Origin of the sequence: Nitrincola schmidtii (assembly GCF_008973715.1) — a bacterium.
Classification (GTDB): Bacteria; Pseudomonadota; Gammaproteobacteria; order Pseudomonadales; family Balneatricaceae; genus Nitrincola; species Nitrincola schmidtii.
Map to the genome: position 1 here is coordinate 10,269 of NZ_WBOL01000014.1, position 57,671 is coordinate 67,939.

The 57,671-nt window shown below is 45.8% G+C and carries 51 protein-coding genes (1 of these 51 only partly in view); 10 read left to right on the top strand and 41 right to left on the bottom strand.

The features are described from left to right. From F7R24_RS14685 to F7R24_RS12190, 31 genes are all read right to left on the bottom strand, one after another. Positions 1-296, bottom strand: a 296-nt coding sequence (locus F7R24_RS14685) for a hypothetical protein (protein ID WP_206057547.1), incomplete at its 3' end; no start/stop codon positions are given. Further along, positions 289-1,077 carry a ParA family protein gene (locus F7R24_RS12045; protein ID WP_151671511.1) on the bottom strand — a complete coding sequence of 263 codons (789 nt, stop codon included), beginning with the start codon at positions 1,075-1,077 and terminating at the stop codon, positions 289-291. The genes F7R24_RS14685 and F7R24_RS12045, both read right to left, overlap by 8 nt. Before the next feature lie 27 nt (positions 1,078-1,104). Further along, positions 1,105-2,298, bottom strand: a complete 1,194-nt coding sequence (locus F7R24_RS12050) for a protein-glutamate methylesterase/protein-glutamine glutaminase (protein WP_151671512.1) — start codon at positions 2,296-2,298, stop codon at positions 1,105-1,107. Between the two features lie 33 nt (positions 2,299-2,331). Beyond that, positions 2,332-4,410 (bottom strand): chemotaxis protein CheA, encoded by a 2,079-nt coding sequence (locus F7R24_RS12055; protein ID WP_151671513.1) that lies wholly within the window; start codon positions 4,408-4,410, stop codon positions 2,332-2,334. A gap of 13 nt (positions 4,411-4,423) precedes the next feature. Next, on the bottom strand, positions 4,424-5,218 hold the full coding sequence (locus F7R24_RS12060; RefSeq protein WP_151671514.1) for a protein phosphatase CheZ: 795 nt from the start codon (positions 5,216-5,218) through the stop codon (positions 4,424-4,426). A 26-nt stretch (positions 5,219-5,244) separates the two neighbouring features. Continuing rightward, on the bottom strand, positions 5,245-5,616 hold the full coding sequence (cheY, locus tag F7R24_RS12065; protein WP_239644366.1) for a chemotaxis response regulator CheY: 372 nt from the start codon (positions 5,614-5,616) through the stop codon (positions 5,245-5,247). Positions 5,617-5,716: 100 nt separating this feature from the next. Further along, entirely contained in the window at positions 5,717-6,427 is a 711-nt protein-coding gene (locus F7R24_RS12070) for an RNA polymerase sigma factor FliA (RefSeq protein WP_151671515.1), read from the bottom strand. Between the two features lie 23 nt (positions 6,428-6,450). Beyond that, positions 6,451-7,266 (bottom strand): MinD/ParA family protein, encoded by an 816-nt coding sequence (locus F7R24_RS12075; RefSeq protein WP_151671516.1) that lies wholly within the window; start codon positions 7,264-7,266, stop codon positions 6,451-6,453. 12 nt (positions 7,267-7,278) lie between these two features. After that, the gene (gene flhF, locus F7R24_RS12080; protein WP_151671517.1) at positions 7,279-8,694 is read right to left on the bottom strand and encodes a flagellar biosynthesis GTPase FlhF; all 1,416 of its coding nucleotides are present in this window, start codon (positions 8,692-8,694) and stop codon (positions 7,279-7,281) included. A 50-nt stretch (positions 8,695-8,744) separates the two neighbouring features. Continuing rightward, the gene (flhA, locus tag F7R24_RS12085; RefSeq protein WP_151671518.1) at positions 8,745-10,850 is read right to left on the bottom strand and encodes a flagellar biosynthesis protein FlhA; all 2,106 of its coding nucleotides are present in this window, start codon (positions 10,848-10,850) and stop codon (positions 8,745-8,747) included. 136 nt (positions 10,851-10,986) lie between these two features. Continuing rightward, positions 10,987-12,126 carry a flagellar biosynthesis protein FlhB gene (gene flhB / locus F7R24_RS12090; protein WP_151671519.1) on the bottom strand — a complete coding sequence of 380 codons (1,140 nt, stop codon included), beginning with the start codon at positions 12,124-12,126 and terminating at the stop codon, positions 10,987-10,989. Between the two features lie 3 nt (positions 12,127-12,129). Next, on the bottom strand, positions 12,130-12,912 hold the full coding sequence (gene fliR, locus F7R24_RS12095; RefSeq protein WP_240776104.1) for a flagellar biosynthetic protein FliR: 783 nt from the start codon (positions 12,910-12,912) through the stop codon (positions 12,130-12,132). Positions 12,913-12,915: 3 nt separating this feature from the next. Then, positions 12,916-13,188: a flagellar biosynthetic protein FliQ gene (locus tag F7R24_RS12100; RefSeq protein WP_151671520.1), complete on the bottom strand. Its 273-nt coding sequence runs from the start codon at positions 13,186-13,188 to the stop codon at positions 12,916-12,918. A 51-nt stretch (positions 13,189-13,239) separates the two neighbouring features. Continuing rightward, positions 13,240-13,983 carry a flagellar type III secretion system pore protein FliP gene (gene fliP / locus F7R24_RS12105; RefSeq protein WP_206057548.1) on the bottom strand — a complete coding sequence of 248 codons (744 nt, stop codon included), beginning with the start codon at positions 13,981-13,983 and terminating at the stop codon, positions 13,240-13,242. Continuing rightward, positions 13,983-14,411 (bottom strand): flagellar biosynthetic protein FliO, encoded by a 429-nt coding sequence (gene fliO / locus F7R24_RS12110; protein ID WP_240776108.1) that lies wholly within the window; start codon positions 14,409-14,411, stop codon positions 13,983-13,985. The genes fliP and fliO overlap by 1 nt, the downstream gene beginning before the upstream one ends. 2 nt (positions 14,412-14,413) lie before the next feature. Further along, entirely contained in the window at positions 14,414-14,839 is a 426-nt protein-coding gene (fliN, locus tag F7R24_RS12115; protein ID WP_151671523.1) for a flagellar motor switch protein FliN, read from the bottom strand. Positions 14,840-14,863: 24 nt separating this feature from the next. Next, positions 14,864-15,847 (bottom strand): flagellar motor switch protein FliM, encoded by a 984-nt coding sequence (gene fliM / locus F7R24_RS12120; RefSeq protein ID WP_151671524.1) that lies wholly within the window; start codon positions 15,845-15,847, stop codon positions 14,864-14,866. 13 nt (positions 15,848-15,860) lie between these two features. Next, positions 15,861-16,373 carry a flagellar basal body-associated FliL family protein gene (locus F7R24_RS12125; RefSeq protein WP_151671525.1) on the bottom strand — a complete coding sequence of 171 codons (513 nt, stop codon included), beginning with the start codon at positions 16,371-16,373 and terminating at the stop codon, positions 15,861-15,863. 73 nt (positions 16,374-16,446) lie between these two features. Then, positions 16,447-18,294: a flagellar hook-length control protein FliK gene (locus F7R24_RS12130; protein WP_151671526.1), complete on the bottom strand. Its 1,848-nt coding sequence runs from the start codon at positions 18,292-18,294 to the stop codon at positions 16,447-16,449. Between the two features lie 87 nt (positions 18,295-18,381). Next, entirely contained in the window at positions 18,382-18,828 is a 447-nt protein-coding gene (gene fliJ, locus F7R24_RS12135) for a flagellar export protein FliJ (protein ID WP_151671527.1), read from the bottom strand. Beyond that, a complete protein-coding gene (gene fliI, locus F7R24_RS12140) occupies positions 18,825-20,213 on the bottom strand; it encodes a flagellar protein export ATPase FliI (RefSeq protein WP_151671528.1) in 1,389 nt (462 codons plus the stop codon). Before fliI ends, fliJ begins: the two co-directional genes overlap by 4 nt. Positions 20,214-20,223: 10 nt before the next feature. Further along, the gene (locus F7R24_RS12145; protein WP_151671529.1) at positions 20,224-20,964 is read right to left on the bottom strand and encodes a flagellar assembly protein FliH; all 741 of its coding nucleotides are present in this window, start codon (positions 20,962-20,964) and stop codon (positions 20,224-20,226) included. Between the two features lie 4 nt (positions 20,965-20,968). After that, entirely contained in the window at positions 20,969-21,964 is a 996-nt protein-coding gene (gene fliG, locus F7R24_RS12150) for a flagellar motor switch protein FliG (protein ID WP_151671530.1), read from the bottom strand. Further along, on the bottom strand, positions 21,957-23,633 hold the full coding sequence (fliF, locus tag F7R24_RS12155) for a flagellar basal-body MS-ring/collar protein FliF (RefSeq protein WP_151671531.1): 1,677 nt from the start codon (positions 23,631-23,633) through the stop codon (positions 21,957-21,959). Before fliF ends, fliG begins: the two co-directional genes overlap by 8 nt. A 16-nt stretch (positions 23,634-23,649) precedes the next feature. Beyond that, on the bottom strand, positions 23,650-24,015 hold the full coding sequence (gene fliE, locus F7R24_RS12160) for a flagellar hook-basal body complex protein FliE (protein ID WP_151671532.1): 366 nt from the start codon (positions 24,013-24,015) through the stop codon (positions 23,650-23,652). Between the two features lie 187 nt (positions 24,016-24,202). Then, a complete protein-coding gene (locus tag F7R24_RS12165; RefSeq protein WP_151671533.1) occupies positions 24,203-24,826 on the bottom strand; it encodes a 3'-5' exonuclease in 624 nt (207 codons plus the stop codon). A 4-nt stretch (positions 24,827-24,830) separates the two neighbouring features. Further along, a complete protein-coding gene (locus F7R24_RS12170; protein ID WP_151671534.1) occupies positions 24,831-26,666 on the bottom strand; it encodes a putative nucleotidyltransferase substrate binding domain-containing protein in 1,836 nt (611 codons plus the stop codon). 21 nt (positions 26,667-26,687) lie between these two features. Continuing rightward, a complete protein-coding gene (locus tag F7R24_RS12175; RefSeq protein WP_151671535.1) occupies positions 26,688-28,427 on the bottom strand; it encodes a sodium:solute symporter family transporter in 1,740 nt (579 codons plus the stop codon). A gap of 86 nt (positions 28,428-28,513) precedes the next feature. Next, positions 28,514-29,026, bottom strand: coding sequence for a hypothetical protein (locus F7R24_RS12180; protein ID WP_151671536.1), 513 nt, complete (start codon positions 29,024-29,026; stop codon positions 28,514-28,516). A gap of 92 nt (positions 29,027-29,118) precedes the next feature. Beyond that, a complete protein-coding gene (locus F7R24_RS12185) occupies positions 29,119-30,888 on the bottom strand; it encodes a sodium:solute symporter family protein (protein ID WP_151671537.1) in 1,770 nt (589 codons plus the stop codon). A 5-nt stretch (positions 30,889-30,893) separates the two neighbouring features. Further along, entirely contained in the window at positions 30,894-31,154 is a 261-nt protein-coding gene (locus F7R24_RS12190; protein ID WP_151671538.1) for a DUF4212 domain-containing protein, read from the bottom strand. A gap of 292 nt (positions 31,155-31,446) precedes the next feature. On the opposite strand from F7R24_RS12190, the gene F7R24_RS12195 reads away from it, so the two are divergent. Beyond that, positions 31,447-35,382, top strand: coding sequence for a hybrid sensor histidine kinase/response regulator (locus F7R24_RS12195; protein WP_151671539.1), 3,936 nt, complete (start codon positions 31,447-31,449; stop codon positions 35,380-35,382). A 90-nt stretch (positions 35,383-35,472) separates the two neighbouring features. Here the strand turns inward: F7R24_RS12195 and F7R24_RS12200 are convergent, their stop codons facing one another. From F7R24_RS12200 to F7R24_RS12225, 6 genes are all read right to left on the bottom strand, one after another. Next, entirely contained in the window at positions 35,473-36,135 is a 663-nt protein-coding gene (locus F7R24_RS12200; RefSeq protein ID WP_151671540.1) for a response regulator, read from the bottom strand. Between the two features lie 114 nt (positions 36,136-36,249). Then, positions 36,250-38,208 (bottom strand): acetate--CoA ligase, encoded by a 1,959-nt coding sequence (acs, locus tag F7R24_RS12205; protein ID WP_151671541.1) that lies wholly within the window; start codon positions 38,206-38,208, stop codon positions 36,250-36,252. A 189-nt stretch (positions 38,209-38,397) separates the two neighbouring features. Beyond that, on the bottom strand, positions 38,398-39,780 hold the full coding sequence (locus F7R24_RS12210; protein ID WP_151671542.1) for a sigma-54-dependent transcriptional regulator: 1,383 nt from the start codon (positions 39,778-39,780) through the stop codon (positions 38,398-38,400). A 12-nt stretch (positions 39,781-39,792) separates the two neighbouring features. Continuing rightward, a complete protein-coding gene (locus F7R24_RS12215) occupies positions 39,793-40,851 on the bottom strand; it encodes a sensor histidine kinase (RefSeq protein ID WP_151671543.1) in 1,059 nt (352 codons plus the stop codon). Further along, a complete protein-coding gene (locus F7R24_RS12220; RefSeq protein WP_151671544.1) occupies positions 40,848-42,350 on the bottom strand; it encodes a sigma-54 dependent transcriptional regulator in 1,503 nt (500 codons plus the stop codon). Before F7R24_RS12220 ends, F7R24_RS12215 begins: the two co-directional genes overlap by 4 nt. A 96-nt stretch (positions 42,351-42,446) precedes the next feature. Further along, positions 42,447-42,767, bottom strand: coding sequence for a DUF1820 family protein (locus F7R24_RS12225; protein ID WP_206057549.1), 321 nt, complete (start codon positions 42,765-42,767; stop codon positions 42,447-42,449). Positions 42,768-43,068: 301 nt separating this feature from the next. Here F7R24_RS12225 and miaB point away from each other — a divergent pair, with 301 nt between their 5' ends. From miaB to lnt, 5 genes are read left to right on the top strand one after another with little or no spacing between them, the layout of a single operon-like run. Next, on the top strand, positions 43,069-44,415 hold the full coding sequence (gene miaB, locus F7R24_RS12230) for a tRNA (N6-isopentenyl adenosine(37)-C2)-methylthiotransferase MiaB (protein ID WP_151671546.1): 1,347 nt from the start codon (positions 43,069-43,071) through the stop codon (positions 44,413-44,415). A gap of 60 nt (positions 44,416-44,475) precedes the next feature. Continuing rightward, positions 44,476-45,489 carry a PhoH family protein gene (locus F7R24_RS12235; protein WP_240776106.1) on the top strand — a complete coding sequence of 338 codons (1,014 nt, stop codon included), beginning with the start codon at positions 44,476-44,478 and terminating at the stop codon, positions 45,487-45,489. Further along, positions 45,489-45,944, top strand: a complete 456-nt coding sequence (gene ybeY / locus F7R24_RS12240; RefSeq protein WP_151671547.1) for an rRNA maturation RNase YbeY — start codon at positions 45,489-45,491, stop codon at positions 45,942-45,944. Before F7R24_RS12235 ends, ybeY begins: the two co-directional genes overlap by 1 nt. 8 nt (positions 45,945-45,952) lie before the next feature. Continuing rightward, positions 45,953-46,795: an HlyC/CorC family transporter gene (locus F7R24_RS12245; RefSeq protein ID WP_151671548.1), complete on the top strand. Its 843-nt coding sequence runs from the start codon at positions 45,953-45,955 to the stop codon at positions 46,793-46,795. Between the two features lie 6 nt (positions 46,796-46,801). Continuing rightward, entirely contained in the window at positions 46,802-48,316 is a 1,515-nt protein-coding gene (gene lnt / locus F7R24_RS12250) for an apolipoprotein N-acyltransferase (protein ID WP_151671549.1), read from the top strand. Here the strand turns inward: lnt and F7R24_RS12255 are convergent. After that, positions 48,254-48,805 (bottom strand): zinc ribbon-containing protein, encoded by a 552-nt coding sequence (locus F7R24_RS12255; RefSeq protein WP_151671550.1) that lies wholly within the window; start codon positions 48,803-48,805, stop codon positions 48,254-48,256. The genes lnt and F7R24_RS12255 overlap by 63 nt on opposite strands. A 170-nt stretch (positions 48,806-48,975) precedes the next feature. Here F7R24_RS12255 and leuS point away from each other — a divergent pair, with 170 nt between their 5' ends. From leuS to F7R24_RS12275, 4 genes are read left to right on the top strand one after another with little or no spacing between them, the layout of a single operon-like run. Then, complete coding sequence (gene leuS / locus F7R24_RS12260; RefSeq protein WP_151671551.1) at positions 48,976-51,570, top strand: leucine--tRNA ligase; 2,595 nt, start codon at positions 48,976-48,978, stop codon at positions 51,568-51,570. Positions 51,571-51,580: 10 nt separating this feature from the next. After that, positions 51,581-52,102 (top strand): LPS-assembly lipoprotein LptE, encoded by a 522-nt coding sequence (locus tag F7R24_RS12265; RefSeq protein ID WP_151671552.1) that lies wholly within the window; start codon positions 51,581-51,583, stop codon positions 52,100-52,102. Further along, positions 52,099-53,133 (top strand): DNA polymerase III subunit delta, encoded by a 1,035-nt coding sequence (gene holA, locus F7R24_RS12270; protein ID WP_151671553.1) that lies wholly within the window; start codon positions 52,099-52,101, stop codon positions 53,131-53,133. The genes F7R24_RS12265 and holA overlap by 4 nt, the downstream gene beginning before the upstream one ends. A gap of 35 nt (positions 53,134-53,168) precedes the next feature. Beyond that, on the top strand, positions 53,169-53,516 hold the full coding sequence (locus F7R24_RS12275) for a c-type cytochrome (RefSeq protein WP_168926827.1): 348 nt from the start codon (positions 53,169-53,171) through the stop codon (positions 53,514-53,516). A gap of 61 nt (positions 53,517-53,577) precedes the next feature. Here the strand turns inward: F7R24_RS12275 and glnG are convergent, their stop codons facing one another. The 3 genes from glnG to glnA all read right to left on the bottom strand — a co-directional run. Continuing rightward, positions 53,578-55,005 carry a nitrogen regulation protein NR(I) gene (gene glnG, locus F7R24_RS12280; RefSeq protein WP_151671555.1) on the bottom strand — a complete coding sequence of 476 codons (1,428 nt, stop codon included), beginning with the start codon at positions 55,003-55,005 and terminating at the stop codon, positions 53,578-53,580. Continuing rightward, on the bottom strand, positions 54,989-56,062 hold the full coding sequence (gene glnL / locus F7R24_RS12285; RefSeq protein ID WP_151671556.1) for a nitrogen regulation protein NR(II): 1,074 nt from the start codon (positions 56,060-56,062) through the stop codon (positions 54,989-54,991). The genes glnG and glnL overlap by 17 nt, the downstream gene beginning before the upstream one ends. A gap of 228 nt (positions 56,063-56,290) precedes the next feature. Continuing rightward, positions 56,291-57,671, bottom strand: the 3' portion of a protein-coding gene (gene glnA / locus F7R24_RS12290; protein ID WP_151671557.1) for a glutamate--ammonia ligase. It continues 26 nt past the right edge of the window; 1,381 of the gene's 1,407 nt are visible here — the last part of the coding sequence; its start codon lies off the right edge, out of view; the stop codon is at positions 56,291-56,293.

Consider the following 57,671-nt stretch of genomic DNA (forward strand, 5'->3'; position numbering starts at 1 on the left):
TCTGGTTCTGGTTCTGGTTCTGGTTCTGGTTCTGGTTCTGGTTCTGGTTCTGGTTCTGGTTCTGGTTCTGGTTCTGGTTCTGGTTCTGGTTCTGGTTCTGGTTCTGGTTCTGGTTCTGGTTCTGGTTTCAAAGAGTGTTGTGGTGTTTCTTCTATTTCAAGTATTTCTTCAATAGATTCTGTATCTTGCGAGGATTTTTCAACTACCTCTGGCTCAGCAGGAACCACCTTTTCAGCATCAGGGTCCATCAGCAATGCTTCTAGATATTCAAATACAACTTTCTTTTGATCAGCCATCTGCTTGTACCTGCTTACGACGCTCTAACAAGCCTCTTAATAATCGTGCATAGGCATGAACTCCACGACTACCCGCATCCAAGGATGATGGCACCAGACCTTTAATACTCGCGTTTCTGAACTTCGTATCCACCGGTATAACTGCGTTGGAAACCTGATCTGCGTAGAGCTGATGCAACTCTCGCAAACTACTCACTGATGCTTGAGTTCTTCGATCATAAAACGTCGGGATAATGGTATAAGAAAGTTTGTTTTTACGAGCACGATTAACCATTTCGATAGTTCGTACCATGCGCTCTAACCCTTTAAGGGCAAGAAATTCAGTTTGTACTGGTACCAGCAAGTGATCACATGCGGCCAGTGCATTGACCATCAACACACCGAGAACGGGAGGACTGTCAATCAGGACATAATCATAGTCTTCACGAACAAATCTCAGTGACTTAGCAACTTGAAGCCCTAATCCCTCTTTTCCGACGGCTTTACGTTCGAGAGTAGCCAGCGCAGTTGAGGCGGGTACCATATCGATACTTTCATGACTGGTTTTTAAAATTAATGAACGAAAACGTGAAGCTGACACCTCTGGATGCTCAAAAAGATCATAGACACTTTGCTCAATTTCATCTGGGTCGAATCTAAAGTAACTGGTGAGTGAACCATGAGGATCGAGATCCACAATCAGTACTCGATATCCGACTTCCGCTAGCAAGCCAGCTAGAGAAACGACCGTTGTCGTTTTTCCAACACCGCCCTTTTGATTTGCGACCGCCCACACCTGCATAGTTATTTTCCCGATTCAATGCTGATCTTAAGCATACCTGCATTTTGCCAACATATTGCCAATATCATCTAGATCCAGTACTGCATCTGCAAGACCTGCATTAACCACCGCTTGGGGCATCCCATAGATGGTACAGGTATCTTTACTTTGTGCCCACAGCGTACCACCAGCCTGTTTAAGTAATCGAGCACCATCACAGCCATCAGCACCCATACCTGTCAGCATCACTGCCATCACTTTACTGCCATAGGTTTTAGCAACAGATGCGTAAGTGACATCAACGCTAGGTTTGTAGGTCATGCGATCGTCTCCGGCTAGAATTTTTACACGATCCGTTTGCCTTGGATCTAACATCATCTGCATTCCACCCGGACACAGCAATGCCAATCCAGGCTCAAGCCTGTCGCCATCCACAGCTTCACGGACACGAATCATTGATTGCTGGTTTAGCCGCTCGGCAAAAACTTTGGTAAAGGTACCCGGCATATGTTGAACCAGTAAAATGGGTAATGGATAGCTCGCAGGTAGTGCCATTAAAACCTTCTGTAAGGCGGCAGGCCCTCCGGTTGAAGCACCTATCACAACAATTCTGACATCTGGTACTTTAATGCGTGACAAAGGCTGAGTTGCAGCCCCAGATCGATCATCATTTGAACGTGACGTAGATGATGACTGCGTTGATGAGGCTGCTTGAGGTGTTTCACGGCGAAACTCTCGCTCTGAACGAGGCTTTGCCACAACAGGCTCTGATCTAAATACCCTTGCTGTAGAAGAGGATGCCGGCGCAGGTTGACGACTAAACGCAGTAACAGGTCGATGCTGACGCGACTTACCTAAAGCAACAACGCGCTCGATAAACTCCTTGGTCAATGCACTGGAACGGTCCATCCACGCGCGAATATCCTTGGTCAGATAATCCGCTGCACCAGCTTCTAGAGCCTCCAATGTTACCCTAGCGCCTTCATGCGTTAGAGATGAAAGCATCAATACATTGGTTGGCGCTTGACGCATAATTTGTCTAACCGCTTCAATCCCATTGAGTTGAGGCATTTCAACGTCCATAGTGATTAGGTCAGGCTTTAGGGCTACCGCTTTGGTTACCGCTTCACGACCGTCCACAGCAACACCGACTATCTCAATGCGCGAATCACTACTGAGGGCCTCTTGGATCCTGTTTCTGAAAAAACTGGAATCATCGACTACCAGCACCTTAACGGCCATCTGAGACGCTTCCTTTGTCAGATAGCGCTACGCTCATGACGCGTAACGCTTGAGCAGATTGGGAATGTCAATAATCAAAGCAATTCGGCCATCACCAGTAATGGTTGCACCCGACAATCCCTGAGTCCCATGAAGAATAGAACCCAACGGTTTGATGACAACCTCTTCTTGGCCCACCAACTGATCAACCACAAAGCCCACTCGCGTGGTTCCGACAGAAACGATAACGACATGGCCTTGATCGGGTAAAGGAGCATGCTCACACCCTTTAACCATCCAACGCTTTAGATGGAATAAAGGTAATGCTTGATCCCTGACGATAATCACTTGCTGACCATCGACAATGTTGGTTTTGGTTAGATCAAGATTATAGATCTCATTAACATTCACTAGTGGTAACGCAAACGCCTGCCCTTCAAGGGTGACCATCAGCGTTGGCATAATGGCCAAGGTTAGCGGCACTTGAATGGCAATCTGAGTACCTTGCCCCAAGATAGAATCAATCGCTAAGGTTCCGTTTAGCTGAGTAATCTTAGTTTTAACAACATCCATACCCACACCGCGCCCCGACACATCAGAAATTTCTGTTTTGGTCGAGAAGCCAGCATGGAAAATCAGATTAAAACATTCTTGATCAGTTAGGCGTGCTGCTGACTCTGTATCAAGCATGCCTCTATCCACTGCCAAGCGACGAAGTTTTTCAGGATCCATTCCGGCACCATCATCGCGGATGATCAGCAGAATATGATCGCCTTCTTGCTCGGCTGATAGCAAAACACTACCTTCGCGCGGCTTACCTAATTTTTCACGAACATCTGGCGCTTCAATACCATGATCGACTGAGTTGCGTACTAAGTGAATTAATGGATCGGCCAGCGCTTCAACAAGGTTTTTATCTAAGTCGGTTTCTTCACCACGCAGCTCTAAGCGTATCTCTTTTTTCAAGCTACGAGACAAATCACGAATTAGACGCGGGAAGCGACCGAATACTTTCTTGACGGGTTGCATACGGGTTTTCATCACTGACGTCTGCAAGTCAGCAGTGACCATATCTAATGTGCCCAAGGCTTTAGACATCTCTTCATCTTCGCGCGAACCACCCAAACGCACCAAACGATTACGAACCAAGACTAGCTCGCCTACCATGTTCATAATCTTATCGAGAAGCGCAGTATCGACTCGAACATTACTCTCTTGAACCGTTTTTTGTTGAGCTGACATTGAGGCTTTCGGAGTCGATTCAATAGCAGCAGATGCGGCAACAACTGCGGGAGGCTCGACCGCTTTTGGAGGCGCACTAGGCACAGAGGAACCGACATTTGCGTCAATCATCTCGTCTTCATGCTTAGGTGCAGATGCTATTGCAGCAAAAGCTCCCTGTCCTTTTGACTGAAGATCATCTAGCAAGGCCTCGAACTCATCATCTGTAATTTCATCAGAAGTGGATGAAGTAGCGGCTATATTAGATTGATCTTTACCTGCCAGTACTCCTGGGCCTTTACCTGCACCATGAAGTTCATCTAATAACGCATCAAACTCATCTTCTGTAATAAGATCACTGTCCGTACTGGAGGATGCGTTTTTTGTATTGCTACCGACAACTAAATCACCAAGCAATAAGTCAAACTCATCATTAGGGGTATTGGGGTTGGCAGGCGTAGCTTTCGGTAAGGGTTTTTGCTCAACAACCGTTTTTTTAACTGGCTGCTGCTCTTCTACCGAACCACCTTCAGTAATAATGCTTAAACGCTGCATGAGATCTGCAGGTGCAGGTTCTGGCTCTAAACCACCTCGAACCTGCTCAAACATCAAGTTGACAGAATCGAGTGACTGCAGCACCACATCCATCAAAGAAGCAGAAACAGTTAACTCACCATTACGTAATAAATCGAATAGATTTTCAGCTTTATGGCAACAGTTGACCATCGCATCTAGCTGAAGAAAACCCGCTCCACCTTTGACTGTATGAAACCCTCGAAAGATAGCATTTAGTAGGTCACGATCATCTGGTCGTTGTTCAAGCTCAACCAACTGCTCAGAAAGAAGCTCAAGTATCTCTCCCGCTTCTACTAGGAAATCTTCAAGAATTTCCTGATCTACATCCAAACTCATAGAGATCTCCTAATCAAAAACCAAGACTGGATAACAGTTCATCAACATCATCCTGATTACTGACTGCCCCGGCTTCTTTCTTTTTCAGTTGTGGACCCTGGGCACGAATAGCATCTTTTTCAGAATCATCTTGAGTCTCTTTGCCCATCTCGATTCCGGTTAAACGCTCAACTTTGGCGGCCATATCCATTAATTTGACAAGCTGAGACTCAACTTGGGTCATTAGCGTGATAACTCTGCGTATCAGCTGCCCGGTAATATCCTGAACACTCTGAGAAACAAGAATATCGGTTAACGTACTGCGTAACTCTTCAATCGTTTTTTCAGATTCATTTTTGACAGTACAGGTTCGATCATACACACCCTCGAGTGCTTTAAACTCTCCCTCAAGCTGACCAACCAAAAGAAGCAAATCTTTAAAACGTTCTGACTGACCATCCAATCGATCGACCAGTGTCAATGAGCGATCAACTCTATCCATGGTTTCGTGAGATGTTTTTTCAGTTAGTTCAATAACATAACCAAGACGCTCAGATGCATCTGTCATGGCAGGCAGACTAGACGCATCATCAGACAAAATCTTTTCATCAATATCGGAAGAGAAAGCTTTGATAGCCTCATGTAATCCACGTGTCAGATGGCCAACTTCATTGTAAAAAACCTGATGCCGAGCCTCTTGAAGGTCATTGATCAACTCCATTGCATGGCTCAAGTTACCTTGCTCGATAGTGATTACCAACTCACGAGCCATTTGACCAAGCAGATCTTCAAGACCGTCATATTCCAATGTCGCTATCTTATTTTTCATTATTCTGCTCTCTTACCGGCTATTGGCTAGGTGATGCGCTCAAATATCTTCTCGATTTTTTCCTTAAGCACCACTGCCGTAAAAGGCTTAATAACATAACCATTCACCCCTGCCTGAGCAGCGGCAATAATCTGCTCACGCTTAGCTTCAGCTGTGACCATCAACACAGGGATATGCGAAAGCTCTGGATCTGCACGCACAGTTTTAAGCAGATCGATTCCTGTCATCCCTGGCATATTCCAGTCAGTGATCAGAAACTCAATACGACCTTGTTTCAGAATGGGCAAAGCGGTCTTGCCGTCATCAGCCTCTTCCACATTGGTAAAGCCCAGATCACGTAGCAAATTTTTGATGATTCGTCTCATTGTAGAGAAGTCATCTACAACAAGAATCCTGATGTCTTTTTTCACAAGACACAGCCCCCCCGGCTTGTTACTTTAAAAATGTTAGCCCTTATACCTATACTAGACAGGCAAAGGACGGATAACAAACAAAAAATTACTGCCAGTCCCTAAGACGGCTTTTCAATCTCATTGCCGCTTGGGAGTGAATCTGACTGACTCGAGATTCACTCACTCCTAAAATACTACCTATCTCTTTTAAGTTTAGCTCTTCATCGTAATAAAGAGCCATCACTAGCTTTTCTCGCTCTGGCAAAGAATCAATCGCACCTGCTAGCGCTTGTCGGAATGCATCCCCCTGAAATAGTTGATCAGGTCCTGGATCATTCCCCTCAAATTGCATTCCAACAGAATCATCATCGTCATGACTCAACTCATCAATACTGAATAGACGGCTGTCTTGCGAGTCTTGCAGTAATGCATGATATTCTGCCACAGAAATCTGTAACTCTGTCGCTACCTCGGCATCAGAAGCATCCCTTCCTGTTCTGAATTCTACTGCGCGAATCGCTTCCGTCACTCTGCGACCATTTCGATGAACGGATCGAGGCGTCCAATCACCACGACGTACTTCGTCAATGATGGAACCTCGAATACGAATTCCGGCATAGGTGTCAAAGCTAGCACCCTTACTCGGATCAAATCTTTTTGCTGCCTCTAGCAACCCAATCATTCCTGCTTGTACCAAATCATCAAGAACCACACTCGACGGCAATCTAAGCAGAAGATGCTGGGCAATCCTCTTTACGAGGGGTGTGTACTGATCTAATAACTCATGACTAGTTTTAAATGTGAGCTGATTATACATACAGCTTAGCTTCCGCTATTCAATTATTGCCGTTTTACCAGCTGCTCCACAAAGAATTCTAAATGACCCCTTGGAGTTTTCAATACCGGCCAGTGATCAACTTTATTAGCTAATTGGCGGTATGCAACTGACGCTTTACTGTTGCCAAAAGCTTTTAAAACAGCTGTTTGCTTTTGAACTGCCTTACGTACTGATTCATCATAAGGGATTGATCCGACGTATTGAAGCGTTACATCCAAAAACCTATCCGTGACCGTTAAAATTTTGTTAAACATGTTTCGCCCTTCGTTTTCAGAATGAACCATATTGGCCAAAATTCTAAAGTGGGTCATTTTGTGATCGCGATTCAACATTTTAATCAATGCATAGGCATCCGTAATCGAGGTAGGCTCGTCACAAACCACCACGAGCACTTCTTGAGCGGCTTTAACAAAACTGACGACCGCTTCTGATATACCGGCAGCCGTATCAATAATCAGAACATCCATTAGATCGGCAATATCATTAAAGGCATAAATTAACTCTGCGTGCTGATGCTCACTGAGCGCAGTCATTGCTTGCGTTCCGGACGAGGCAGGCACGATAGACATATTGGCATCCACACGCACCAACACATCAGCCAAGGAACAACGACCTTCAAGCACATCAGCAATCGTTTGCTTCACTCTCAATCCAAGCAAAACATCGACGTTCGCTAAGCCAAGGTCTGCATCCATCAATACAACTCGCCGCCCCATTTCACTCAGGGCTGCCGATAAGTTCACCGATACATTGGTTTTTCCAACGCCACCTTTGCCACCTGTGACCGCAATGACCTTAACCGGTTGAGTTTGCTTCATAAGAATTTATCTCTATCCCGCCCGAAAGATCGGATTGGTGTCATCATAGTTTGAATCAGAGGCACCCGAGGTTTGCGCAGCCACTACTGCTCGACTTACCAAATCTTGTCTTTGTGCAACAATAAGATCATCCGGTATTTTCTGACCGTCGGTGATGTAAGCAACAGGCAAGCGCTTTTCTATTGCAAGAGTCAATGCATCACCTAAGCTTCCGGATTCATCTAACTTGGTTAGCACACAGGCGCTCAGATCTAGCTCTTGATAATTACTCCAAGCCTTTTCAATTAACTGACGCTGACTCGAACAGGACAAAACCAGTAATTTTTTTAACCTAACCGAGACAGAGGCCAACATTTGTTTTTGTTGAATACCTTCAGGATCTCCCGCATTCATTCCCGCAGTATCAATCAATACCAAGCGCTTACCTCTCAGAGAAAGCAACACTTCATCAAGATTATGATTTTCATCAACCACACGAACCGGAACATCTAGAATTCGGCCAAATGTTTTTAACTGCTCATGCGCTGCTATGCGATAACAGTCAGTGGTGACCAAGGCTAAACTTGAACTGCCATACTGCAGCACGTAACGAGCCGCCAACTTTCCAATAGTGGTCGTCTTGCCTACGCCGGTTGCACCGACAAAAGCGATCATTCCACCGCGAGCGATATACTCCTCACCCACCACTGGCAGAGAGTCAGCAAAGCGAGACAGCACATTTTTCCATGCAGCCTCTTCTGATAACTCAGACTCTAGACTTGCGGTTAGTTGTCGAATAAGGCCGGAGCTAAGCCCTAAATCATTCAAACGTTGTTGAATAGGAGAATAAGACGCATAAGATGATTGAGGTGTAACAGGTAAAGACGACTGATAACTCGGCTGATGTAATTGCTTTTCCATTAACTTACGTAGCTGATGAATCTCCTGCTGCATCGTTTTTACAAGATCATCCGCTTCTTCGCGCGGTTGATGCTTGGGCTGATCACTCCAGAGATCATCAGGGATAAATGGTTCATGATCATGCTCTTTTCGAGCTTGTTCTTCTTGCCTAGTTTTTAATGACTGAAGGATAAAGCGCAGATCTTCATCCTCTTCAGTATCAATTTGACGGTTAACCACTTGGCTAACCTCCGGCTGAGGTTGCTCGGCTTTTCTTCGTGCTTCAGCAATACGCATTTTTGCTCTGCGCAATTCTGCAGCTAGCGCATCATCTTGACTAGAAACAGGAGAGGGAGCTGGACGAGTTTTTTTCTGACTACGCTTCAGCTCTGCTTGAGCCATTTCATAGTCTTCCTCCTTAGCCGCAACCACTTCCACACCACCCGCCACGCGATGGTTGGAAATAATGACAGCATCTGCGCCTATTTCATCACGGACACGTCGCATTGCTTGACGCATATCTGGTGCAAAGATGCGTTTAACCTTCATAACCTTTCCTTATCTGCGCTACTCTGTGTTTAACAGAAGATTGCATCAACCTAGGCATTTCCACCCCCGACAGTCGCAACGATGGTGACGCGCTTATTTTCCGGTACTTCTTGATAAGATAAAACATGTACTTGATGCTGACCATAGCGCACAAAACGCGCCATTAAGGGCCTTATCGGGGCAGCGACTAGTAATACAGACGGCTTACCCATCATTTCTTGCTGCTGCGCTGCTTGTCCTAAAGATGTTTGCAATCTTTCAGCCATTCCTGGCTCCAATACTAGAGTCTCATCACTAGGGCCACCTTGCTGCATGGAACTTAACAGCATTTGCTCGAGTGCAGGCTCCAAAGTAATCACGGGTAGCTCAATGTCTGATCCGTTAATACTTTGTACAATTAATCGTGATAACGCCACTCGCACTGCTGCAGTCAACGACAAGGGGTCTTGAGTTCTATCCACAGCTTCAGCAAGTGCTTCAGCGATAGAACGAAAATCTTTCAGTGACACCTGCTCCATCAGAAGATTTTGCAACACTTTTAGCAACACACTGATAGAAAGCTTTTTAGGCACCAACTCTTCAACCAACTTGGGCGATGTCTTAGTCAGCATATCAAGAAGCTGCTGTACCTCTTCATGCCCCAGCAAAGCATGCGCATTACTTTGTAAAATTTGATTTAAATGCGTCGCGACAACCGTGCTAGCATCAACCACAGTATAGCCCAGAGTTTGTGCATGCTCTTTCTGCCCTCTTTCAATCCACACTGCATCTAATCCAAACGCAGGATCTTTAACGGCAACACCTTTTAAGGTTCCAAACACTTGACCCGGGTTAATAGCTAATTCCCGATCCGGATATACATCTCCCTCACCACTGATAACCCCCATTAAGGTAATCCGGTAGGCTCCAGGCATTAAGTCAAGATTATCTCGAATATGCACCGATGGCACCAAAAAGCCAAGGTCTTGAGATAATTTCTTCCTAACCCCTTTAATTCGTCCAAGCAACTGACCGCCTTGCATTTTGTCGACCATAGGAATTAATCGATACCCTACCTCAAGACCGATCATATCCACTGGCATAACATCATCCCAGTCCAGATCTCTGCGCTCTTCGGATGGCTCTGCATCGGCCGGTTCTTCTTGCTCTTTAAGCTGATCTGCTTTTACCTGTTGCTGCCGACTAAAAATCAACCAACCTGCACCGGCAGCTGCCGCGGCAAGCGATAAGAAAGCCATATGCGGCATACCTGGAACGATACCCATTAACGCGATAACACCGGCAGCAACAAACAAGGCTCGCGGCGATCCAAACATTTGCGAAAAAACCTGGCTACCCATCGCTTCAGATGAGTTAGCTCGCGTTACCATAATTGCAGCGGCAGTTGATAACAGCAATGATGGCAATTGAGCCACCAAACCATCACCAATGGTCAACAATGAGTAGTTACGCATTGCCGTATCAAAATCCAATCCATGCTGAACCATACCGATCCCTAAGCCACCTAACAGGTTAATCACTAGGATTAAAATGCCAGCAACCGCATCACCTCTGACGAATTTAGAAGCACCATCCATCGCGCCATAAAAATCCGCTTCTTGCGTTACCTCTTGACGTCGTTGCCTCGCCTCCTCCTGAGAGATCAAGCCGGCGTTAACATCTGCATCGATTGCCATCTGTTTACCGGGCATAGCATCCAAAGTAAAACGCGCGCTTACTTCAGAAATACGCCCAGCACCCTTGGTAACAACCACAAAGTTGATGATAACCAGAATCATAAATACAACGATACCAACCACATAGTTACCACCGACAACGACTTCCCCAAAGGCCTTAATCACCTGACCCGCTGCATCCCCTCCTTCATGACCGTTTAATAAAACCACACGAGTGGAGGCGACGTTTAGCGCCAAACGCATCAAAGTCGCTGCAAGCAAAATGGTGGGGAAAACCGCAAAATCGAGTGGTCGTAACGCATAGATACAAACAAGAAGCACAACAATGGAGAGTGCAATATTAAAGGTAAAGAATATATCCAGCATGATGGTAGGCATTGGCAAAGTAACCATTGCCAGCACAACAAGTAAAAGCAGCGGAATACCTAAGTTCCCCTGACTAATACTTTTAGCACTTTTAAGTATGGCTACTCTATCCACATCACCTACCGTCAAATAACTGTCAAAAACATCGCTACAGGCTATAAGAGCCTGAAATATCTTGGCAATTGTAGCGAATACGTCAAGTTAATGACACTACAAAATCAATATGATTTTACTGCAAGAAATACGCCAATCAATTATCGCGACGCAACTCGGGAGGGATTTCTAACTCTTTTTCTGCGGGAGGACGAGCACCCGTCTTCGACTGACTAGGATCTCTTAACTGGAAAACATAGGCTAAAACTTGTGCTACAGCCGTATACAATCCAGAAGGAACCTCTTCATCAATTTCAGCGGCATAATAGAGCGCTCGAGCTAATGCTGGCGCTTCTAATACGGTTACCTCATATTCTTGCGCCACTTCTCGAATTTTTAGCGCCATAAAATCAACACCTTTCGCAACAACAATCGGTGCATCGCTTTTACTTTGGTCATAACGTATAGCAACAGCGTAGTGGGTAGGGTTAGTAATAACGACATCAGCGGTTGGCACTTCTTTCATCATTTTGCGCTGTGACATTTCATACTGCAATTGACGTATCTTACTTTTAACCTCTGGCTTACCCTCGGTGCTTTTCATTTCATCTTTAATTTCCTGCATCGTCATCTTTAGCTTTTTGTTGTAGTCATATAGCTGAAATGGCACATCCACCAAAACGATAAAGATCATCGCCGCACTAATCACCAAAAAAGCCCAAGCAATAATAGTTAACGAATGATCGATCGCTGATCTGACCGCTTCCGATGTCAACATCATCAACTCGGGTCTTAAAAGGTAAACAGCTAGAATGGCAATAGCACCGACAATCAGTACTTTCGCTATCGCCTTGAAGAGCTCGACCAAGGATTTTAACGAGAACATGCGCTTAATCCCTGCAATAGGATCAAGACGACTGCCTTTCGGCTGAAGAGATTCACCGCTGAAATTCCAGCCACCCAGCGCCACGGAAGAAAAAATTACCGCGAGAGTAACTAATAAAAAGAAAGACCATAAACTCAGAAATGCATCAGCAAGTGATCGGTAAAGGTGATAGCTCATAAAGGCTTTATCGATTAACTCATCACGGCGAAGATCAAAATTAAAACTGAATAAATCCAGCATTACCTGACCAACCGATCCACCAAACAGCAGCGCTGCTGCCGCTGAAGCCATCAATAGAGCAAGGGTGGTCAATTCCTTAGATCGGGCTATATCACCCTTTTTGCGCGCATCTTGTATGCGCTTTTGCGTGGGCTCTTGTGACTTTTCTTGACCCGTATCTTCTTCAGCCATACATCACCCGTTTAAAGGAGGTAACATCGACTGAATAAAGTCGAGTATAAAGTGAGTCATACGCACGTAGTGATCATAAAAAATAGGAACATTGACATAGTGCATAATAAGTCCCATCAGCATAGTGAAGGGAAAACCTATCGCAAAAATATTTAGCTGTGGCGCAGCTTTAGTCATAATGCCGAAGGATAAGTTAATAATCAACAATGCCGTAATAGCGGGCAAAGCCATTAATAATGCAGCAGAAAACAACCAACTCACTAACAAAACAATGCGCATCACAACATCAAAACTAAAAATATTCATTCCAATAGGTAGCGCATAAAAGCTTTGCGCTAGTATTTCTATCATGACCAGATGACCATTCATTGCCAAAAATAACAACATTGACATCATCGAATAGAATTGAGCGACCACCACCACCTGAATACCCGTACTAGGATCGGTCATCTGTGCAAATCCAAGACCTGATTGCATCGCAATCATCTGAGCGCCAGCGATAAAAGTCTGAAAGAGGAGCTGCAAGGTAAAACCGAGCATCGTACCAATGATGATCTGATTTAAAATGACTATCCAAGTATCTAATGACAACCCCTGATATGTGGGCATTTCAGGCAATACTGGAATTAAAATCAGCGTCATCGCTAACGCTAAACCAAAACGAACTCTAACTGGAACCATCTGTGTTCCAATGATTGGCACTGCCATAAAGAATGAGCCAATACGAAATAACGGTAATAGAAATGCACCTACCCAGTATTCAAGCTCCGCCAGCGAGACAAACACGACCTAGCCTATCATCAGGGGTATATTCATAAACAAGAAGTTAAACAGATCCACGATCTGCATAACAATATAAGGGCCCGCGTACATCAACGCTAACAAACTAACAATTAGACGAGGCAGGAAACTCAGGGTTTGTTCGTTAATTTGAGTGGCCGCCTGAAACACTGAAATAATTAGACCCACCACCAAAGCAGGACCAACAATAATGGTCACGAATTTAATAATCAGCCAAAAGGCGGTGCCGTATAAATCAAGAACTGTTTCAGTCAGTCCCATTATCGCCTCCTAAACTAATGGCCAAATAAACCTCATACTAAATGGAAAAAGCTACATTCCAAAACTTGCAGCAAGCGTTCCAACCACCATTGCCCAGCCATCCGCCAACACAAAAAGCATGATCTTAAACGGCAAAGATACGATGACTGGTGAGAGCATCATCATACCCATCGCCATCAAGACACTGGCCACCACCAAGTCGATCACCAAAAACGGAATGAACAGCATAAAACCTATTTGAAAAGCCGTTTTCAACTCACTGACCACAAAGGCTGGCACCAGCACACGCATAGGTACATCTTCTTGAGTTTCAACACGCGGAGTATCTGAAATACGCATAAACAGGTCTAAATCACTCTCGCGTGTATTACGAATCATAAATTGATGAAAAGGCCTTGAAGCGGCTTCAAACGCCTCCATACTGGTCATTTCTTCGGCCATATAGGGCTGAACCGCTTGCTCGTTTACCTGATCAAATACCGGAGCCATAATGAAGAAAGTAAGGAATAACGCCAAACCCACTAACACTTGATTTGAAGGCGTTTGTTGTAAACCTAAGGCTTGCCGCAGAATTGAAAAGACAATAATGATTCGCGTAAACGAAGTCATCATCATAAGCATTGCTGGCAAGAAGGTCAGCAATGTCATTAAAGCTAGAATTTGAAGGGTAACCGAATACTCAGTAGAGCCATCATCGTTAACGGTTAAGCTAACTGCAGGAATACCCACATCGGCTAATGCGGGAAGAGGCATCAACAGCAGAAAAATAGCGAGCAAGCCGAAATATCGAAGCATCATGGCTCCCGCTTACTAATATACTGATTAAGCTTACGCGCAAAGGCTGACTCAGCAGCAGGCTGATCTGGGACAATCACAGGCTGCTCAAAACTCTTCAGCAAAGTGACTTGTCCCTGCGACACCCCTAGCAACATTTGCTCTTCACCGACTTGAACCAGCACAGCACGCTCTTTATGCCCCAACGAAAGTGCTGCGACAACTTTGAGTTTACGATGCTGACCAGGCAGCACCGATACCCTCCTAAGCAACCATGCCATTGCCAAAATAGTGCCGAGTACCAGACCCAATCCTAGTATCAACTGCATAATGGATTCAAAGCTGAAAGGGTCAGGGCTTTTATAAACTGGAGCAGCTTGGCTGGATGAGTTCTCAGAACTCCAGCTCAGCGGGCTAAACAGCAAAAAGAAAATGAGCGAATACTTCATCACTACTTAAGTCGCCAGATACGTTCCTGTGGGCTGATAACATCCGTTAAACGAATACCATAGTGATCATTAACCACCACCACCTCTCCATGTGCAATCAGAGTACCATTTACCTTCACATCCAGCGGTTCACCGGCAACTCTACTTAACTCCAAAACAGAACCTTGGCTAAGTTGTAGCAGATTTCTGATGGCAATTTCTGTACCACCCACTTCTACGGTCAACTTCACGGGTATATCCAGAATAACATCCAGTTTTGGATCTTTTACTGGTGATGACTCATCTTGCAGCTCAGATAGCTCGACAGATTTTGCTTCAGTGGCAGAACCACCTTGACCCTCTGTTTCACCACCGACTTGTTCTTCCATGGCAGCAGCCCATTCATCAGCCAAGGCCTGCTGGTCTACATCTTTATTATCTTCGCTCACAAACGCTATCTCCAGACCCGAAGATCAATCATGATCATGCTGAATAGTTTCGACAATTTTAACTGCAAGATTACCACGTGATGCACCGAGTTGGCAGGTATACATCGGCAATCCATTAGCGCTTAGGGTTAAGTGATCTGAAATATCAACTGGAATCACATCACCTTTTTCAAATGCCACCACATCACGTAACGTCATTTCTCTTTCAGCCACCAACAGATCCAGCTGCAAACTCGCACTGACAATATCTTTACGAAGTGAGTGTAACCAGCGCTCATCTGATTCATGCTCTGTACTTTGGAAAGATGACATCAACTGATCACGAATAGGCTCAATCATCGAATAAGGAAGAGTGACATGGAAATCACCACTCCCCCCTTCAAGGTCGACTTGAAAAGTACTCACAATGACCACTTCACTTGGCCCAACCACATTTGCCATCGCAGGATTGAGTTCATGGGAGGTTTGTTCAAACGTCAAATCAGCGACAGGTTTCCAGGCATCACGTAAATCAGCGAATAACTGAGTGACTGTTTTATGCACTAGACGAGTTTCAGTCGGCGTGAAGTCACGACCCTCAATTTTGGCATGACGACCGTCACCACCAAAGTATTGATCAACTAACTTGAAGACTAATTTTGCATCAATAATGAACAACCCTGTGCCTCGCCAAGGATGAACCTTCATCAAACTCATACTGGTCGGCACATAAAGAGTATGGATGTAATCGCCATACTTCATCACCTGTACACCACCGACCGTCACATCGGCTGTACGTCTCAACAGGTTAAACAAAGTGACGCGCGCTAGTCGTGCAAAACGCTCATTCACCATTTCCAAGGTCGGCATACGACCACGAACAATGCGTTCTTGGCTTGCCAAATCATAGGGACGAACACCGCTGCCATCATCGAAATCGGCTTCGTCAGAGGTCTCTACATCGCCATCATCAACGCCGTGTAACAGGGCATCAATTTCGTCCTGCGAAAGCAGATCTTTTACTGACATGCTGTGTGCTTCCTCACTGCATTACAAAATTTGTAAATAACACAATTTCAACGCCAGGCTCTCCACCTCGATCTTGAACCAAGCGATTAACCAACTCTGTAGCATCATTTTGCAATGCTCGAATACCATCAACATTGCGAAGAACATTGGGATCTGAAGTGGTGAATAGTGTATTAAGTCTAGCAACCACAAGTGGCATGTGCTGATTAATTATCTGCTCTACCTGAGGGTCACGAGTTTTGGCTTCAGCATAGATCTGCATGAAGTGACGATTGCCGCCAGGATTCTCCAAAGATGCGACGAACATCGGCCGACCTTCAAGTGTGCGTATTTTGATATAGATAGCTTCTCTTTGAACGGGTGCTGCTGGTTCAGCTGACTCCTCTCCGCCCATTAAGAAAAAGAAGGCTGCACCACCACCCGCAGCTAGAACTAAAATAGCTGCAGCAATAATGATAATTAGCTTTTTCTTGCCACTTTTAGGCGCACTTTCTTCGCCTTCAGGACGTTCATCCTTTTCAGCCATAGACTATCCCCCGCATATATACTTATCACTTCGGCTAAATATACCACAGCCGCTTGATTACAGGGGAATTGCTTTATGCATAATAATCAATGATGCCTACTTTTCTTAGCTCCGTTCGGTTAGCAGGTAATTCACCAAACTCTTCTCTAGCACTTGCATCTCCTCGCCCACTCTCTCTGGCATGAGCCTGCTCGGAATTTTGTTCGCGAGACTGGTCTGAAACTGAGGCATCGGCTAGATTCATCCCTTGTTCTGCAAACATCTCTCTTAATCTGGGTAAACTTTGCTCTAACACTTCTCGAACTGAGGCATTAGGCGCATTAAAGGTCAGTGACACTTGATCATTACCGTGAACCTGAACACGAATGCGCAAAGCGCCTAGCTCCGGGGGATCTAAACGGACTTCGGCTAGCCTAGGGCCTTGTTGTGCCATCATCACTGCACGCTCACCTAAGGCTCTGCTCCATGCTGGATTGAGCATTTTTTGCATTAACGCATCTTGTGAGTTATTGGCCTGAGCAATCGGGGTTTGCGCAGGCGATGCAGGTGACTGGACCATTTTTTGGGCGTCTGCAATCAGAGTTGCAGAGGTGGCACTGGCTTCCTGTCGACGAAGGGAGTCACTACTTGCGTCATCGACTGCATTACGCTGAGCATTCGCTTGGCTAATTGCCTCAGTTAGCGCTCTTCGCCCCGTCTCTTGCATCACTTCTGAGGCAGCCAAACGCTCAGCGGGAGTTAAATCACTACTCGGCATGCCAGACACCGCAGCAGATGGAGTTAATACAATCCTAGGCTCTAACGGTCTATTCGCAGCTTTGTCATTATTCGATTGTGATAAAGGATTGATGGGAGCAATAGGTGGGGACACTGAACGCTCTGAATTGGCCACATTGGCTTGCGCTTGTGGATCTGTTACCACAGCTCGATTCTGCTCTTGAATGAGTTGAGCTAAGGTTTCTCTGTAAAGCTCATCTCTGACCAAGGCTTCTTTTTGTAAAGTATCCAGATCAGCTGTTTTTTCATTTGTCTTGCCAGCGACTATTGCTTCCTGGGGACGTGATACTAGGCTTTCATTATCAGAATCCGTTAATGGCGACTGTGTCAGTAACGTATTATCAGAAGCACTATTTGACGAAGCACGTCTAGCGTCTTCAGTTTCTCTCACTCTTCGGGCAGCCTCAAGCTGAACCCAAAGCTGGTTCATTCGCTGCTCTGCAATTTTCTGATCAGCGTCAGTCAAGACGCCTGTTTCAGAAGCTTTACCCTCTGAATTTAAGGCTAACTTTTGCTCTAAATACTGTGTTAGTAAGGATAATATTGCCGCTTGACCTTCAGCCACTGGTTGATCGACAATTCCAGAATCTTTAAGGCTTTCTTGCTGCCGTGTCAGTTGTTGTTGCATTAACTGCAAGTACGCAAGCAATTGCTCATCAGAGAGTTCTAATGCATCAGGTAAAGCATCAGGTAAAGCCTCTTTCGATAAATTAAGCAGTGAAAGATCCTTCACGTTACTGTCTTTATAAAGTGCGCTCTGATCCGTATCGGCATCATTATCTATCTGAGAGAAGAGATTTTGCAGTGATTCACGAATACTATTCAATGCGTTATCAAGCGCTTCCGAGCTATCAGAGCCATCTTCCAGTAGATTTTCAATCTGCTTTAACAGATCAGTCGGAATTTCTAGCGGCAAAATACTGCCATCGGATTGTGATGTATTGCCAGATGCTTGCCGCTCAACATTCGCGAGTGAGGCATCTAATGGCGTGGATTGAGTTAGACCAACCCAGAGGGAATAGAAGGCTTCAGAAGGTGGAGCAGCTCCCAGATTGTTTTGAGATAACAGTCCATTAGCACCGTTTGACGGTGCCATTGACAGCAAACCACCTAAAAGTTGAATTGAAGAGGTTGGGTTTGACATGTTTAGCTCCTGAAATCTTAGTCCATAGCAAGCAATGCTTAGGTTAATCGCTTACCATGAGTAAGCAAAAAGCGAGCCACTTTTTAACTAGATGCCAAAACCTCTGTTTCGCTGCGATCGTTCATCTATCGCTTGCTGCTCTCGCTTATCCCTTACTGCCTGTTCAGAATAAACAGCTTTGTCAGTCAGCTTTTGAATACCTTTATAACGCGCATAAACACTTTGCCAGTACTGCTTTACCTGTTCAAGCTGCTGACGCGCCACTCGAATAGTCTCATGTTGCTGACGCATTGCCTGTTCTAACCGCCCAATGAAAGCCTGATGCTGCCTGAGCTGATCGGTTGTTAACCCTCGCTGACCTGCTTGTGTAAACTGCTGCTGATACTCCAGCATATAATCTTGCAACTGAATTAGCTGAGTTTCGGCATGCTGAAGACGTTGCTGACTTTCCGCTAGGTAGCGATCAGCAGCTTCTTTCTGACGCTCTGCTAAACCCAATACCACACCTAATCGCTCAGAGCGTGGTTTACTCATCGACGATCACCCTGAGAAACCTGCCCCTTCATTCCCTGTTGAGGTGATTTGTTGGGTGGCGGCATACTCATCAGCATGATCAATTCTTGTATAGAGCGTTGTTGATCGAAGGCTTCTGACATTCCTTGCTGAAGGTAGGCTTGTAACACCGGCAGCATTTCAATCGCTCGATCAGTCAATGGATCACTGCCACGAGCATAAGCTCCTACACTGATTAAGTCGGCGTTTTGTTGGTAGCGTGAATAGAGCCTTTTGAATTCTAGCGCTTTAGCTAAATGCTCGGGAGAAATGATTTGCGGCATAACACGACTGATGGATGCTTCAATATCTATCGCAGGATAGTGTCCTTGCTCAGCTAGATCTCGGGACAGCACAATATGACCATCTAAGATTGCTCTTGCAGCATCCGCGATAGGGTCTTGCTGATCGTCACCCTCGGTTAACACAGTATAAAATGCCGTAATCGATCCTTCTCCGGATTGAGCATTACCTGCTCTCTCGACAAGCCGAGGTAAGCGAGCGAACACTGACGGCGGATAACCCTTAGTTGCTGGGGGTTCACCCACTGCCAACGCAATTTCCCTTTGTGCCTGGGCATAACGCGTCAATGAATCCATTAATAACAACACACGCTTTCCTTGAGCACGAAAATACTCTGCTATGCGGGTGGTCAACTCTGCAGCACGTAAACGCATTAAGGGTGAATCATCGGCGGGAGAAGCAACGACAACCGATCTGGCCATGCCCTCCAACCCTAAGCTTTGCTCTATAAACTCACGAACTTCTCGACCACGTTCACCAATTAATCCCACCACGGTCACATCAGCCTCGGTATGACGCGTCATCATTCCAAGCAACACCGATTTACCCACGCCACTACCGGCAAATAAACCTAACCGTTGACCTGCACCCACCGTTAGTAAACCATTGATGGAGCGAATACCGACATCTAAAGGTGCATCGATAGGATGTCGCGAAAGTGGATTAATAATTTCTCCTTGCAAGGAGACATACCTCTCTGCATCCAACTCTCCCTTACCATCAATTGGCTGACCTATACCGTTAATCACTCTGCCAAGTAAGCCAAATCCCACTGGAACTTGACTAGCTCCGCTCTGTGGCATCACCTGAGCACCTGGCTGCAATCCATCAATACGGTGCAGTGGCATCAAATAGATTCGATCACCTGAAAAACCAACCACTTCCGCTTCGGTTTCCATTTCAGGGGTCACTTGTATAATACAGTAATCACCCAGTGCTACTTTCAATCCAACCGCTTCAAGCGTTAGACCAATTAAACGAGTGATACGCCCATAGACGTGAGGTGACGCAGCTTTAAAAACTGACGGCTCTTTAAGGTGAGGATATTTATCAAACAGTGCCATCGAGCCCCCTTTAGTCTGGTTTTGAGGCTGAGGTTTTTCCCAACGCGGCTGTTAATTGCGCAGCGATCTGATCGAAGCGTGCATTGACGGTATTATCGATGTGAGTGGTATCTGAATGAATTTGGCATCCTCCGGGTTGAATGTCATCATTAGCAACCCATGCAACACCTTTTTTAACGCTAAGCGACTCAAGTAAAGGAAGGTCGTCGGGATGAAGATGAACTTCGCAACTGGCTACCGTAGAGGGTAATTCAGCCAGGGCAGCTTTAACGGCGATTTTTAAAGGCTCAATATCAGTTTTTAATTCAGTACTAATAACCGCTTTAGCAAATTGCTGAATGAGATCGATCATCAGATTCTCAAGCTGCTGTTCTTGAGATGAAATGGGATCACTTAAGACCTGAGCTAACTGTTCAAGTAGAGCCAAGCGACGCTTAACTTCTTCTTCACCCGCTTTGAAGGCTTGATCATATCCTTGCTGCTTGCCTTCAGAGTAGCCTTGGTCAAAACCTTCTTGATGACCCTGACTGAAGCCTTCTTTAGCGGCGTTTTCGCGTATCTCTTCAATATCTGCCAACGTCAGTTTTTCAGCTTCGATTTCTTCTTCAGTCACCACAACCTGAGACAAAGCAGAGTCCGTTTTGAAAGGCTCACCTACATCACCGACATCCATCATCGGTAATTGCCAGGGCATTAAGCGCTGAGCTTCAGATGCCGGAATTCTGACGGGGCGATAATTATCCTGCTTCATTCACTTAAACCATATCATCAGAGCCACCGAGGGTAATTTCACCATCGTCAGCCAATCGACGAGCCACATTTAATATTTCTTTTTGTGCCGCTTCTACTTCACTCACACGCACAGGGCCTTTAGCCTCTAAATCATCACGCAGCAGCTCGGCAGCTCGCTTAGACATATTCTTGAAGATTTTTTCTTGCAGTTGGGTATCCGCACCTTTGAGTGCAATCACCAATTGATCTGTTTGTATTTCACGAAGAATAACCTGAATACCGCGATCTTCTACATCCATTAAGTTATCAAACACGAACATCAAATCCGAAATTTGTGTTGCAAGACCTTCGTCGGTTTCTTTGATCGCATCCATCAATTCAGCTTCAATCTGGGTATCAATAAAGTTCATGATATCCGCTGCAGACTTCACACCACCCAGTTTAGTTAATTGAGTTGAACGAGGTCCGGTAAATTGACTTTCAAGCATATCGTTAAGTTCTTGCAGTGCCTGTGGTTGAATTTGATCCAATGCCGCGACACGCATGACGATATCTAAACGCACCTTATCATCAAAATAGCTCAGCACGTTAGCTGCCTGATCGGGTTCAAGGTAGGAGATGATAACGGCCTGAATTTGCGGGTGTTCAAAGCGAATGATTTCAGCAACCTGTCGAGGGTCCATCCAACGCAAGGTATCCAAGCCTGAGGTATTGGTGCTAAAAAGAATACGATCTATCAGGGTTTTAGCTTTATCTTCACCTAATGCCTGATTCAACATAGCCCGAATGTATCGGTCATTATTGATACCGATACCCGTTTGATCACTGACCACATCTAAAAAGTCAGAAACGACTGACTCAACACGTGACTGAGGCACATTGTCTAAACGTGACATCGCCTCACCAATGCGCTGCACTTCTTTAGGTCCGAGATGTTTAAGGATCTCTGCAGCATCACTTTCGCCCAAGCTAATCAGAAGAACGGCAGCTTTTTCAATATCGGTTAAACCATTACTCATGGTCTACCACCCATTGCTTAATGGCTTGAGCAACACGAGCCGGATCTTCAGCAACCATGCTACGAATTTCATTTAATTGGTAATCAAAGCTTTCATTAGGCGTTGCCATTGCAGCTGATTGAACTCCACCAAAGGTAACTTTGTCGTCAGCCATCCCTGATCCGTCCAAAGACTCTAATTCTGCAGATATTTGCCCAGCAGGACCTAAATCATTGCCACCCGCTTGACTCCCCGTAGCTGACAAATGCTTGAGCACTGGTCGCAATATTCCCAATGCCAGTATCAATATAAAAATGCCAGCACCTAGCTGCTTCAATAAATTCCAGAACCAGTCTTGCTCCCAAAAACTGGGATCCTCGAACAAAAACTCTTCTGTCGGCACGAAACTAGAATTGATCACGTTAACACTATCGCCCCTTAGCGCCGAAAAACCAACCGCATTTTCAACTAACATTCTTAAGCGGTCGATATCTTCTTCTGACCAACGCGTTCGTGTTCTTTCTCCCGTTTCAGGATCCACAACTTGCAGGTCATCCACCACGACAGCTACCGATAAACGCTGTACACCACCCATCTGTTGACGGGTATAACTGATACTGCGATCTAATTCAAAGTTACGCGTAGCTTGATTACGACTACTACCCGATGCACCCGCGCCGACACCTGCACCTCCAGCCCCACCTGCTATTTCAGGTACCGCAACAGGCCCAGGAGGCTGATTCGCTAAAGCCCCCGGAACTCCGACAGCAGCGTCACCTGAGTCTCTTCGCTCTTCAAGTGTTTGCTCACTTCTTAACGCAGGCAAATCTGGATTAAACATTTCGCTGGCTTGCTCAACCTCAGTAAAATCGATATCTGCCGATACTTCCGCACGAAAATTACCCAACCCTACTACGGGCTGCAGAATACTATTGACTCGATTAACCAGCGTATCTTCAACTTGGCGAACATATTCCAACTGCCTCGCTGCCAGGACCACATCAGAATCGGCGTCTCGAATATTCAATAAACGCCCACGCTGATCCACTATAGTGACATCTTTAACATCTAATTCAGGAATACTGGAAGCAACCAGATTGGCAATGGCGGCCACTTGATCCCTTTCAAGTTGACGGCCTGAAAACAACTCAAGAAACACTGAAGCACGCGGTTTACGCTGATCTCGAATAAAGACGGTATCTTTGGGAATGGCTAAGTGAACACGCGCCGCACGAACGGCAGTCATATTAGAGATAGTTCGCGCCAGCTCACCTTCTAAGCCTCGGCGGTAGCGAGTCGTTTCCATAAACTGGCTTGTGCCCATACCATAGTCTTGATCTAACAGTTCAAAACCTACGGTGCGATCAGCACTAAAACCATCTGCCGCTAAACGTAATCTAGCGGTATGAACATGTGACTCGGGAACTAAAATAGCGCGACCATCCGCATCGAAGCGATACGGAATATTACTCATGCGTAGCTGTTCTATGACTTCATTGGCATCGGAAAAAGAAAGGTTTGCATAGAGCACACGATAATCTGGCTTTTGCGACCATAACACCACAGCAAAGCCTATCGCGACACTGGCTGCTAAACCCACCATCAAACCCAACTGGCGCAAAATACCCAGACTATTAAAGCCTGCCATCAGACCGCCTCTTGCATTTAATGGAGTTGCTGTATTTTCCATTTACACTCGCTCAAAATTAGATCGGCATTTTAGAGATATCTTCATATGCCTGTACTAGGCGATTTCTTACCTGGGTCATGGCTTCAAAAGAGACCGAGGATTTTTGTGCTTGAATCATGACCTGAGGCAGGTCAACGCTTGGATCACCTCGTTCATAGGCCTCACGCATTCTATTCGCTGTTTGCTGATGACCATTCACAGTATCGACAGCGGATTTCAGTAATGCGGTAAATGAGCCTTTTTCAGATTCGTTTACCCTTGAAGGTGACATCCCCTCTGGACGTAAACTTGGCAACTCCATGCGACCCGAGGTCTGCTGCATTTCAGATTTCAAAGAGCGCATCTGCGCTAATACACTGTTGATGTCAGCTCGTTCGATCATTCCTGGCCCTCACCTGACAGTGGCATTTTTTTGACATTACAACGCCATTCTATAACGACAAGAAAATATCCGCCAACAAAATGACAACTTTTTGCCATTTTAACCGGATAAAATCTAACCCTGGAGGAATAATGCAAAAAGCAGACCAAGGTCTGCTTTTATTAGAGATAGGTTGGTTAGACTCGTATCACTCTGCTAATGGAGCGCCAAATTTCAGGCGAACATACATCAGTGCTACTGTAATAGCATCTCCCAATGCTGTATGACGCTGAATAATCGGTATATCCAATTTTTTCGAAATGGTGTCAAACCTCAGATCAACATCGCCACCAACTGATTTCCATTTAATGATGTCATGATAAACATGGGATAGTTCAATGGCCTTGTTCGGTAAACTAAACCCGTATTTCGCTCTAATATATTTATCCAGCATCTTAATATCGTAGTTGACATAGTAACCAAGAATCGGACGATTACCGACAAACTCAAGCACCTGTTCCAGCGCGTCGTCTATCTCTATGCCGTCAGCCAGATCACTGGCTCTGATCTTATGGATCTTAATGGAATCCCCGGTTAAGGAGGCCGGAGGCTTTAACTTGATATCAAGTCGCTCACTCGTGATCACTCGACGACCCCGAATTCTCACCGCTCCAATAGAGAGTATTTCTCCCTTCTTGACGTCTAGACTTGTCGTCTCACAATCTAACGAGACTACTTCATCACCCTTATAGGTTTCAAAAAGGTGAGCATAGGGGCTGTCTTTAAACTCTCTGCGCTCTTTAAAGCGTCGAATTGTTCTTGGAATAATCATGGTGTCATGAACCTATGTGGTAGCGTGACGCTAAATGCTTTTTAAAGTCTTTTACGATTCGTAAGGCATCCCTTAACAGATCTCTTTCTAATTTATTCAAGCGCTGAAGATCGATGGCATTAGGTGTTGGATCAATACCGTCCTTGCTTTCTTCCACACGCTGAATTTGATGCTTCAATCGGATTTGTACGAACAGAGAAAGTGCTTCGGCTATATTTTCGCCATGTTTTTTTCGCATCTGATCCATTTCAACCAGCGCTTCTATACGCTTAAAGGTATTCGTCTCAAGAATTCGATGCTCTAAGGCCATGGTTCTTATGCCATGCACGATGGGGAAAATTCCACCCTTTTTGATATCCAGCATACCCTTATCTTTCAGATTACCGAAAAAGGTCAAGGGCGTATCAAAATTAAGCGACGCTTTGGCAAAATGCGAAAAGAAAATCTCGTTACTTCGAAGGGTTCGTAAAAAGGCATTTCTGGCCACTTTAAATAATGCCGCGTTCCCAGCTACTGGCTTACCATCGACAGCTATGGCAAGCTTCATCACCGACTCACCGTCAAACTTTTGACTCCACTTAGTCAGTTTGGTTGCCCAGTTACCCGTTGAATTAACCCATTCTGGGTTCGAAACCATGATATTACCGGGACATGGCGGGAAACCAAATGAAATCAATGTCTCACTAAACTTACTCATGACTGCGGGCATTTCTGGCCATTCGAGTCCCTCACGGAAAATTAGCCCATTATCTTGGTCTGTTTTCATGATTTGCTCACCACGACCCTCAGAACCCATGACAATCAAACAGACGTGAGGCTTCAAGTCTCGCGGAATCACAAGCTCAAACAGCTTGGCGATAATGCGGCCATTCATCGCCGCCAAAAGCTCCATGGTAAAGCGTATTTTTACGCCGGTAGAAATGAGTGCCTTAATCAGATCTGTTAAGCCTTTTGATGCTTCACGCAGGTCTTCAATCGTCTGTGCTCGCTCCACACGCAATCCAATAACGTGTGAATGACTGGAAAAATGACTGAGCACATCGGTTAACTCAACAATACCGACTAACTCTTGATCATCCATCACCACAACACGCTCTATCTGCTGCTGTGTCATCATAATAAGCGCATTGAAAAGATAGTCTTGCGGTGTCGTTGAGATCAATCGATAGCTGGCAATATCAGACACATCTGACTCTAATGAAAGCCCTTTGATAATAACGGCATCCAATAAATCAGTACCGGTGATCATACCGTAGCGATTGCCCTTTTTCGCCAAGACGCAATCAGCTTTCATTTCACGCATCAATCGCGTGGCTTCAAAGAGGCTGGTACCTTCAAGCACAATCAATGGCTCACGAATGGTGCCATCTTCAATCCTTGCCAGCATGAACTCAGCCATATCTTGGTTTTGGCTATGCTGCGCAACAATTTCTCGCTTTGCGGTTAAATTTTGTTGGAAGTAGTCCGCAAATAAAGGATTACTATGGATAAGATCCATAAGGATACGCGTAGGAAGTACATGACAAATGGTTTCTTCTACCGCGATAAAATTATGTATCGCCTTACCATTCAGGACTGACCAGCCTCCAAAATAGTCTTCATCTTGATAGTGCACAAACACACTGGCCGCCGCCGCATCTTGATCTAGGGCTTCACTTCCATCACTCTCCCCCACTTTACCTTTCAGGACAATAAACACACCCTCAGGCACTTCTCCAGCCGCAATGATCGTTTCACCTTTTTGGAAATAAGCGATATCGAGATTGTTATTAAGCAGCGCTTGTTCTTTCGCTGACAACAAGCTAAATGGCAGGTTATCCATATTGAACGATTCAGACATAAAAGCTCCTATTGTTATTATCTAGCAAGTGTCGTCAGATTTTGTATCGCTGCTCGCGGCCCTTAAGTTAAATAACCAAGCCAGTAACAACACACTTATTGCATTAAGCGTCATCCACATAACCGTCATGGGAAGTGGTGATAAGCTTGGTAGCATGTCAGGCCAAAAACTGCTTAAACTATTCATTTCATAAGCTACAGAATAACCAAGACTGGTGAATAACCCAATTAGCATTCCGGCTAATATGGCAGCCTTAGGCAACCTCGGTAGCCTTAGTGCAAACATAAATGCCGGAAACAAGGTAGCCGTAGCGAGTTGTAGCACTCGATTAAACCAATCAATAAGGCTTCCCGACAGATTAATTGCCACTCCAGCGGCTACAATCAACATCAGTAACGCCAAACCCTTCACCACCAACGTTTCGTGCCTTTCAGCTAGTACACTAATAACGGGTTGTGAGGCAAAGGCATAAACAGTCGAAATCAACACCATTGAGGCTGTAGAGAGAAGCGCTGCTGTCACACCAATGGTAACCAACGCAATGATCCAATTTGGCATTGCAAAGAGTTCCGGTAAAAGAAGCAACCTAATTTCATCCGTGATCATAAACTCGTTTAAGGAACGTTCTTGCTGATTCAACTGCATCTCTTCGATGTTTTGCTGAACAAATGCAAAATTATCTACTTGCTCAAAATCAGCCTGCAAAGGCTCGTCATTAGAATTATCTGGTTGAATCAACCACTGAATACGACCGTCATTATTGTTATCAATCCAAGATAGCTCCTGAGTATATTCCCACAAGAATAACCAATTAGGCATTCGACTATAGGCGCCCCCCTCCTGAAGCGGACCATTAATACTTTGATAAAGCCTTTCATGAGCTTGATGGGCCATCCAGGGCACCGAGGAGTAAATAACCCCGACGAAGACCAACATCCAGATTGCGCTAAAACGAATATCTGCTTTGAGTTTAACGCCCTGAAAACGTTTTAACATGTAAGGAAGCAATGCAACACCTGCCGCCAAAACCATCAGTGAAAAGATGTTCTCAATAAACCTAAGGTCTGTTAATGGATTTGAATAGTAGGTTAAAGCGGGAGCTTGATCGAAATTTCTATTAGTAAAAATACTTTGTAAAAATACCCACTGACTCGATAACTGCGCATCAACCGCAATATAAACGGATGCAACCATTACCGAGCAAAACACAATACAGTATTTCAACATCTGCACTCGCGTTATCGCCCTGAGATTGCTTAGTACCGTGTAAAAGAACAGCAGGATCATGCCAATAGCAATAGCTGCTGAAAGAGGTAATTGCAGATGCCTAGACAGGATCAGCCCTAATCCTTTCATCTGTAGGCCAAGCAATACAATACCCATGGCAAGAACTATAAAATTCATTAACCAACGCAAGCTGATGGAATCAAATTTCTGCGCTATAAAGTCAATTAAAGAAAGCTGCCCTGAATCGTAAACAGCAGGTGCAACAATAATACTGAGCAATACAAGGCCAGCTATCCAGCCCGTCAGCATCCATTGGGCTTCCTGTGGATTATGAGAAATAAGGCCAAATAAGCCTATTAGCGTCGCAGCGCACAACCAGTCGGCTGCTAAGCCCATACCTCTAGCAAGAGGAGAGACACCGGATTGAGAGGTATAAAAATCTTTTCCAGAACCGACACGACCTGACATAAGTACCAGCATATAAAATATGCTGGTAGCCACTACAAAAAGAACTATAAAAAGATCTGTTTGCATCAGATCACCTTTTGAAAAGCACCCTGCGATAGCGTTAACCGAGTAAAACTAAATCACAGCAGACAGCTATATGAGTGCTGAGTAAATCATGCCTCACCGCAAGCTGTCAAAAATAGAATGCCATTCTTATCTATTCGTTGAAATTGCGATAAAATCGGCTCTCCCTGTTGATTCATCGGCAACATTTCTGCACTTGAACAGTTGAGTAAATAGGCTTGGTGAGAAACCAGATCAACATGCTGCTTTTCGAAACGGTAAAGAATAAATTCAACCAACTCATTTCCTTCCACTTCGGTTTTAACCATATTGTCTGTATCTATCACAGTAAATGCGATGATCATCGGAAAATGGTAGGTCCAAGGACGCCAAAAAACCTGACCCGTTTCAGTTGAAACGACAACTGCTGCTTCTGGCTGACGTGTTACTTGATGCTCAAACCAAGAATATTCATAACTGATTTGATAACCCAACATCCCCATACCCGCAAAGACTGGAATAATCCATTTAGGTAATTTATTGCGAGTCAATTTGCGAAGAATGAGAGCAACACCCGCTGCACCCAAACCTGAAAATACGATAGCAATTATCGTCCAAATCATTCTTTTTTTCCTGAAATAAAGAGGGCCTCCCATGGGAGGCCCTTATAGTTGACCTTACATTCAGCCTAAGCTGATCTTAGGTCCTATTATGATCAGTGATCCAACGCAGCGCCAGCACCTTTTGGTGTACGAACGCTTTCTACCAGATCCTGAATTTCTTGCGGTGGCTCTTCCGTAGATAGAGAGACAGCGTAAGCAACAGCGAAGTTAAGCATCGCACCTACTGCACCGAAGGACAGAGGAGAGATACCGAACAACCAGTTATCTGGTGTATTTGGTAGCATGTTTGTACCACCAATGAAGAACCAACCTAGGTAAGTGAAGATATATAGCAAGGTTGAGATCAAACCTACTAACATACCTGCAATTGCACCTTTGGAGTTCACGCGCTTAGAGAAGATACCCATCATCAGTGCAGGGAAGAGCGAAGCAGCCGCGATACCGAATGCTAATGCAACTACCTGCGCAGCGAACCCGGGCGGATTTAAGCCCAAATAGGTTGCTAAGAGAATTGCACCAGCCATCGAGATACGTGCCGCAAGCATCTCTCCTTTCTCACTGATATTGGGGTTAATAATACTCTTGATCAAGTCATGACTGATCGCAGAGGAAATTGCCAACAATAGACCTGCAGCGGTTGAGAGTGCAGCCGCAATACCACCGGCAGCGATCAAACCGATAACCCAACCTGGTAGGTTAGCTATCTCTGGGTTAGCCAATACTAGAATATCGTTGTTTACAGTCAACTCGTTTCCAGCCCAACCACGCGCTTCAGCTGTAGGAGCGAATGCTGCGTTAGCATCGTTATACATCTGAATACGACCATCGCCGTTCTTGTCTTCCCAACGCAACAGACCTGTTTGCTCCCAAGTTTTAACCCACTCTGGACGATCTTCATAGGCTAGCGCTGGAGCACTAGTACCCTCAGGGAAGACAGTTGTGATTAGGTTTAAACGAGCCATAGAAGCTACAGCAGGTGCAGTCAAGTAAAGTAACGCGATAAACACTAGCGTCCAACCAGCAGACCAGCGAGCATCCGCTACTTTAGGTACCGTGAAGAAACGAATGATTACGTGAGGAAGACCCGCAGTACCGATCATCAGTGACAGGGTAAACAGAACCATGTTCAGTTTATTGTCAACGTCAGCCGTATAATCACGGAAACCAAGATCACGAACTACTTCATTTAGGGTCACCAACAGAGGCTGACCTGAATCTATGTGCGTACCGAACATACCAAACATAGGGATTGGGTTGCCGGTAAGCTGAAGAGAAATGAATACAGCAGGGATGGTGTAAGCGATGATCAGTACCACATACTGAGCTACCTGAGTATAAGTGATACCTTTCATACCACCAAATACTGCATACAGGAATACGATTGCAGCGGCAATCCAAATACCCGCAGAAGAGCTAACCTCTAAGAAACGAGAGAAAGCAACACCCGCACCTGTCATCTGACCGATAACGTAAGTTACTGACATAACAATCAGACAGATAACCGCAGTTAAACGAGCACCACGACTGTAGAAACGATCACCGATGAAGTCAGGTACTGTGAACTTACCAAACTTACGTAGGTAAGGTGCCAACAGCATCGCTAGCAGTACGTAACCACCCGTCCAACCCATAAGGAAGGTAGAGTTAGCATAACCACCCGCAGCGATTAGACCCGCCATAGAGATGAAAGATGCAGCTGACATCCAGTCCGCTGCGGTTGCCATACCGTTAGTGATAGGATTTACACCACCACCCGCTACGTAGAATTCCTTAGTCGATCCGGCGCGCGCCCAGATAGCGATACCGATATACAGAGCAAAGGATGCGCCCACGAATATCAGGTTAATTGCAAATTGACTCATGCCACTTACTCCTCGACGTCAAATTCTTTATCTAGCTTGTTCAATCTCCACGCATAGTGGAAAATGATAGCTATAAAGGTAAGTATCGAGCCTTGCTGAGCAAACCAGAAGCCAAGATCGGTTCCACCTACTGGAATACCAGCAAGCATGGGACGTAAGAGTATGGCGAAGCCATATGAAACTAAAGCCCAGACAACTAGGCTCCATGTGATAAGGCGAACGTTCGCCTTCCAGTACGCAGCAGCATTTGCTTTATCATCTGCCATTGTCGTTCTCCGATTTGTTGTTATTGGAGTTGAGAAAATTCCAACGCAATCTTGCTAAATAAACGAAGGGAATAAAAGCCCCGACTTTAGTATGAACATAGCTTCAAATCGATCAATAAAATCTTATTTTTTGATTTAAAATCAATCATTTGATTTAAATTTTAAAGCGCTATTATACTAATATATAAAAGGTATTACAGGACAATAGTCTAACAAGTTTTCTCCTTTCCAGCTGTCTAATGAGACAACAAAGGGTACACTAGAGCAAACTATCGAATCTTCAGGAACTCACATGCTGTCCGGCTGGATCATCATACTGATTTCAATCGCTTATCTTATTTTACTTTTTGCTATTGCATACTATGGTGACAAAACCGCCAAAGGGCAGCGCTGGGCAAGCCATCCTTTAATCTATTCTCTATCCTTAGCTGTCTATTGTTCTTCATGGACCTTTTATGGAGCGGTAGGACGGGCATCCACGACTGGCTGGGAGTTCATGGCCACTTACCTTGGCCCTGTCATCGTATTCATCCTTGGCTGGCGAATGATTGAAAAAATCATTTTGGTCAGTAAACAACAAAACATCACCACCATCGCTGACTTTATCTCCTCTCGTTATGGTAAAAGTCAAAGCTTAGCGGTGATGGTGACAGTAATAGCTGTACTGGGAACGATTCCCTATATCGCCTTGCAATTGAAAGCCGTCGCCATTAGCTATAACGCGATTGCACCTGGAGCAACCGATGCGCTTAGCAAAGGCAGTGATACGGCTTTATTTGTCACCGTATTGATGGCGATCTTCAGCATACTATTCGGGACACGGCACATTGATGCCACTGAACATCACCCTGGATTGGTTTTAGCGGTTGCGTTTGAGTCGGTAGTTAAGCTAACTGCTTTTTTAGCGGTAGGATTTTTTGCGGTCTTTTACCTTTTTGAAGGCCCGGGCAACATGATTGCTGCTGTTTCAGATCAGCTGAGATTTAACTCCAATTTTCAATCTCCTTTTGGCGGCAGTTTTCTAACAGAAACGATTCTAGCGTGCGCCGCTATTATCTGCTTACCACGACAGTTCCATGTCACCGTTGTCGAAAACACCAATCCTAGAAGCCTACTCACTGCGCGCTGGCTCTTCCCGCTTTATCTGATTTTATTAGGCCTTTTTGTCCTCCCCATAGCCGTTGCGGGTTTGGACATCTTTGCAGGAAGCAATGTCGATGCGGATGTCTATGTTCTTATGCTACCTAGCGTTGCTGGTTGGGAATATCTAACCATATTTGCCTTTATAGGCGGCTTATCCGCAGCGACTAGCATGGTGATCGTTGCCAGTATCGCACTCTCTACCATGGTGTGTAACGACATCGTCATGCCGTTATTGTTACGCATCCGCTGGTTAAAGCTGTCTCAATCAAAAGACTTAGGCGCATTATTATTGCGGGTTCGTCGCATCACTATTATGGGATTGATGCTACTTGCTTATTTTTACTATCGTGTTTTTGGTGATCATGGTCCCTTAGCATCCTTTGGCTTGCTAGCGTTTGTCGCTGCCATTCAGTTTCTGCCTGCTATTGTCGGTGGCATCTACTGGAAAGAAGGCAATCGCTATGGCGTGTTAGCGGGTATGTCTGCAGGCATGCTACTCTGGTGCTACACCCTCGTTCTTCCCACCATGCGTGCCGCCAATGTTATTCCCGAAACTCTTGACCTTATGATCCCGCCAACACTGAATACAGTGGATTGGTTACAACCAACCGCTTTATTCGGAATTCAGGGAATGGATCCCTTAACACACGGCGTTTTCTGGAGCTTAAGTTTTAACATCTTTCTATTTATAGTGATCTCTCGCTTAACTAAGGTACGTTTGGTTGATCGGATTCAAGCGAGCGCTTACATCAATGTGTATAACAAAGATCTATCTGATCAATCTCGCTTACTGGGACAAGTGACGGTAGGTGATCTACAAACCCTTACAGAGAGATTTTTGGGTCCTCAACGAACAGAGCACGCCTTTACCGGCTTTGCTTTGCAACGAGGGGAGTCCTACCCTCTAAGTGGCGATAACGCCAGCTCTGAACTAATACAGTACACGGAGCGTCTATTAGCAGGTGTCATCGGCGCATCCTCTGCACGAATCGTCATGGACTCATCCTTACGAGGCAAGGAGATGCAGATCGGAGATGTGGTCGCCATCGTCGACGAAGCTTCTCAAGCGTTACGCTTTAACCGTTCACTGCTGCAGTCCACTATTGAAAATATTGGCATGGGCATCAGCGTAGTGGATCAACACTTACGCTTGGTCGCCTGGAATAAACAATATATCAGAATGTTTGATTACCCCGATGGCCTTGTCTGTATCGGGCGTCCAATCATCGATATTTTCCGCCACAATGCAATGCGTGGAGAATATGGTGGTGGTGATATGGAAGTTCATGTGCAGATGCGCTTACGTCTTCTGCAAGATCGCGAGCCTCACTCCTATGAGCGCTTAAGACCTGATGGCACAGTACTCGAAGTACGCGGCAATCCCATGCCCAATGGTGGTTACGTTAATACCTACATGGACATTACCGAACATAAGCGTATTGAAGAAGCACTGCGGGAAAGTGAACAGAATATTCGGGTCTACACTGACAATGTCCCCGTTTTAATTGCTTATCTTGATCCTCAACTTCGCTATCTCTTCGTTAATAAGGCTTATGCAGACACCTTTGGCATTGATCGCCATACTATTGCCGGAGTACCTTGCTATCAGGTGTTACCTCCCGAAGAGTATGAACTACGAAGAAGTTACATTGATCGAGCCCTAGCAGGAGAACGGCAGCGTTTTGAGACTAAACTACCGACACGCGATGGCAGCACTCGATTTGCTGAAGTGACCTACATCCCTCATCGAGGTGAACATGGAGATTTACTGGGTTACTTTACTCTCTATCAAGATATTACCGAGCGACGCCATGCGGAAATCGCATTGCAAGAAAACAATGAAAACCTAGAAAACCGAGTCAGAGAACGAACCCTTGCGTTATCGGTGGCTAACAAAGATTTACGAAAAGAAAACACCATACGGGCGTTAATGGAAGATGAACTGCGTCAAGCCAAGTCAGAAGCAGAAGCCGCTAACTTGGGCAAAACACGCTTTCTTGCCGCAGCCAGCCATGATTTACTTCAGCCACTCAATGCTGCTCGCTTATTCACATCGGCATTAGCACAACACAGTTACGAGCCTGAGGTTAATCAACTGGTACAAAACCTCGATGGATCCCTCAAAGCTGCCGAAGAGTTAATAACCACAATTCTTGATATTTCAAAACTGGATGCAGGCGCCTTAGATGCTAACCCACGGCATTTTTCACTAGACACCTTAATGACCAATCTTGCAACCGAATTTACCGCGCTAGCCGCAGAAAAAGATCTTAACTTCCGTCACGTTTTATCTAAGCGCGTCATTTATTCCGACCCAACCTTGTTACGTAGGATTTTGCAAAACTTCCTATCCAATGCGATGCGCTACACACAACAAGGGAAGGTATTACTGGGTGCCCGCTTAATTGGAAAGTCATTGAGATTGGAAGTTTGGGATACCGGTGTCGGCATTCCTGAAGACAAATTGGGTGAGGTTTTTGAAGAGTTTAAGCGTATTGATAATCCGCGCCACAGTCAGGTAAAAGGCTTAGGCTTAGGCTTATCCATTACAGAGCGTATCGCACGAATGCTAGGTCATGAAATAGCAGTCAAATCTTGGCAAGGAAAAGGCTCAGTGTTCAGTGTCATGGTGCCTTTGGGCGATCCAAGCTTAGCGGTAAAAAATCGTCCTGAACAACGAGGCTGGATTCGCAGCAAAGGCTTAATCGGCATTCATATCTTGGTTATAGATAATGAACCTAAAATTTTAGAAGGGATGCAGGCTCTATTAAAAGGCTGGTCTTGCGAAGTGGTAACCGCACTTAGCGCAGATGAAGCAGAGGCGAAGATACGCCAACAAAGCTTCACCCCTGACATTATCTTGGCTGACTATCATCTAAGCGATGTGCATACCGGCATCATGGCACTAGAACAGCTAAAACCTCTGTGGCGACAGGTAATCCCAACCATTGTGATTACCGCTGATCGTACCGAAGCGGTCAAACAAGAGATAGAAGCAGCGGGTGCACAAATTCTGACTAAACCGATTCGTCCAGCGGCATTACGGGCTATGATTAACCGTATGATTGCCCAAGCTCGAGAATAAAAAAACAAATGAAAAGGGCTAGCGTTTTACTCGGCAAAGATTGCCTGTAAACGCTAGCCCCTAGAAAAAAGAAACTAGTCTGTAGTCGCCTTACATGTCAGCTTTAGGTGGCTCGACACCTAAACGCTGAGCAGCGATAACCGCTTGGGTACGACTATGCACGCCTAGCTTACGTAATATTGCCGTCACGTGTGCCTTGATGGTTGCTTCGGAGACATTCAGTTCGTATGCGATCTGTTTATTCAACAAACCTTCCGTCAGCATTGTCAGTACGCGAAACTGTTGCGGCGTTAACGAAGCGATGGCAGCAGCGAAGTTGTAATCTTCTTCTGGCAACTCATCCATGCTGTCACTGATATCTTCAGGCAACCACTCTTCACCCTGCAAGACATGTGAAATAGCATCTGCAATCGTCTCTAATGGTGATGATTTAGGAATAAAACCGGACGCACCATAATCCATCGCACGCTTCATCACATGAATTTCTTCACTACCCGAAACGACGATCACGGGAATCGAAGGGTGCTGTCCGCGAAGGAAGACTAAACCCGAGAATCCTTGAGCACCTGGCATATGTATATCTAAAAGAATTAAGTCAGCATCAGCATGTTGTTCAGCAGCGCCTTGAACCGCCGTTAATGAATCCGCTTCTACGATCTTTACACCCGGAACCGCTTGCATGACTGCCTGTTTAAGCGCCGCACGAAACAGTGGATGATCATCCGCGATAATAACTTTTTGTGCCAGTTGCATCGTGTCTCTCTCCCCGACAGCTATTTTTCAGAATCGCATCATAGCATCTCTTTAAAAACAAAACTCCCCTCTGACGCAAACCAGAGAGGAGTTTTTGTTAAAAGAAGCTATTTTTTAGCTTTTTTTGCGGTTTAGACGGTGTTCAATCAGATCATCAACCACCGATGGATCCGCCAGTGTGGAGGTATCACCCAATGCACTGAAGTCATCTTCTGCAATCTTACGCAGAATACGGCGCATAATTTTACCTGAACGTGTCTTAGGCATCCCTGGAGAGAACTGAATCAAATCAGGAGAGGCAATCGGTCCAATTTCCGAGCGAACCCAATTACGCAACTCTTTCATCAGATCATCAGATTGCTCATAACCTGACTGCAGCGTTACATACACATAGATACCCTGACCTTTCAGATCATGTGGATAACCGACCACGGCCGCTTCTGCAACCGCAGGGTGAGCAACCAGGGCTGATTCAACTTCTGCGGTACCCATACGGTGACCGGATACGTTGATAACGTCATCGACACGACCAGTAATCCAGTAGTATCCATCTTCATCACGACGGGCACCATCACCAGTAGTGTAGTAACCTTTAAATCCGGAGAAATAGGTTTGTACGAAACGCTCATGGTCGCCAAAAATAGTACGACTCTGACCCGGCCAAGAGTCTGCAATCACCAGGTTACCGTCGCCAGCGCCTTCGACTGGATTACCTTCATTATCCAGCAGCATTGGCTGAACACCGAAGAAAGGACGTGTTGCAGAACCTGGTTTCAGAGCTGTAGCACCTGGTAGAGGCACTATCATGATACCGCCAGTCTCTGTTTGCCACCAAGTATCCACGATTGGGCATTTGCCTTTACCGAAAATGCGGTGATACCACGTCCAAGCTTCTGGGTTAATAGGCTCGCCCACTGAACCGAGTAACTTCAAGCTAGATAGATCAGAGTCACCTAGGACATCTTCACCTTGCTGCATCAATGAGCGAATAGCCGTTGGTGCGGTATAGAACTGGTTAACTTTATGTTTTTCGATCACTCGACCAAAACGGCTGTTATCTGGGTAGTTAGGTACACCTTCAAACATCAGCGTGGTAGCACCATTGGCCAGTGGCCCATAAACAATATAACTGTGACCTGTCACCCAACCGACGTCAGCAGTACACCAGTAGATATCACCTGGCTTATAGTCGAAGATCAATTCATGCGTCATCGACGCATAAACCAGATAGCCACCCGTTGTGTGCTGAAGACCTTTAGGCTGACCAGTAGAACCTGAGGTATACAGAATGAACATTGGATCTTCTGCGTTCATCTCTTCGACAGCGCAATCTGGTGATGCAGCTGCAACGACATCGTGGAACCACACATCACGATCTGCATGCCATGCAACATCTTTAGTAGTGCGCTGAACAGTCACAACGGATTGTACGAATTCAGCAGCGCCGTGTTCATCAATCGCTTCGTCAACATTCGCTTTTAGCGGAACTTGCTTACCACCGCGCAACGAGTAGTTAGACGTCACAATCAGTTTAGATTTAGCACCGATAACACGGCTTGCTAGGGCTTCTGGAGAGAAACCACCAAAGACGATTGAGTGAATCGCACCGATGCGGGTACAGGCCAACATCGCAATCGCAGCTTCTGGAATCATCGGAAGATATAGAGTAACCACATCACCCTTACCAATGCCTTGTGCTTTTAAGGCATTAGCGAAGCGACAAACACGCTCATGCAGGTCACGATAAGTAATTTTTTCATCTTCTTCTGGGTTGTCACCTTCCCAGATAATGGCGATTTGATCACCGCGAGTCGCTAAATGACGATCAAGACAGTTAGCAGAAACGTTCAAGGTACCGTCTTCGTACCACTTAATAGAGACGTTATGAGGGTCAAAGGTGGTATTTTTTACTTTGGTGTAAGGCTTGATCCAATCTAGGCGCTTGCCTTGCTCACCCCAAAAAGCGTCCGGATCTTTAATAGATTGTTCGTACATTTCCAGATATTTGGCATTGTCGATATGTGCTTGGGCTGCAAATTCTGGATTTACCGGAAATATGTTTGCATCACTCATGGGTTGTTGTCCTTCGCTTGAGATTTGTTGTTATGTCAATTCGCCAAACTTTTTCGATTTACTAACGATTAAATTAGGCGTTTATTATTTGAATAGTACGTTTATACAGAACCCTTGATCCCCTCTTAATTAGACATTGGTCTGATCAAGGGGGCTACGTTAGTTCTATAGATCCTTTATAGTTAGTACTTACTTACCACCTAACACTTGCTCTAGATCAATTCCCTGATCTCTGATTTTTGCAAGCTTGTATCTCAATGTTCGTGGACTAATACCTAAGTGTTCCGCCGCTAGCTTACGACTGCCCTTAAATTGAACCAACGCATCCAAAATAATTTGATACTCATGCTGTCGTAAATCTTGATCTAAGACACCACCCGATTCGGATTTCAAGACAGAAACCATTGGCGCGACCTGACTTGCTTCCTCTGGTAAGCGGATAGATCCTTCCGATAAGTGCAAATCTGTAGCTAAAATTTTACTACCTGTCTGAAGAATTAAAGCCCGTTGAATAACGTTATCCAATTCACGAACATTACCCGGCCATGCGTAAGACTCAAGTACCTCCTGGGCCTCAGTCGACAAGACTGCCGGACTGCGACGCATTTTTTGACAATGATGCTGAAGCATTCGTTGAGCCAAAGGCTCAATATCCTCAGCACGCTCTCGTAAAGGCAACCATTGCAACGGAAAAACATTTAAACGGTAATACAGATCTTCTCGAAACTGACGATCGGTCACGCATTGCAGTAAATCGCGATTACTGGTTGCCAATACTCTAACATTCAGCTTAATCAGTTTACGGCTACCGATACGTTCAACTTCTTGTTCTTGTAAGACGCGAAGCAGTTTCGCTTGCAGGCCTAAGTCCATTTCACTGATTTCATCTAATAACAGTGTGCCGCCATTGGCTTGTTCAAACTTACCAGGAACCGACTGATGCGCACCCGTAAAAGCACCCTTTTCATGTCCGAATAAGGTAGCTTCTAACATGCTTTCTGGAATTGCTGCGCAGTTGATGGCAATAAAGGGTTGTCCTGCTCGACCTGAGTGACGATGAATATAACGTGCCAACACTTCTTTACCCGTTCCCGACTCACCCGTAATCAGGACAGTTGAATCAGTGACTGCAACGCGTTGAGCTAATTTCAGCAATTGCTGACTGGATAGTGATCGAGCAATAGGTTCATCATTGGGGTCCTCCGTGATTGCCCCTATCGCATAACGACCTATCAATTCGATCAACTGAGAAGGGTCAAAGGGTTTCATTAAGTAATCCACTGCACCGTGCCGAATCGCATCAACAGCGCGTTCAATTTGACCATAGGCAGTAATCAGTGCCACCGGCAGCATCGGATAACGCTGTCTTAGTTGTGCTAGCAATGCATGTCCATCCATACCCGGCATATTGACATCGGTTACCACCATATCAACCGCTTCATGATCCAGCAGGCTCAGGGCTTCCTCTCCAGACCCTGCTTCTAAATAGCGGATTTTGGCAAGCGCCAAGGTATCAACTAAGGCCTCTCGCAAGCCTATATCATCTTCAACAATTAATACCCTTGGTGACATGGAATAACCCTACTAATTAGCTTCTTTTAAAGGTAGTTGAAAACGTGCACAGGTTCCTTTCTCTGGCTCAGAGCTAAGCTCAAACTGTCCATGATGAGCACGGGCAATCACTTGAGCAATTGCCAAACCTAAACCCGTCCCGTGAGTTTTGGTGGTATAAAATGGCTCTTTAGCTCTTTGTAAACTCTCAGCATTCATACCAGGACCATTATCTGAGACACTAATGACTAAGGTATTTTGTTGCTGCTCCAGTAATATTTCTAATACCGCATTTTCATGGCAGGCTTGCAACGCATTATTCACCAAATTTAGAACAGCGCCCAATAACGCCTCTAAATTACACTGTATCTGTGCATCACCTGCCCGATTGATAAATTCACACTCAGCATCATATTGAGCGAGCGGCTGATCCAGTAAATCTTCAATTCGAATTAACAGATCATCTGCATTAATCTGATCATCTAGACGTGTTTCACCTCGAGCAAAAATAAGCATATCTCGAACTTGTTGCTCTAGATGAGTTAAATGTTGCTTAACCTTGGTCGCGAATCGAATTCGATGGGCATCAGTCAATTCTGATGCGGTTAAATGAGTTGCATAGATTAATGCCGCTGACAGTGGAGTCCTTACCTGATGTGCTAAGGATGCCATCATTCGTCCCATCTCTGATAAGCGCTGATAGTGGTGTAGTTTGGATTGCAAATCACGTGTTTGTGTCTGGTCCGTCATAAACACTAATTGCCCGGGTTCATCAGGCAGTGCCAAGGTTGACAGCAATACGCGCTTGCCATTTCTAAGTGACACTTCATGTCCATCATCAGGACGGGGGGCAAAGCAGGCTTGAATCACTGCTATCCAAGCACGATCTTGCAACTTTTCCCCCAATAAGGCCTCTGCAGCGGGATTACTTTCGACAATCAAGCCACGATTATCGATGACCAAAAAACCAGTTGGCATCAAATCAACGAGTTTCCTGAGTCTCATCAAGGCTTGCTGTTCAGACTGTAAGGCTTCAACCTGCTGTTCCAGTTCGGAAATACGCTGTTCTGCGTGTTTTAGCGCATCACTCATGAGCGAGCCATATCATATTTACGCATTTTTTCGACCAGTGTAGTTCGACGAATACCTAACAAGCGCGCGGCTCGTGCAACGACTTGACCTGACTCGGATAAGGCTTGTTCGATCAGTCGCTGCTCAGTGGTTTCAAGGAAGTTTTTTAGATCAATCCCTTTCTTTAATACCTCAAGCTCTGCTTGCGATATATCCTTGTTTTGCGGACTATCCCTAAAGATATCAGTGGACAACGTTTTATCTGATGCCTCTTTTTTCTGATACTCATCTTCCTGATCGGGCATCAAATTGACCGGAGGCTGAACGCCTTGATAACGCTCAGGATGAGGTTCTTCTATATGCCTAAACTTGGCTGGTAACTCAGAGACACCGATCACACCGCCAGAGTGAATGATGGCAAGACGCTCGAGCAGGTTTGACAGCTCACGTACATTTCCTGGCCAAGGATGACGCCTTAATGACTCCATCGCGTCTGGTAAAAAATGCATTGCGTCTAATCCCTGCTCTTGTAAACGTTGCATAAATTCATTGATCAGTAAGGGCAGATCGGAAACACGTTCTCGCAGAGGCGGCATTTCGATGGGAAAAACATTGAGACGATAGTAAAGATCTTCCCTAAACTCACCAGAAACAATCATCTCTTCAAGATTTTTGTGTGTTGCAGTGATGATACGCACATCTACTTCAAGGGTTCGACTGCCTCCGACACGCTCAAATTGACGTTCTTGCAGCACTCTTAACAATTTTACCTGCATAGGGAGAGGCATATCTCCCACTTCATCCAGAAAGAGTGTTCCACCATCGGCGAGTTCAAATCGCCCTGCTCGACTGCTGATTGCTCCGGTAAAGGCGCCCTTTTCGTGACCAAAAAGTTCACTTTCGAGCAGCTCAGCCGGTATCGCTCCACAATTAACCGGTACAAAGGGTTTATCTCGACGATCAGAATGCTGATGTAAGGCCCGTGCAACGACCTCTTTACCGGTTCCTGATTCTCCGGTAATGAGCACACTCACATCTCGTGCAGCAACTTGACCAATCAAACTGCGAATATCACGAACCGCCTTACTTTGTCCTACAAAGCCCTGACACTCAATTTCGGTCGTTGGCATAGGTATCTGCTGCTTAAGAAACACCTGTGCACAATGCAGCAGATCTAAAAAACGATCGTATCGATACGGAGGTAAAAAGTGATCCAGTATCCCTAGAGATCTAGCACTACTTTCTTCTATCTCGGGCCAGTCACATAATAGCAGTTTGGGAAGCGGTCGCTGCTCTATGTGAAGCTCGCTGACTAATTTTTCCAGAGCGATTGGCAAACTACTGTGACCAATCAGCACCAAACCCAAACTGCTTAAATCAAAATCACGGCCGCGCTGAAACCAACTGACAAAGTCAAAAATATGGCAGTTAACACCCATAAAAGAGAGACATGTCTGCAATGAGTGGCTGCGCAGATGATCATCATCCAGCAATAAAACGTCAGAAAATTTACGATCCATGGGTAAACGACCTATGACAAAGACAAACTAACACTAACGTTAGCTCGCCTTTACGTCAATAGTTTGACTTTTTAAAGCTGTAAATCGATAGGATTTTTACGATTTTTTCGGTGGGAAAGAGGGAAATTGAGTAATGATCCCCTTAGCTTCTGTAATCTTAGCCACACCACTTTGACGAACTTCATCTATACGAATCACCGAATGCATCGGAACATAAGTACGCTTTACTTCGCCAAACTGTTGACGCAATTTTTCTTCTGAAGGATCGACCACCAATTCAGAGCGAGAACCAAACACAAATCCCTCAAGCTCTAAAAACCCCCATAGATCACTTTGAAACACATGACGTACATAGAGCTCATACACTTTATCTTGATTTACAAAGGCAACGCGATAGATAGATTCTTCTGCAGCCATGATAGGTACATCACTCCTTTAATTATCTAAACTGAACTTTCAAATAGACTCTGCTCTCAAACTATCTTTATCGGGGCGATAAGACTATCTTTCAAGGGCACCGTGTTTCGCTGGCAAGGCATTGCAAGGCAAACACCTTGCTTAATAGTGACTTTTTTTGATCTATGCGTTGTTAAAAGCACTAAGCATTGAACTGGATGACAAAAACTGCTCAAAAAACGCTCAGCGTGTGGCAGCAAGTCGGCGGCTTCGCTATAATCTTGCCCCTATTTTAATCGACAATCTTAACTGCAGGTAACTCATGAGCAAAAAGTTGTTTATCAAGACACACGGCTGTCAGATGAACGAGTACGACTCCTCCCGTATGGCAGACCTTTTGGGTGAAAGTCACGCCCTAGAACTGACCGATAGTCCGGATGATGCCGATGTACTTCTGCTCAACACCTGTTCTATTCGTGAAAAAGCACAAGAAAAGGTTTTCCATCAGCTAGGCCGCTGGCGCAAGTTAAAAGAAAAGCGTCCGGATCTGATTATTGGTGTGGGCGGATGTGTGGCTAGCCAAGAAGGTGAAGCGATTCGTGATCGAGCACCCTATGTTGATATGATCTTTGGCCCACAAACGCTGCATCGCTTGCCTGAGATGATCAATGAAAGCAAAAAAGGCACCCTAGGCATTGTTGATATCAGCTTTCCTGAAATTGAAAAGTTTGACAACCTGCCAGCGCCTCGTGCTGAGGGTGCTGAAGCCTTTGTTTCTGTGATGGAAGGCTGCAGTAAATACTGTACTTTCTGTGTGGTGCCATACACTCGAGGTGAAGAGGTCAGCCGCCCCTTACAGGACGTCCTGAATGAATGCCAAGAACTGGCAGAACAGGGTGTACGAGAAGTTAACTTGCTCGGCCAAAACGTCAACGCTTATCGAGGCGAACTAAGCGACGGTGATCACGCAGATTTAGCTGAACTGATTCGCCGTGTTGCAGCGATTGATGGTATTGATCGTATTCGTTTTACCACCTCGCACCCCGTCGAGTTCAGTGACAGCCTAATTGACGTCTACGATGAAGTACCTGAACTGGTAAGTCATTTACATCTACCGGTTCAAAGTGGTTCCGATAGAATCCTGATGGCGATGAAACGTGGCCATACCGCACTGGAATATAAATCGAAGTTACGTCGTATTCGTAAACTTCGTCCCAATATCAGCTTTTCATCGGATTTCATTATTGGCTTCCCGGGGGAAACCGATGCCGATTTCCAAGCGACGATGAAACTGATTGAAGAGATAGGCTTTGATTCATCTTTCAGCTTTGTCTATAGCCGTCGTCCCGGAACACCCGCAGCAGACTTGCCTGACTCTGTCTCTGACGAAGAGAAGAAGCAACGTCTTGCTCTGTTACAGCATCGCATTACCCAGCAAGCGACGGAAATTAGTCGTCGTATGGTAGGCAATATTGAGCGCATTTTAGTCAATGGCTACTCAAAGAAAGATCCTGGTCAATTGTCCGGCCGTACTGAAAACAACCGAGTGGTTAACTTTCGCTGCGACAACCCCGATCTCATTGGTCACTTTGCAGATGTCAAAATCATTCAAGCCTATGCAAACTCATTAGTGGGTGAACTCGTCGCATCAGAACTTGATGCTCAATAAAGAGATAACTCAACACTTGATATCACTCACTAAGATAATCACTGATGACAGGAATTTGAATTGCCTTCCACTCACACACTAAATTTTACTCTTGAGCCTGACAATCTCGGCGCACTTGCTAACCTCTGCGGACAACTGAATGAGCATCTTCTCCTGATTGAAGAGCGTACAGGCATGGAAGTGCTGCATCGAGGCAATCACTTCCAAATTTTAGGGAGCGAAGCTGAATGTGAGAAAATAAAGCTAATGCTGCAACAGCTTTTCCAAGATGCGAGCTCTGGCACTGAACTAACACCTGCACACATCCATCTTGCACTGAAAGCGACAGGCATCGAAAGCCGTCAAAATAGCAGCACTCCTTATGATCGAGATGTCACTATACGCACACGTAAGATGCAGATACGTCCTCGCAGTGACAATCAAAAGCGCTATGTCGAATCGGTTCAACGACTGGATATCAATTTCGGTATTGGACCCGCTGGAACCGGCAAAACCTATCTAGCAGTTGCCTGTGCGGTGGAAGCCCTAGAACGCGAAGAGGTCAGTCGTATTTTACTGGTTCGCCCGGCCGTTGAAGCGGGAGAAAAACTGGGCTTTTTACCTGGTGATCTGTCACAGAAAGTCGATCCTTATCTTCGTCCACTTTATGATGCACTTTACGAGATGATCGGCATTGAAAAAGTGGCTCGTCTGATAGAGAAAAATGTCATTGAAATTGCTCCTTTAGCCTATATGCGCGGCCGTACACTCAATGGTTCTTTTGTCATTCTTGATGAATCGCAAAACACCACACGTGAACAGATGAAGATGTTTTTAACCCGTATCGGTTTTGGCTCAACCGCCGTAATCACGGGTGATGTAACCCAGATTGACCTACCCAAAGGGGTTCGATCTGGTCTAGTTCACGCGATTGAAGTCCTTAAGGGTGTTGAAGGCATTGGCTTTACTCACTTTACCGCTAAAGATGTGGTGCGCCATCCCTTGGTTCAACATATTGTTATCGCCTATGATCGCTATGAAAAAATGGAAGCGCAGCGCCAGCAATCTGACCAACAGACAAGAGAAAAACGCTAATGGCTATTGACGTAGATATCCAGATCGCTGTCGAAGACCAGCCACTTCCAGAGGCTGATGATTTCCAGCGCTGGGTAGAAACCGCCTTAACGAATCAGATAGATGAGGCTGAACTGTGTATTCGCATAGTCTCCTCCGAGGAAAGCCAAGAGCTAAATAGCACTTGGCGCGGCATGGACAAGCCCACTAATGTTTTGTCCTTTCCGTTTGAGGCACCACCAGGGTTTTCATCAGCCATGATTGGTGATTTAGCCATCTGTGCCGAAGTGGTTGCCAGTGAAGCACAGGCACAAAATAAACCTTTAATGGCGCATTGGGCACATATGGTTATTCATGGGGTATTGCATCTGATCGGATTCGATCATATAAATGACGATGACGCGGAAGAGATGGAAGCGTTAGAGATTAAATTACTCGCGCAACTCGATATTCCCAACCCTTACATATCCGCTTAGAGGACAACATGAGCGAAGAGCGATCGGGAAACACACAAAAAGGCTGGCTGGGTAAACTGGCGCAAGCTTTTTCAGATGAGCCCCCAACACGTGAAGACTTAATCAATGGACTTTACGAAGCAGCAGAGGCTGGCGTGCTTGACAATGATGCCTTAACGATCATTGAAGGCGCTATGCAGGTTTCTGATATGCGCGTTAGAGACGCCATGATTCCTCGCTCGCAGGTCACGATGGTACAAATCAATCAAAAACCTGCTGATTTCTTACCGGTTATTATCGAAACGGCCCACTCCAGATTTCCGGTTTGTGGAGAAAATCCTGATGAAGTGGTCGGTATACTGTTGGCCAAAGATCTATTGACCTATGTCCTTGACGGTAACCTTGAAAACTTCACTCTCAGTGATTGCTTGCGACCTGCCGTTTTTATACCGGAAGGCAAACGCCTGAATGTGTTGCTAAGGGAGTTCCGTGGCGCACGAAATCACATGGCTATCGTTGTTGACGAGTATGGCGGCATTTCGGGTCTGATCACCATCGAAGACGTTCTAGAGCAAATTGTCGGCGAAATCGAAGATGAGCATGATGAAGATGAAAATGAAGGCAATATTAAAGCGCTGGATGAAAAAGGCTATCTCGTTAAAGCCTTAACACCGATTGATGACTTTAATGAATTCTTTAATACCGACTTTTCAGATGAAGAGTTTGACACCATCGGTGGCATTATCACGCAAAGCTTTGGTCGTCTTCCGCTCAAAGGTGAAAGCGTCACTCTGGAAGGCATTCACTTTAGCGTTTTGTCAGCCGACAATCGCCGTATTCGCTTGTTGCAAGTAACGCCAGAGGACAACTAATCAACAATGCTGAACTCCTTGGCAGCTAAATGCCTGTTCGCCATCATTGCGGGAGCATTGATGGTGTTAGCCTTTGCACCTTTTGATCTTGTTCCATTTATTCTGTTAGGACCCGCGGTTCTTTTCTGGTTACTGAACCCGCTTCAATCAAGCCGTCAAGCTGCGTTGATCGGCTGGGGGTTCGGATTTGGTTTATTTGGTGCCGGTGTTTCATGGGTATGGGTCAGCATCCACGTGTATGGTGGCGCTTCCGTCTTGATCGCCACGCTCGCTACGCTGCTGTTTGTTGCCGCTCTTGGCCTATTATTTTCGGCTCAAGCGTGGCTTTTTTATCGCTTGTTTATTGGAAAACCCCATGCGTGGCTTGCCTTTATCGCCATATGGATGGGATTTGAGTGGCTGAGAAGCTGGTTTTTAACTGGGTTTCCTTGGCTACTAACCGGTTATGCCTGGTTAGATACCCCCCTAAGCCCACTCGGCAGCCTGATGGGTGTTTGGGGGTTGTCCCTGCTTACGCTTTGCTTATCCATCGGGTTGTTTCAGGCAGCCAAGAAACGAGCTCTGCTGCCATTGGCCGTTGCCTGCATCTTGCCTATCATTGCACTCCTAACACCCAAAAGCTGGACAGAAGCCGTTCCAGACACTGAATTGAGTGTCGCACTGGTTCAACCTAATATTTCCCAGCATGATAAGTGGGATAGACGTCTGCTATCCCCAATGCTGCAGCACCTCATCAGTCTTAGTCAGCCCTATCAGGATCACGACCTAATTGTATGGCCAGAAACCGCCATTCCTTCGCTTTATTATCAAGCAGCGCCCTACACCGAACCTTTTTTTAATCGTCTAGGAAACCAACAAACAACCTTGATCAGTGGGTTTCCTTACATGACCGCGGATGCCAAAAATCCGGAACTAAGCCGTTTTCATAATAGCTTAGGCATTTTCAGCTACGGCCAAGGCGTCTATCACAAACAGCGTTTAGTTCCGTTTGGTGAATATGTTCCCTTAGAGGCACAACTTCGTGGTTTGATCGATTTTTTCGACCTGCCAATGTCGGAGTTCAGTTTGCCAGAGCATACCGAATTAACATTGGACGTCAAAGGTCGCAAGATCGCTCCGTTAATCTGTTACGAAATCGCCTATCCGGAGCTAACTCGGCGCTCTGCGATATTAGCGGATATTATTTTGACCGTGTCTAATGACGCATGGTTTGATGATTCATTGGCAGCAGAGCAACATCTTCAAATTGCACGCATGCGCGCTGTCGAGAATGGACGCTGGCTGTTGCGCGGGACCAATGACGGTATTACCGCATTGGTCGCACCTAATGGCGATATTGTCGATCGTTTAAGTCGAGAACAGGCTGGCGTACTCAGTGTTAAGGTGCCTTCAATGCAAGGTCAAACACCTTATCAACGCGTTGGCTTATGGCCAGCCATGTTACTCAGCTTGCTACTGCTAGGACTCGGTTTCTGGCCAGGGTCGCGGCAACCGCTCAAAAATAACGCCATGGCACGCTGAACAAGGTTCAATGGCGTCACTTCGAATCAACAACTGCTGCTCGCCACAATTCACACACACCAGTCGTCCTGGCAAGGTAATTTCACCCGCAAGATACTGCTGTTCATCATGGGCAAGCTGCTCCCTGAGCAATTCATGTTGAACACGGGTTTTGTCTGCTAAGTCCCAAATGCGATGCATCACGGCGTTTTCTAGCGCATTCAGATCGAAATTCAGCCAGGCTGCGATACCCTCGCCGGTCTCATGAGCATAATAGCCGATCTGCTTTAAATCACGCTCGATGTAGGCACTCAATAAATCCATTTCGTCGCGAGTCATCTCCTCAGCAGCCATCTCTAATTCAATCGCTTCTTGAATGCGAGATTGCAAAGACTCCCAGGTTGTTTCCCCCGCTTCATCCAAACTTCGACGTAATCTGTCCAGAATACGATCATAGGCTGCCGGTGCTATTTCTGAATGCTGCACTGGTTTTTTATTTGTATCGTTCATAACCCACTCCTTAATCACCCAAAGGTGATACCACTAAGCCCTGTTTGCGAGCTTATATATATTGTATGCTATGCCGCATTTAGTCATCTTTCCAATTAAACAGGGTTTCTGAATCAAAGTGAGACAAAATATCGCTTTTTCAGCCCCTCATTAGGTTTTAGCCAAACACAATGAACGAGCATTATCAGCCGCAGGAAATTGAACCCGTTGCCCAGCGTTTCTGGGAAGAGAACGGTAGTTTTAAAGCCATCAACGACCCGCAGAAAGAGAAGTTCTACTGCCTTTCCATGTTCCCCTACCCCAGTGGTCGTTTACACATGGGTCATGTGCGCAATTACACTATTGGTGATGTTATATCACGTTATCAGCGCATGCAGGGCAAAAGCGTTTTACAACCCATGGGATGGGATGCTTTTGGGTTACCCGCCGAAAATGCAGCGATCAATAATAAAGTCGCACCGGCTAAATGGACTTATGAAAATATTGATTATATGCGTAATCAACTCTGCCGTATGGGCTTTGGTTACGACTGGTCCCGCGAACTTGCTACCTGTCACCCTGAATACTATCGCTGGGAACAGTGGTTCTTTACCCGCCTGATGAAAAAGGGCTTAGTTTATAAGCGTGAAGCGGAAGTCAATTGGGACCCTGTCGATCAAACTGTACTGGCAAACGAGCAGGTCATTGATGGTCGTGGCTGGCGCTCAGGTGCACTGGTGGAGCGTAAGAAAATTCCACAATGGTTCCTGAAAATTACCGATTATGCAGATCAGCTTTTAGAAGATTTAGATAAACTGGAGCACTGGCCGGAACAGGTCAAGACCATGCAACGCAACTGGATTGGCCGCTCTAAAGGCGCTGAAATCAGTTTCCATGTACCTAATTACGGTGATCTGGAAGTCTTCACTACGCGCCCTGATACGTTAATGGGTGTGACCTATATGGCGGTTGCACCGCAACATCCATTAGCACTCCAAGCGGCTGAAAGTAATCCTGAAATTGCTGCCTTTATTGAAGACTGCCGCAATATGAAAGTGGCTGAAGCTGATATCGCGATGATGGAGAAAAAAGGCATTTCTCTTGGTATTGATGCGGTGCATCCTTTAACTGGCGAACTCGTGCCGGTCTGGAGTGCTAACTTCGTATTGATGGATTATGGTTCAGGCGCGGTGATGTCTGTGCCTGCTCATGACCAGCGTGACTGGGAGTTTGCCAATAAATATGGTTTACCGCTTAAGCAAGTGATCGGCTATGTTGAAGGAACTGCTGAACTGGATCTTGCCAAAGAAGCCTACACCGAAAAAGGCCCATTGGTAAATTCGGGTGATTTTGATGACCTTGAATTTGAAATGGCCTTTAAAGCCATAACTAGCGAACTGATCCGTCGTAAGCGCGGCAAAGTAGCCATCCATTACCGCTTACGTGACTGGGGTGTGTCTCGTCAACGTTACTGGGGTGCACCTATCCCTGTGATCAATTGCCCTAGCTGTGGTCCTGTTCCCGTACCTGAAGATCAACTCCCAGTGGTACTGCCAGAAGATGTTGAATTTGACGGTGTCGGCTCTCCCATTAAAAAAATGGACAGCTTCATCAATACTACCTGTCCGACCTGTGGTGGACCTGCTGAGCGCGAAACAGACACCTTCGATACCTTTATGGAATCCAGTTGGTATGCGGCTCGTTTTGCCAGCCGCGACACTGCGGATGCGATGTTAGATCCTGAAAAAGCTAACTATTGGTTGCCCGTTGATCAGTATATCGGTGGTATTGAACACGCCATTTTGCATCTACTCTATTCGCGTTTTTATCACAAACTGATGCGTGATGAAGGCCTGGTCGATTCTGACGAACCTTTTAAGCGCTTACTGTGCCAAGGCATGGTTCTGGCTGAAACCTATTACCGCGAAGATGAACGGGGTGGTCAGACTTGGATTGCGCCAACAGATGTGATCACAGAAACCGATGAGAAAGGTCGTATTGTCAGCGCTCGTCATCGCATTGACGGTGAACCTGTGATCGTTTCTGGCATGGCTAAAATGTCTAAATCGAAAAATAACGGTATCGATCCTCAGGTGATGATTGACCGTTACGGTGCCGATACGGTTCGTCTGTTTATGATGTTTGCTGCACCCCCAGAGCAATCACTGGAGTGGTCTGATTCCGCAGTAGAAGGCGCACATCGCTTCCTACGTCGTTTATGGAAACAGGTTTACGATCATCAGTTCAGAGGCCTACCCGTTGCCGCCTTGCAGCTCGATCAACTCAATGATGAGCAGCGTGAACTGCGCCGTAAAGTTCACGAAACCTTGGCAAAAGTCACCGATGATACCGAGCGTCGTCAAACCTTTAATACCGCGATTGCAGCCATCATGGAGCTATCGAACGCCATTGGCCGCTTCCAAGATGTTAGCGAGCAAGGCCGTGCAGTGATGCACGAAGCGTTAGAAGCAGCGGTATTGCTACTATCACCGATCGTTCCTCACATCTGTCATAACCTATGGCAGCAACTAGGGCATGAAGGCGCTGTTATTCATGCACCTTGGCCTAAGGTTGACGAATCGGCACTGGTCAGAACAACCGTTGAGATAGTGGTTCAGGTGAATGGCAAGGTTCGCTCAAAAATAGAAGTGGCAGCCGATGCTGACAAAGACACACTGCTGCATCTTGCTTTGGCTGAAGAAAATGTTCAGAAACATATTGGCGATAAAACCATCCGTAAACATATCGCTGTTCCCAATAAACTGCTGAATATTGTCGTCAGCTAGGAGAGATCAGATGACTCGACTGATGCCGTTTACGATGCACAACCCAAAGGCATGGATAGTATTACTGATGGTAATGCTGCTATTGGTTGCCAGTGGTTGTGGTTTCAAGTTGCGAGGACTGTATGATATCCCACCTAGCCTATCGCGGGTGGCTATCCTAAGTGATCAAACTAACTCAGAGCTGGTTAGAACACTTGATCAAGCACTTCGAGCCAATGGTGTCACGGTAGATAACCAAGCACCCTATCGAATTGAACTGGTTGAAGAAACAATGAGCCGACGTACGCTCTCTTTAGACAGCAGTGCTCGTGCATCTGAGTATGAGTTACGTGGCGAAGTGACCTTCCAAGTCACAGATGCAGAGGGTGAGTTAGTGCTGACACCAAGATCGCTGATGTCGGAACGATCTTACAACGTCGACAGCTCGAATATTACCGCCAGTGAGTCACAGGAGCCGATTCTGCGCCAGCAGATACGTCAAGACCTAGCACAGCAGATTATGCGTCAGTACATAAGGATTCAACTTCCGTGAAAACCCGTAGCGACCAGCTGAATGCTGTGTTGCAGCGCTATACCGGATCCAACATCTTTATGGTGCTGGGTGAAGAACCCCTGCAATCTCAAGAATCCTGTGACGCTTTGCGTCGCTGGTTGAGGGCGCAGGGGTTTACTGAGCGTGATTTGCATCATGTCGACAATCACTTCAGCTGGGAAAGTGTGATCTTAAGCACCAATGCCCTCTCTCTTTTCGCTGATCAAAAACTCTTAGAAATCCGTGTCGGTAGCCATAAAATCAATAAAGGTGATGGTCAAATCCTGTTTGATTGGCTAAAAGATCCCTCACCGGATACCGCTTTACTGTTAATCATCGATAAAGTGGATGCTGCTGCACGAAAATCACATTGGTTTAAACAGATTGAATCTCAAGGAGTCCTGGTTGAGGTTCATGCACCTGACTCAGGACAACTTCCTCAATGGCTATCACAACGCGCAAGCTCGTTAAGTATTCAGTTGGATCATGAAGCACTACAAGTACTTTGCGAGCGAATCGAGGGTAACTTGCTTGCCGCACAGCAAGAACTCGCTAAACTGCAACTACTCTATGCAGATCAACAGATTACTGCAGAGCAGGTGATCGCATCGGTATCTGATAGCTCACGCTATGATGTCTTTGCACTCACCGAGTCAGCTCTGGCTCACCAACCTGAGCGCTGCGAAAAGATTCTGACCGCATTAATTCATGAGGGTTTAGAGGCGCCCGTGATCTTATGGGCACTCACGCGAGAAATCAGAACACTTTACAACGTACAACTGGCTTTGCAGCAAGGACAGTCTTATGACAGCTTGTGCCAGAAAGAGCGCATTTGGGGTAAACGAAAAGCATTGGTACGTAAAGCTAGCCAGTCTTTGCCAGCAGCAACGCTTGAGTCTATGCTTCAATCAGCAGCAGTTGCCGATCAAGCGATTAAAGGCATGCGTAACGAAAGTCCTTGGTTGATCATTCGCCAGATCACGTTAAAACTCGCAGGCGTTTCTCTGTTGCCAGATACCCTTAATAGCTAATGAAACAATGACTCAAAAAACTAATGGATAGCATGATGAAAATTTACCCTTGGCTAACATTGGCCGCCGTGATGTTTCTCATCAGTGGTTGTGATCGCGAGCCATCTCCAAAAAACATGACCCGGGGTGATCAGCTTTATGCTTACTATTGTCAAGAATGCCACACTTATCAGGGTTTAGGCGCTCAACTGCAAAATCTTCCGCCCGGCGTGAACCAGCTTCAAGTGCATGATGTAGTGCTTATAATTAAGCATGGCGCTCAGCTAGGTCATCCAATGGGACGCTTTCCTGGACTGTCGGATCAACAAGCTTTTACGGTTGCTGAATATGCCGTTGCCATGCGACGACAAGAACGTGAGCGCCAGCTACAAGGTTCTGATTAAAAACCTCTGATTAAAAAGCTCTAACTTACAAGCTTTGATTAACACTTAATAACTTGTGCTATTAGGAGTCGTCCTCTTCATCAGCCGTTTCCAAACCTAGCTCTTTGATTTTTCTTGTCAGTGTATTTCGCCCCCAGCCTAATAACTCAGCGGCATCACGCTTACGGCCAGCGGTATGCTTCAAAGCAACCTCTATCATGGCATGCTCGAAGGTAGGCAAGGCTTCATTCAGTATCCCTTTCCGACCACGTGATAATTGCTGATCCGCCCAGTTACGCAGCAGTTGATCCCAATTTCCTTCCACTAAGTGGCTCGTTTCTGGACGATCCAACAACTCGGGCGGAAGATCGGATACTAGCACTTCTCGACCCGACGCCATGACCGTTAACCAGCGACAGGTATTTTCCAGTTGACGCACATTACCAGGCCATGGCAATTCACAGATAAACTCTTCCGTTTCTGGCTTTAGCGTTTTTGGCTCGACATTTAGCTCTTCAGCTGAGCGCGACAAAAAATACCGTGCAAGACGAGGAATATCTTCGCGCCGCTGAGACAAGCGCGGAATATGAATTCGTATCACGTTTAAGCGGTGAAATAGATCTTCACGAAAACGGCCTTCACGCACTAGGTTTTCTAGGTTTTGGTGGGTTGCGGCAATAATACGAACATCGACTTTGACGGGAGTATGACCACCCACACGGTAAAACTCACCATCTGCCAAAACACGCAATAAACGAGTTTGCGTGTCGGCTGGCATATCACCTATTTCATCTAAAAACAGAGTTCCACCATCCGCCTGCTCAAAGCGGCCTCGACGGGCGGCCGCAGCTCCGGTAAAGGCTCCTTTTTCATGACCAAACAGCTCCGATTCGATCAAGTCTTTTGGTATAGCGGCCATATTCAACGGGATAAATGGATGCGCCACTCTAGGGCTGTGACGGTGTAAAGCATGGGCAACCAACTCTTTACCTGTCCCTGAATCACCATTGATGAGCACAGTGATATTCGATTGCGACAAACGACCAATGGCACGAAACACTTCCTGCATGGCAGGTGCTTCACCGATAATTTCAGCGGTATCTGTTTCGATCAACTCGGGTGCTTTTTCACGTTGCTCGTGGGCATGAACAACGGCACGAGAAACCAAGGCTACCGCATCATCCACATCAAAAGGTTTGGGTAGATACTCAAAAGCACCCCCACGATATGAGGCTACTGCGCTGTCTAAATCAGAATGTGCCGTCATGATAATAATGGGCAGCGTGGGATGATCTTTATGAATGCGCTCGAGCATTTCTAAACCATCCATACCAGGCATGCGAATATCACTGATGATGGCATCCGGTTGCTCTTGGGTCAGTTTATTCAACAATGGATCGGCAGCTTCAAACAGCGTAGCTTTGAGACCAGCAGATGTCAGTGCCTTATCGAGTACCCAACGAATCGATCGGTCATCATCAACGACCCAAACGTTACCGGTTGTTTTCATGGCTTTGCTCCAGCGGAATTAATAATTGGAAACGCGTGTTGCCAGGTTCTGTTGTGCATTCAATCAAGCCCTGATGACGATTAATAATCGACTGAGCGATTGATAAACCAAGCCCTGAACCTTCAGCTCGACCGGTCACCATCGGATAAAAAATAGAGGATAAAAGTTCTTCGGGAATACCCGGACCGTTGTCAATAATCTCTATCGAACAAACTAAACGGTGCCGTTCTGTTCCTAATGTCATCTGGCGGAGCGCTCGAGTACGAAGAGTAATACTAGGCTGTTCAGTGGCTGATTCGTGCATTGCCTGCATCGCATTACGGACAATATTTAAAATGGCCTGAATGAGTTGCTCTTTATCACCCGAAAACTCAGGAATACTAGGATCATAATCCCGTGTTAGCTGAATTCTTTCTTCTGACTCTGCTCTGACCAAACTACACACCCGTTCCAGAATTGCGTGCACATTGACGCTTTCGAGTTTGGGTAACTTATGTGGTCCCAATAAACGATCAACTAGATTACGTAAACGATCTGCTTCATCAATAATCACGCGGGTATAGTCGTGCAGTTCTTCATCAGCCAGTTCACGCTCTAGCAACTGTGCCGCTCCACGAATTCCTCCCAATGGGTTTTTAATTTCGTGAGCTAGACCTCTGACTAAGGAACGTGCAGTGGCATGGCGTGTCAGCAACTCTTCTTCGCGCTCAATTCTCATTAATCGGTCACGAGCCTGTATTTCAAGCATCAAGCCGATGTTTGGGCTGACATTAACACTGTAATCGATTAACGACTCCTGCCCCATCGCATTCATTAAACGCGCCTCTCTTTTACTATAGGGGTGCATGGTTTTTAATGCATCACGTAGCAAAATCAAATCATCTTCATTGAACACCAACCAATCTTGAATTGCTTTGCCTTGTAAACGTCGCAATGAAGCTTGCAGCAACATTTCTGCAGCTGGATTCATATATTGAATAAACAATTGGTCGTTCAACAGGATCACTGACGTCGTCAAGTTATCTAATAATTGTTGATGAATCGATTTCATGGGCATTTAAAACTCTCCTCTTGCTATGACTTAGCAAGATCGATGCCACTTAACTGAATAAGACTGATCCAAAAAAGGGCAGAAAACAGGGCACTTCAAGCCTTTGATCATAGAACAAGCTAAAACAAAACGCACCATGATGGTGCAAATGCTTTAAATCTGGGCAGGAGTTTTGTGACTAAAATAGGCACAAAAAAGCCCCCTTGCGGAGGCTTTCTATACACCGTCTGTTAATTAGACAGAGTAGTACAGATCAAACTCAACTGGGTGAGTCGTCATGTTGACACGTTCAACTTCAGCTCGTTTCAGCTTGATGTAAGCATCCAACATATCTTTAGAGAACACGCCACCTTTGGTAAGGAACTCATGATCTGCTTCCAGAGCGTTCAACGCCTCAGTTAAGCTAGAAACAACGGTTGGAATAGTTGCTGCTTCTTCTGGTGGCAAGTCGTACAGATCTTTATCTGCTGGATCACCAGGGTGAATCTTGTTCTGGATACCATCAATACCCGCCATCAACAGTGCTGCGAAGCACAGGTATGGGTTCGCTGCTGGATCAGGGAAGCGAGCTTCTACACGACGCGCTTTCGGAGTCGTTGTGTAAGGAATACGCAATGATGCAGAGCGGTTACGTGCTGAGTAAGCCAACATAACAGGTGCTTCGAAACCAGGAACTAAGCGCTTGTAAGAGTTAGTAGATGGGTTACATAGTGCGTTCAATGCCTTAGCATGCTTGATGATACCGCCTATGTAGTAAAGTGCCGTGTCACTTAGACCACCGTAGCCTTCACCCGCAAAGATGTTTTTACCATCTTTTGACATAGATAAATGCACGTGCATACCAGAGCCGTTATCACCTACTAGTGGCTTAGGCATAAAGGTAGCTGTTTTACCGTAAGCATGCGCAACGTTGTGTACACAGTACTTCAGAATTTGCACTTCGTCAGCTTTCTTAACCAGTGTGTTACCACGAACACCGATCTCACACTGACCAGCAGTCGCTACTTCATGGTGATGTACTTCAATGGTTAAGCCCATCGCTTCCATCGCATCACACATTGCTGCACGAAGATCATGTAAAGAGTCGATTGGCGGAACTGGGAAGTAACCACCTTTGACGCGTGGACGGTGACCTGTGTTACCACCTTCGATCTTGTGGTTAGACGCCCAAGACGCTTCTTCAGAGCTAATGGTATAGCCACAACCACCGATGTCAGCATGCCAGCTCACTTCATCAAATACGAAGAATTCTGGTTCTGGACCAAGCATCGCCGAGTCAGCAATACCGGTTGAGGCTAGGAACTGTTCGGCACGAAGTGCAACCGAACGTGGGTCGCGATCGTAACCTTGACCAGTAGCAGGCTCAACGATATTACAACGAACAATGATGGTCGGCGCTTCAGTGAAAGGATCCAGTACAGAAGCAGAATCATCCGGCATCAGGATCATGTCAGACTCGTTAATACCTTTCCAACCGGCAATGGAAGAACCATCAAACATTTTGCCTTCTTCAAAGAACGAGTCACCCATGTCAGAGACAGGGATAGTAACGTGCTGCTCTTTACCTTTGAAATCTGTGAAACGCATGTCCACCCATTTCGCATTGTGTTCTTTG

What these genes read in the sequence shown, in the direction of transcription:
- acs (WP_151671541.1), bottom strand. Translation starts at nt 38,208, where the DNA reads ATGAGTGATGCAAACATATTTCCGGTAAATCCAGAATTTGCAGCCCAA.
- F7R24_RS12255 (WP_151671550.1), bottom strand. Translation starts at nt 48,805, where the DNA reads ATGAACGATACAAATAAAAAACCAGTGCAGCATTCAGAAATAGCACCG.
- F7R24_RS12125 (WP_151671525.1), bottom strand. Translation starts at nt 16,373, where the DNA reads ATGGCTGAAAAGGATGAACGTCCTGAAGGCGAAGAAAGTGCGCCTAAA.
- fliI (WP_151671528.1), bottom strand. Translation starts at nt 20,213, where the DNA reads ATGGCACTGTTTGATAAATATCCTCACCTTAAAGAGCCGTCAGTTTTT.
- F7R24_RS12050 (WP_151671512.1), bottom strand. Translation starts at nt 2,298, where the DNA reads ATGGCCGTTAAGGTGCTGGTAGTCGATGATTCCAGTTTTTTCAGAAAC.
- fliG (WP_151671530.1), bottom strand. Translation starts at nt 21,964, where the DNA reads ATGAGTAATGGTTTAACCGATATTGAAAAAGCTGCCGTTCTTCTGATT.
- F7R24_RS12070 (WP_151671515.1), bottom strand. Translation starts at nt 6,427, where the DNA reads ATGTATAATCAGCTCACATTTAAAACTAGTCATGAGTTATTAGATCAG.
- F7R24_RS12045 (WP_151671511.1), bottom strand. Translation starts at nt 1,077, where the DNA reads ATGCAGGTGTGGGCGGTCGCAAATCAAAAGGGCGGTGTTGGAAAAACG.
- F7R24_RS12225 (WP_206057549.1), bottom strand. Translation starts at nt 42,767, where the DNA reads ATGGCTGCAGAAGAATCTATCTATCGCGTTGCCTTTGTAAATCAAGAT.
- ybeY (WP_151671547.1), top strand. Translation starts at nt 45,489, where the DNA reads ATGGCTATTGACGTAGATATCCAGATCGCTGTCGAAGACCAGCCACTT.
- F7R24_RS12210 (WP_151671542.1), bottom strand. Translation starts at nt 39,780, where the DNA reads ATGTCACCAAGGGTATTAATTGTTGAAGATGATATAGGCTTGCGAGAG.
- F7R24_RS12180 (WP_151671536.1), bottom strand. Translation starts at nt 29,026, where the DNA reads ATGATTTGGACGATAATTGCTATCGTATTTTCAGGTTTGGGTGCAGCG.
- F7R24_RS12185 (WP_151671537.1), bottom strand. Translation starts at nt 30,888, where the DNA reads ATGAGTCAATTTGCAATTAACCTGATATTCGTGGGCGCATCCTTTGCT.
- lnt (WP_151671549.1), top strand. Translation starts at nt 46,802, where the DNA reads ATGCTGAACTCCTTGGCAGCTAAATGCCTGTTCGCCATCATTGCGGGA.
- miaB (WP_151671546.1), top strand. Translation starts at nt 43,069, where the DNA reads ATGAGCAAAAAGTTGTTTATCAAGACACACGGCTGTCAGATGAACGAG.
- leuS (WP_151671551.1), top strand. Translation starts at nt 48,976, where the DNA reads ATGAACGAGCATTATCAGCCGCAGGAAATTGAACCCGTTGCCCAGCGT.
- F7R24_RS12060 (WP_151671514.1), bottom strand. Translation starts at nt 5,218, where the DNA reads ATGAAAAATAAGATAGCGACATTGGAATATGACGGTCTTGAAGATCTG.
- F7R24_RS12245 (WP_151671548.1), top strand. Translation starts at nt 45,953, where the DNA reads ATGAGCGAAGAGCGATCGGGAAACACACAAAAAGGCTGGCTGGGTAAA.
- fliF (WP_151671531.1), bottom strand. Translation starts at nt 23,633, where the DNA reads ATGGAAAATACAGCAACTCCATTAAATGCAAGAGGCGGTCTGATGGCA.
- F7R24_RS12190 (WP_151671538.1), bottom strand. Translation starts at nt 31,154, where the DNA reads ATGGCAGATGATAAAGCAAATGCTGCTGCGTACTGGAAGGCGAACGTT.
- F7R24_RS12075 (WP_151671516.1), bottom strand. Translation starts at nt 7,266, where the DNA reads ATGAAGCAAACTCAACCGGTTAAGGTCATTGCGGTCACAGGTGGCAAA.
- F7R24_RS12100 (WP_151671520.1), bottom strand. Translation starts at nt 13,188, where the DNA reads ATGGGACTGACTGAAACAGTTCTTGATTTATACGGCACCGCCTTTTGG.
- F7R24_RS12195 (WP_151671539.1), top strand. Translation starts at nt 31,447, where the DNA reads ATGCTGTCCGGCTGGATCATCATACTGATTTCAATCGCTTATCTTATT.
- glnL (WP_151671556.1), bottom strand. Translation starts at nt 56,062, where the DNA reads ATGCCCATGAAATCGATTCATCAACAATTATTAGATAACTTGACGACG.
- glnG (WP_151671555.1), bottom strand. Translation starts at nt 55,005, where the DNA reads ATGAAAACAACCGGTAACGTTTGGGTCGTTGATGATGACCGATCGATT.
- F7R24_RS12200 (WP_151671540.1), bottom strand. Translation starts at nt 36,135, where the DNA reads ATGCAACTGGCACAAAAAGTTATTATCGCGGATGATCATCCACTGTTT.
- F7R24_RS12220 (WP_151671544.1), bottom strand. Translation starts at nt 42,350, where the DNA reads ATGGATCGTAAATTTTCTGACGTTTTATTGCTGGATGATGATCATCTG.
- flhF (WP_151671517.1), bottom strand. Translation starts at nt 8,694, where the DNA reads ATGAAGGTTAAACGCATCTTTGCACCAGATATGCGTCAAGCAATGCGA.
- F7R24_RS12145 (WP_151671529.1), bottom strand. Translation starts at nt 20,964, where the DNA reads ATGAAGCAGGATAATTATCGCCCCGTCAGAATTCCGGCATCTGAAGCT.
- F7R24_RS12275 (WP_168926827.1), top strand. Translation starts at nt 53,169, where the DNA reads ATGAAAATTTACCCTTGGCTAACATTGGCCGCCGTGATGTTTCTCATC.
- F7R24_RS12165 (WP_151671533.1), bottom strand. Translation starts at nt 24,826, where the DNA reads ATGATTATTCCAAGAACAATTCGACGCTTTAAAGAGCGCAGAGAGTTT.
- fliM (WP_151671524.1), bottom strand. Translation starts at nt 15,847, where the DNA reads ATGTCAGTAAAAGATCTGCTTTCGCAGGACGAAATTGATGCCCTGTTA.
- F7R24_RS12170 (WP_151671534.1), bottom strand. Translation starts at nt 26,666, where the DNA reads ATGTCTGAATCGTTCAATATGGATAACCTGCCATTTAGCTTGTTGTCA.
- F7R24_RS12215 (WP_151671543.1), bottom strand. Translation starts at nt 40,851, where the DNA reads ATGAGTGATGCGCTAAAACACGCAGAACAGCGTATTTCCGAACTGGAA.
- F7R24_RS12175 (WP_151671535.1), bottom strand. Translation starts at nt 28,427, where the DNA reads ATGCAAACAGATCTTTTTATAGTTCTTTTTGTAGTGGCTACCAGCATA.
- F7R24_RS12265 (WP_151671552.1), top strand. Translation starts at nt 51,581, where the DNA reads ATGACTCGACTGATGCCGTTTACGATGCACAACCCAAAGGCATGGATA.
- F7R24_RS12055 (WP_151671513.1), bottom strand. Translation starts at nt 4,410, where the DNA reads ATGAGTTTGGATGTAGATCAGGAAATTCTTGAAGATTTCCTAGTAGAA.
- F7R24_RS12130 (WP_151671526.1), bottom strand. Translation starts at nt 18,294, where the DNA reads ATGTCAAACCCAACCTCTTCAATTCAACTTTTAGGTGGTTTGCTGTCA.
- flhB (WP_151671519.1), bottom strand. Translation starts at nt 12,126, where the DNA reads ATGGCTGAAGAAGATACGGGTCAAGAAAAGTCACAAGAGCCCACGCAA.
- fliE (WP_151671532.1), bottom strand. Translation starts at nt 24,015, where the DNA reads ATGATCGAACGAGCTGACATCAACAGTGTATTAGCGCAGATGCGCTCT.
- fliJ (WP_151671527.1), bottom strand. Translation starts at nt 18,828, where the DNA reads ATGAGTAAACCACGCTCTGAGCGATTAGGTGTGGTATTGGGTTTAGCA.
- fliP (WP_206057548.1), bottom strand. Translation starts at nt 13,983, where the DNA reads ATGCTTCGATATTTCGGCTTGCTCGCTATTTTTCTGCTGTTGATGCCT.
- fliO (WP_240776108.1), bottom strand. Translation starts at nt 14,411, where the DNA reads ATGAAGTATTCGCTCATTTTCTTTTTGCTGTTTAGCCCGCTGAGCTGG.